The following is a 55,207-nucleotide window of genomic DNA, read 5'->3' as shown; positions in this document are numbered from 1 at the left end:
CGCGGGCGACGGTGGGCTCGGGCTGGTTGTCTGCGAAAAGTCCGGCCGCTGCTCGGGGTGTGGCTTCGGGGGCGCCGGATGGTGTGCGTGGCTCGACGTGCCCGCCCGTCGCCGTGCCGATCATGGAGTTGTGGTGGGCGTTATGTCGCCGAGCACTGGAACAGCTGACCCGACAGACTTTCCACCGCAAGGGGGATCGCTGGCCGGCACCCGAACCCGGGGTGCCGGCCAGCGGCGTCTGCGTCGGTGGGCCCCTGTCAGCAGGGAGTCGTGGAGTGGACCCGGACGACCACGGCGGTGGCGTTGTCGTCGCCGCCGGCCTCCAGGGTGCCGTCGAGCAGGTCCCGCACCGCCTCGTCCGGTCGCGGCGCCGCCAGGAGTTCCCGCATCAGGTGATAGTCGACCTGGTCGCTGACGCCGTCGGTGCAGAGCAGCCAGATGTCGCCGGGGCGCAGCGACACCGCGAGCAGGTCCGCCTCCGGCTCGTCGGGATGGCCGGCGTAGCGGGTGAGCTGGTAGCGGGCGCGATCGGCGGCGGGGGAGTCGACCGGGTACCAACCGTGCAGCACGCCCAGCCAGGCCGCCGTGTGGTCGACGGTGACGAGTTCCAGTAGGCCGTCGCGCAGCCGGTAGGCGCGGGAGTCGCCGAGCTGGACGAGCCAGCCCTGCCCGCCGTCGGGCTCCACGAGCAGGGCCGTCAGGGTGCAGCCGGTCAGCTCCGCCAGTTGGGCGCCGGCGGCGCGTACGGCTGACTGGACGTGGCCCACGGCGGCGCGCAACGTGCGCGCGTCGACCGCGGGCCAGGCGGCCCCGACCCGCGCGACCAGGGTGCCCATGGCCGTCGTGCCGGCGCGGCGGCTGCCCTCGCCGGCGCCCATGCCGTCGGCCACCGCGACGAACGGCAGTGCGGGGTCGACGTGCAGCACGTCGAAGTTGGCCGGGTAGCGGTTGCCGACCACGCTGCCGCCGGCGAACTCCAGCGTGACCTCGCCGAGCGGGAGACGGCGCACGTCATCGGGCACGGTGACCTCGGCGCGGCGGCCGGCGGAGGATGGGCACCGGCGGATCGTACTGTCGTACGCGTGCCGCGCCGAGCGCGACCAGCCGTGCGCATTCGGCCTCGAGCGCGGCCAGGCGCTCCTCGCCCACGAGCCCGGTGCCGGCCCGTACGTCGAGATGCAGTCGATTCCTGACGACCTTGTCTTCGGGTACGCGCTGGAAGAACAGTCGCGGGCCCGTTCGGCGATCTTCAGCCACAGGGTGTCAACATGGGTTGACATGGCGGTGCTGTCAACGTAAGTTGACGACATGAGTCAGGCAACGGAACTCGCGGCGGCAGCCGGCAGCACCGACCCCCGGGTCGGGCTGCGCGCCGTCCGCGCGCTGCGCCGGTTGCTCGAGCGGCTCGAGGTGGTCCAGGTGGACAACGCCCGTCGACAGGGCTGGTCCTGGCAGGAGATCGCCGACGAGCTCGAGGTCACCCGGCAGGCGGTCCACAAGAAGCACGCCGGTCGTCCGGCCGTCGGATCCTCCTGGGAGGCATGATGTTCGAACGGTTCACCGACCGGGCCCGCACGGTCGTGCGGCACGCCCGGGACGAGGCCCGGACCGAGGGCCGAGGGCCCGTCGGCACCGAGCACCTGCTGCTCGCCCTGCTCGCCGACGGCGACGGCCTCGCCGCCCGGGTGCTCGCCGAGGCCGGCCTGCTCGCCGACGACCTGCGGGCCCGCGTCCGCCGGCACACCGAGCGGGGAGCGACGGGCCTCGCCGACGCCGACGCCGTGGCCCTGCGCGAGATCGGCATCGACCTGGCGGCCGTCGTGGCCCGGATCGAGGAATCCTTCGGCCCGGACGCGCTGCGCGAGGCCGCGCCGGCGCCGCGCCGCCGCTGGGGCCGCCGACGGTACGCGGGCGGCCCCTTCTCCCCGCGCGCCAAGAAGGTGCTGGAGCTGGCGCTGCGGGAGGCGTTGCGACTGCGCCACCGGCACATCGGCACGGAGCACATCCTGCTCGGAGTGCTCCGCGAGGGGCAGGGCCCGGGCGCCCTGGTGCTCACCGAGGCCGGCGCCGACCTCGACGACCTGCGCCGCCGCGTGGAGACGGCCCTCCGCACCCCGGCCTGACCCACCCCCACCCCCACCCCCGTCCCCGCCCGTCGATCATGAGGTTGGGGGTGAAGTGGATCTCAGGGACCACGGTCAACCTCATGATCGACGGGCGTCGGGACGGCCCGTCCTCGCCCGGCGCAGCCGGGGGTGTCGGCGGGGCGGTGGGGGGTCGGGTGGGGGTCGGGTGGGGGTCGGGTGGGCGTCGGGTGGGCGGCGGAGCGGTGGGGCGTGCGGCAAACCCGTTCTCCCTGCGCCCAACGTCACCGCGCCGTCGGGTCGCTGCCGTGCCGGATCTGCTGCACACTGGCGCCGTGGATGCTCGACAGGACAAGGGACGCGCGGCGCACGACGGCGGTCTGCGCTCGGCCGTGGTGGTCAACCCGGTGAAGGTGGCCGACCTCGACGAGCTACGTCGTACGGTCCACGACGCCCTCGCCGCGGCCGGCTGGCCCGAGCCGCTGTGGTTCGAGACCACGGTCGAGGACCCGGGCCGGGGCCAGACCCAGGAGGCGGTCGAGGCCGGCGTGGACGTCGTCTTCGCCTGCGGCGGCGACGGCACCGTGATGGCCTGCGTCAGCGGCCTGGTCGGCACCGACGTGGCGCTCGCCGTGCTGCCCCAGGGCACCGGCAACCTCCTCGCGGCCAACCTCGGGCTCTCGGGCGACCTGGCCGCCGGGCTGGAGGTCGCCGTCGAGCGTGGCCGCCGACTGCTCGACGTCGGCGCGGTCGAGGACCACTACTTCACGGTCATGGCCGGCATGGGCTTCGACGCCCAGATGCTCGCCGACACCTCCGAGACCACCAAGAAGCGGATCGGCTGGCCGGCGTACGTGGTGGGGGCCGCCCGGCACCTGCGCGACCGGCCGATGAAGGTCTCCATCCGCATCGACGACCAGCAGCCGATCCGTCGCCGGGCCCGCTCCGTCCTCGTCGCCAACGTCGGCCGGCTGCAGGGCGGCGTGCGCCTGCTCACCGAGGCCGAACCGGACGACGGATACCTCGACGTCGCGGTGCTCACCCCGCGTACCCTGCGGCACTGGCTCGCGCTCGGCTGGGCGCTCGTCCGTCGGCAGGACAGCGTGCCCCGGATGGAGGTCTTCCGGGCCCGACGGGTGGAGATCACCAGCAACCGGGCCCAGCCCCGGGAGCTCGACGGCGATCTCATCGAGCCGGGCCGCACCCTCAAGGCCGAGATCCGGCGGCGGGCGCTGTGGCTCTGCGTTCCGCAGCCAGCGCAGGATCCCGACCTGGCCGAGGACGCGCAGGCGGCCGCCGAGCGTGGTGAGCGGCTCATCGAGGAAGCGCGCCGTGAGTAGCACCCGGATGGTGCCGGAGACCCGGCTCATGTCCGACGAGGAACTCAACGCCGACGACGCCTGGCACACACTGCGCCGGCAGGGCGGCTGGCACCTGCTGCGGGACGCGTTCATCCGGTTCCGCTACGGCGACGGGTTCAGCCACTCGCGCGCCTTCGCGCTGCAACTCTGCCTCGCCGTGGTGCCGTTCCTGATCGCGCTGACCGGCCTGATCAGCGAGCTCGGCGTGGAGGAGGGCGGCCGGGTGGTCGCCGACACGGTGCTGGCGCTGACCCCGGGGGCGAGCGAGCCCATGGTGGCCGAGCTGCTCGGCGAGGGGGACCGCACCGAACGGGCCGGGGAGCTGGCGCTCGGCCTCGGCCTGCTCACCGGCCTGGTGGCGCTGACCAGCACCATGGCCCAGATCGAGCGCGGCGCCAACCGGATCTACGGCGTGGAGCGGGACCGGCCCGCGCTGTGGAAGTACGTCCGCGCCACCGTCCTCGCCCTCATCGCTGGCGTACCGGCGCTCACCGGGTTCCTGATCCTCGTCGGCGGCGGTCCGATGGGCGACTCGGTGCAGCGGCACTACGCCTGGGGCGAGCTCGCCAACGCCGTCTGGGACGTGGTGCGCTGGCCGCTCAGTCTGGGCCTGACCGTCCTCGCCGTCGCGGTGATCTTCCGGCACGCCCCCCGCCGCAAGCAGCCCGGCCTGTCCTGGCTCTTCTTCGGCGCCGGCATCGCCACCGCGCTGTGGTGGGTGGCCAGCCTGCTGCTCGCCGCGTACGTGCGGTTCAGCGGCGGGTTCGGGCAGACGTACGGGGCGCTGACCGGGATGATGGCGCTGCTGCTCTGGGCCAACCTGACCGGCATGGCGCTCTTCGGTGGACTGTCCTTCGCCGCCCAGCTGGAGGCGCTGCGCATCGGCGTACGCGAGCCCGCCCAGCCCGACCTCTGGGAGCCCGAGGCCGGGCGCGGGGAGCTGCACGACACCGGCGAGATGAGCTCGCTGTAGCTCCGCTTCGGACACCCACCGGTGTACGCGGAGCGTCGATCGGGTAATGCGGCACGCCAGAAGCGAGAGGGAGGCTGCCGTGGGCGCGGTCACACAGGCGTTACGACGACCCTTGGGTCACTTCACCGAGCGGACCCTCGCCGGCCTGGCGATCGTGCTCGGTGCCGGGGTCGGTTTCGGGGTGCTCCTCGTGCTGGTGCGGACCCGGTGGTCCCCGCTCTACGACGTCGACCACGGCGTGGCCCAATGGCTCAACGACCTGGTCGCCCCGCACGGGCCGCTGGTGACCGTGCTCAACGCGCTCACCGACCTCGGCGGGCGGGCCGTCATCATCTGGCTGGTGTCGGTGGCCGTGGTCGGTCTGCTGATCCGCAAGCAGGGCCGGCTCGCGGTGTTCCTGATCGTCACCGGCGTCGGCGCCCTCGTCCTCGACCCGGCGCTCAAGACGCTGGTGGACCGGCTGCGTCCCGAGGTGGAGGTGCCCATCGGCACGTACGCCGGGGACAGCTTCCCCAGCGGGCACGCGCTCGGCTCGATGGTCGCCTACGGGGCGCTGCTGCTGGTCTTCCTGCCGGCCATGTCGCGCCGCTGGCGCAAGCCCGCGATCGCACTGGTCGCCCTCGTCGTGTTCCTCATCGGCCTGACCCGGATCGCGTTGGGCGTGCACTTCGTCTCGGACGTGCTCGGGGCCTGGCTGCTCGGCGCCGCCTGGCTCGGCGTCACCGCGTACGCCTTCCGGCTCTGGCGCATCGAGCGCGGCCGTCCGGTCCCGGCGTTGACCGACGGGCTGGAGCCGGAGGCCGCGCACGACGTGGCGCCCGCCCCGGACGAGGCGCACCTGCTGCCGCACCCCCGGGCCGCCGTGTTCGAGCTGATCGTCGGCTGGGTGCTGATCCTCGGTGCGCTCTACGGCTTCGGCATGTTCGTCAGCTACCACGCCGGCGGCACCTTCTTCGCCACCCTGGACACCGACGTGCCGAGGTGGTTCGCCGAGCACCGCACCCCCGGCCGGGACGACTTCAGCTACTGGTGGAGCAAGGTCGGCGACACCCACGCCATCCTGCTCATCTCGCTGGTCTTCTGCCCGCTCGTGCTCGCCGTGTGGCGGCGCTGGCGACCGGTGCTGTTCGTGGCGCTGACCATGTTCGGCGAGCTCACCCTCTTCCTCGCCTCCGCCGCCGCGGTCGACCGGCCGCGACCGCCGGTCGGCAACCTCGACGGGCCGATGCCGACCTCCTCGTTCCCGTCCGGCCACATCGCCGCCACGCTCTGCGTCTGGGTGGCGATCGCGGTGATCGTCTTCCCGCGTACCGACCGGTGGTGGCGATGGGTCTTCGTGGCGCTGGCGGTCGTGATGCCGGCCGGCGTGGCGATCAGCCGGATGTACCGGGGCATGCACCACCCCACCGACTTCATGGGCGCGATCATCCTCACCACCCTCTGGATCGGACTGCTCTACTGGGTGGTCCGCCCCAACGAGGACCTGCGCGAGGGCAACCGGCCGAGCATCGAGTCCGAGGACGTGGACACCCTCGACGACGAGCTGGCCAAGGCCGGCCGGGTGGACTGACGCCGCCGATGCTGCGGGCGATGACCTGGAACATCCGCACCGGCGGACGGGACTCCGGCGGCGTCGACCGGCGGGACCTGCTGGTGCGGGTTGTCGCCGCCGAGCGGCCGGACGTGCTGGCGTTGCAGGAGTTGCGGGGCTTCGACGACCGGCCGGCCGCTGCGCCTGCCCCCGTCGGTGGTCGCCGCGCAGGGGCGGGCGGCGTGCTCGCCGACTTCGCGGGCCGGGTGGGGATGCGTCCCCACCTGGCCCGTTCCTGCTTCGGCCAGCCGGTGGCGGTGCTGCTCCGTCCCCCGCTGCGGGTCCTGAACGCCACCCGGGTGCGTCGGCCGTTCCACCACGCGGCGCAGCGGGTCACCGTGTCGACCACCGCCGGCCCGCTGACGGTGCTGAGCGTGCACCTCGACCCGTACTCGGGGCTGCGGCGGCGCGTCGAGGCGGGCTGGGCCGCCGCCGCGCTGCACCGCGCGCCGGGGGAGCTGGGGCTGCTGGCCGGCGACCTCAACACCCTCGACCCGGTCGCCGAGCACACCGACCGCGTCGCCCGGCTCCCGGCCGCGTACCGCCGTCGTCACCTGCGCCGCGACGGGCGGACGGTGGAGACCCGGGCGGTGGCCCGGCTGCTCGCCGCCGGCCTGGTCGACCTGTACGCGGCGGGTGGCGGGCCGGCCGACGGCACGGCGGACGCCGGGCTGACCGCGCCCACCCGCCACGGCGGCGGCGCGGAGTTCTCGGGCATGCGGCTGGACTACCTGTTCGGCACCGCCGCGCTCGCCGGGCGGGTGCGGGACTGTCGGGTGCTCCGCGGTGGCGACACCGAGTACGCCTCCGACCACTACCCGGTCGTCGCGGACCTGGACCTCGACCCGACGTGACGACCGGCCGCCCGCGGCCTCGTTCCGCCCCCGGCCTCGTTCCGCCCGACGGGCCGCGACGCTGGGGGATTGCCGGTACGGATTACCGTGAGCCCGTGATCAACCCGCCGAGCCCGGAGCCGGGGCGCACCGGGTCGCCGCCCGATCCGTTGCTGGTCGCCGTCGCCCGGGGGATCGCGCTGGTCGTGGTGGTGCCCGTCCGGCTGCTCTGGGAGCTGGTCGCGACCGTCGGCCGTTGGCTGCACCGCTGGCTGCTCGCGCCGGTCGGCCGGTTCCTGGACCGCTGGCTGCTGCGTCCGCTGGGCTGGCTGCTGCGGATCCTGGTGTGGGTGCCGCTGGTGTGGCTCGGCCGCGGCCTGGGCTGGCTGTTGCGGACGCTGGTGTGGGTGCCGCTGGTGTGGTTGGGGCGCGGGCTGGCCTGGCTGGCCCGGACGCTGGTCTGGGTGCCGCTGGCCTGGCTGGCGTACCACCTGATCTGGCTTCCGGCGCGCTGGCTGGCCCGGCTCCTCGCGCCGCTCGGACGCCTGCTCCTGGCCGGGCTCGCGGCGGTCGGCCGGTGGCTGGTGGCGGCGGGCCGGGTGCTGCTGGACGCGCTGCGATGGGCGTGGTGGGCGGCCGGTCGGCTGCTCTGGTGGTGCTACGCGCTCACCCTGCGGCCGTTCGTGCTCGGGGCGGGCTGGCTCTGGCGGCACGCCGTCCGCCCGGTGGGCCGGGCGGTGGCCGCCGCGTGGCGGGCGACGGTGTCGCCGGCCGTCCGCTGGGTGCGTCGCGCCGTCGTGGACCCGGTGCGCCAGGCGACCCGTGAAGCGCTGACCGCCCTGGGCCTGCGCGGCTGACCCGGCCGCGGCCCCGATGAGCGGGCCGAGCGAGATCTTGGTACGGAACGGCCCCTCCAGGGGCCGCTTCCTACCAAGATCTCCAGCGCGGGGAGCCGGAGACAGCGCGGGGAGCCGGAGACAGCGCGGGGAGCCGGAGCCGCGGGGGCTACAGCAGCAGGTTGAGCAGGACGGTCAGGACGACCGACGCGACGATCGAGAAGAGGATCATCAGCAGGCAGCCGAGGCCGCCGCCGGCCGGGCGGATCTCCGTGTTGCCGATACGCATGGGATCACCTGTTCGTCAGCGAGGGGGCGAGGAGGGCTCGGATCGCGTCGGCGATCTGCGCCGGTGCGGTGGTGGCGACGTTGTGCGCGGCGCCCGGCACGGTGACCGTACGGGCGTGCGGCACCAGCCGGCCCACCTGCGTACGCCAGGACGGCGGCACGACCGGGTCCCGGGAGCCGGTGACCACCAGGGTGGGCGCGGCGATGCGCACCAGGTCCGCCTCGATCCCGTTGCGCACGGAGTGCGACAGCGTCGCGTGCACCCGCCAGGGGCGGGCGTCGAGGACGTCCCGGAGCAGGATCGGCGCCTGCAACGGCGCCTCACGCAGGGTGTCGACCAGCCAGCGCCCGAACTGTCCCCGGCGGGAGCGGGCGGCGGGATCGCTGGTCGGCCCGGCGAGCACCACGGCCCGGACCGCGTCGGGATGCCGGGCGGCGAGCGCCGCGACGACCTCCGCGCCGAACGAGTGCCCGAGCAGGCAGACGGGCGGCATCCGGTACGCGGCCAGCCAGGCGGCCAGGTGCCCGGCGTGCTCGCGCACGTCGTACGCCCGGCCGGGGCGCTCGGTCAGCCCGAAGCCGGGCAGGTCGGGCACGTACACCGGATGGGTGTCGGCCAGCGCCAGGGCGAGCGGGGTCAGGTAGCGGTGGGAGACCGCCAGCCCGTGCACCAGCACGACCGGGGTGGCGGCCGTGCCGGGGTCGCCCGCGCGGCGGGTGTGCGTACGCAGCCCGTCGACCAGCCGCCACTCGCTGGTCAGCCCGGCGGCCGGCTTCGGGGCGGCCAGTGCGACGCGCAGCTCCGCCGGACCGAACCGGCCCGGTGGGGTCGCCCGGGGCCGCCGGGCCGGTGTCGCCCTCACAGCTCGCGCAGCCTCGGCAGGAGCTGCTCCTGCGCCCAGTCCAGGAACATCGGCTGCGTCTCGCCGCCGACCTGCACGATCGCCACGTGCGTGAAGCCGGCGTCGACGAACTTGCGGAACGCCTCGACGTGCCCGTCCACGTCCGGCCCGCAGGAGATCCCCTCGGCCACGTCCTCCTCGCGGACGAACTGGGTGGCGGCCGCGAACGACTCCGGCCCCGGCAGGTCGGCGTTGACCTTCCAGCCCATCCCGAACCAGCGGAACTGGTCGTGCACGATCTTGCGGCACTCCGCCTCGTCCGGGCCGTAGCAGATGGCCACCTGCCCGTAGCGGGGCTGCCCGGCGCCGCCGGCCTCGTCGTACATCTCGATGATGTGCGGGTCCGGCTCGGTGGCGACGAGGCCGTTGCCGTACTCGGCGGCGAGGGTGACCGACTGGCGGCCCGAGGCGGCGACGGCCATCGGCACGGGCCGGGACGGCCGGTCCCAGACGTAGGCGTCGGGGACGTCGTAGTGGTTGCCCGAGAAGGTCAGCGTCTCCCCGTTGAGCAGGGGACGGATGATCTGGAGCGCCTCCTCGAACATCTCGTGGCGCTGCTGCACGTGTGGCCAGCCGCCGACCACGTGCTCGTTGAGGTTCTCGCCCGCGCCCAGGCCGAGGGTGAACCGGCCGTCCGAGAGCACCCCGATCGTGCTGGCCTTCTGCGCCACGACCGCCGGGTGGTAGCGGCGGATCGGGCAGGTGACGAAGGACATCAGCTCAGCCCGGCTGGTGGCGTGCGCGACCGCGCCGAGCACCGACCAGGCGTACGGGGAGTGGCCCTGCGAGTCCAGCCAGGGGTAGTAGTGGTCGGAGATGACGAGCTGGTCGAAGCCGGCCGCCTCCGCCCGTACCGCGTAGTCGACCAGTTGCTTGGGGCCGGCCTGCTCGCACATCAGGGTGTAGCCGACGTTGACCATGGGTGTCTCCTTCCGACCCGGGCGGATCATCCCCGGATACCCCGCGAAGCCCCGGCCAACCCCCGCGACCGACGCCGGTGGTCCTCTGCTTAACCGGTTCATTGCGTGACCGGCCGACGCGGCCTACGCTGATCCCTGCGCCGCCGGGAGCCGGGCGGCGGCTGTCGGGCTGCAGCCGCCATCCCCTGTGACGTCCCACCCCCATTCGGGCAGCGGGGGTCCTCCCTTGAGGAAGGCCATGAAGAAGAGACTCTCCGCCGCCGGCGCGGCCCTGCTCGCGTTGCTGGTCGCCGTGCTGGCGTTCGGCCAGCCCGCGCGGGCCGCGACCGGCTTCTCCGTCGCCGACGGCAAGCTCTACGACGCCAACGGCAGCGAGTTCGTGATGCGCGGCGTCAACCACGCGCACACCTGGTACCAGCAGCAGACCAGCTCCTTCGCCAACATCAAGGCGCTCGGGGCGAACACGGTGCGGGTGGTGCTGGCCAGCGGCCAGCGGTGGGCGAAGAACGACACCGCCGACGTCGCCAACGTCATCTCGCTGTGCAGGGCCAACCGGCTGATCTGTGTGCTGGAGGTCCACGACACCACCGGCTACGGCGAGCAGAGCGGGGCGGCCACCCTCGACCAGGCGGTCGACTACTGGCTCAGCGTCTCCGGCGCCCTCGCCGGCCAGGAGAAGTACGTCATCGTCAACATCGGCAACGAGCCGTACGGCAACCAGGGCTACGGCACCTGGGCGACCGACACCGCCGACGCGATCAAGCGGCTGCGGGCTGGCGGCCTGACGCACACCATCATGGTCGACGCCCCCAACTGGGGCCAGGACTGGTCGTTCACCATGCGCGACAACGCCGCGTCGGTCTTCGCGGCCGACCCGCAGCGGAACACCGTCTTCTCCATCCACATGTACGGCGTCTTCGACACCGCCGCCGAGGTCAGCGACTACCTCGGCCGGTTCCGCGCCGCCAAGCTGCCGATCGTGGTCGGCGAGTTCGGCTTCGACCACTCCGACGGCAACCCCGACGAGGACGCCATCCTCTCCTACAGCCAGGCCAACGGGATCGGCTACCTGGGCTGGTCCTGGAGCGGCAACGGTGGTGGCGTCGAGTACCTCGACATGGTCACCAGCTTCAACCCCGCCGCGCTGACCACGTGGGGGCAGCGCATCTTCAACGGCGCGAACGGGATCAAGGCCACCGCGAAGGAGGCGACGGTCTTCGGCAGCACCCCACCGCCGACGAGCCCGCCGCCGAGCACGCCTCCGCCCACGACCCCGCCCCCCACCACGCCCCCGCCCACGACCCCGCCGCCGAGCACGCCGCCGCCGGGCGGCTGCACCGCGACGTACACGGTGGTCAACCAGTGGCAGGGTGGCTTCCAGGGCGAGGTGAAGGTGACCGCCGGCTCGGCGGCGATCAACGGCTGGACGACGAGGTGGACGTTCGCCAACGGCCAGACCGTCAGCCAGTCCTGGAGCACCGTCCTGAGCAGCAGCGGGGCGACCGTCACGGCCCGCAACGCCGACTGGAACGGTCGGCTGGGTGCCGGGGCCAGCACCAGCTTCGGCTTCATCGCCAGCGGGAACGGCACCACCGCCGCGCCCGCGGTGACCTGCACCGCGAGCTGAGGTAGCCGCCCCCACCGGTGGCCGGGTCCGCACAGGCCCGGCCGCCGGTGGGACCTCGCGCTGCGCGAGGGTGAGCGCGCCGACCGCTGCCGAGCTGCGCCGTCCGTGGGACCGCCCGCGCGACCACGGACCGGCAGTCTCGTTCCCCGTCCATGCGGGCAGCTCGACAGCGACGACACGCTCTGTCCGCCCCCCGACGAGCGCGTGGTGACCCCGGCACCCGCCAGGCCCCCGGGGAGGGCCTACGCGGTGTGCGTCAGCGCCTCAGCCTCCGGTCCGGGCATTGGCCAGCCGGGCGGCGCGCATCGTCAGGTACCGCTGCTCGGGCAGGCTCGCGGTCAGTCCGGCGGCGACCCGGTACGCGGCCACCGCCCGCTCCCGGTCGCCGGCCATCTCGTGCAGGTGGGCCCGGGCGGCGGGCAGCCGGTGGTGTCCGGCGAGCCGGGGGTCGGCGTCCAGCGCGTCCAGCGCCGCCAGGCCGGCGGCCGGGCCGTGCACCATGGCGGTCGCCACCGCACGGTTTAGGGAGACGACGGGGTTGCCCGAGACGCGTTCCAGCACCTCGTAGAGGGCGAGGATCTGCGCCCAGTCGGTCTCCCCGGTGCTGGGCGCCTCGTCGTGCAACGCGGCGATGGCCGCCTGGAGCTGGTAGGGCCCGACCGGCCCGCGCGGCAGCGCCCAGGTCACCAGGGCGACCCCCTCGGCGATCGCCGCCGCGTCCCACCGGGAGCGGTCCTGGTCGGCCAGGGAGACCAGCTCGCCCGAGGGACCGGTGCGCGCGGCGGCGCGAGCGTCGGTGAGCAGCATCAACGCCAGCAGCCCGGCGACCTCGGCGTCGTCGGGCAGGAGCGCGCCCAGGGCACGGGTCAGCCGGAGGGCCTCCTCCGACAGGTCCACCCGGCGCAGGTGGGTGCCCAGGCTGGCGGTGTGCCCTTCCGTGAAGATCAGGTAGAGCACGTGCCGCACGGCGGCCAGCCGGGCCTCCCGGTCGGCGGGCTCGGGCATCCGGAACGGGACGCCCGAGGCGCGGATGCGCTGCTTGGCGCGGCTGATCCGCTGGGCCATGGTGGCCTCGGGCACGAGGAAGGCACGGGCGATCTCGGCCGTGGTCAGGCCGCCGACCGCCCGCAGGGTCAGCGCGATCGCCGACGCCGGCGTGAGGGCCGGATGGCAGCAGAGGAAGAGCAGCGTCAGGGTGTCGTCCCGATCCGCGGCCAGTTCCTCGTCCGGCGGTGGCGCGGCGCGCCGGTCGTCCGGCTCGCGGCGGGCGGCGAGGTCCTCGCGCCGCCGCCGCGCCGTCTCGCCGCGGACCAGTTCGACCATCCGCCGGTACGCGACCTGGATGAGCCAGCCGCGCGGGTTGTCGGGCGTCCCCTCCACCGGCCACTGGGTGGCCGCCGCCAGCAGCGCCTCCTGCACGGCGTCCTCGGCGGTGACGAAGTCACCGAAGCGGCGGGTGAGCACGCCGAGGACCTGCGGCGCCAGTTCGCGCAGCAGGTCCTCGACGCAGGAGGCGGCGTCCAGTCGTCACATCTCCTGCGGGGGCGCCGACATGACCGGGCGCACCTCGATCGGCATGTTCAGCGGTCGACCGCCCGGACCGGGCGCGGTGGAGATGTGCGCGGCGAGCTCGACGGCCCGCCCCGGGCTGTCGCAGTCGACGATCCAGAAGCCGGCGAGGAACTCCTTGGTCTCGGCGAACGGCCCCTCGGTGACCACGGGCGCGCCGCCAGCGCCCGCCCGGACGATCCTCGCCTGGGCGGGCCCGGCGAGTCCCTCACCACCGACCAGCTCACCCTCGGCGATCAGCTTCTCGTTGACCTCGCCCATGAAGGCGACGTGCGCCCGGATCTCCTCGGGCTTCCACGTCTCGATCGGGGGAAAGTCCGTGTCGGCGGCGCTGAACTGCATCAGCAGCATGTACTTCACGTCTGGCTCCTCACGGCTGCGCACCCATCATCGGTGCTCTCACCCGTCGGTAGAAGCCGGCACCCCGGTTCTCGACATCCTCGGCGGAGAATTCTCCGGAGAGTTCCCCGCCGGCTCAGTCGGCGGCGGTGACCTCCAGCAGCACGGTCTGCTCGGGGTGCAGCGCCGGCATCTGGAGCCCGACGGTCGCCAGCACCGCGCCGCCGAGCGTCACGCCGCCGCCGCCGGCCAGCCAGCCCGGCTCGGTGAGCTGGAGGGTCGCGGGCTCGGGCACTCCGGCGGCGGGCCGCACCGCGTACCGGCGGCGGGGGTCGAGGCCGGGGAGCCGGACCGGTCCGGGCGTCTGGGTCACCGAGGTGGCCAGCCGGGCCACGGCGTACACCGCGTGGGAACCGTCGTGGGCGATGACGCCGTGCGCCCAGACGGCCGGGTCGGGGTGGTCGACGCGGACCACCCGGCCGGCGTGCAGCAGCGGGCGGAGCCGCTTGTGCAGCGCGACCCAGGCGGCCAGCTCGCGGCGCTGGGCGACACCGATCGCGCCGATGTCCCACTCGATGCCGTGGTGGCCGAAGAGCGCGGTCGCCGCCCGGAACCCCAGGTCGTGCACGCGGTGGGTGGTGTGCGAGCGCTCCGGCCCGATGTGGCTGCCGACGAGTTCGGGCGGCAGCAGCAGCCCCGTCCAGCGCTGGACGGCCAGCCGCTCCAGGGCGTCGTTGCAGTCGCTGGCCCAGACCCGCTCGGTGCGCCGCAGGATCTCCAGGTCCACCCGGGCGCCGCCGGAGGCGCAGCTCTCGATCTCCACGCCCGGATGGCGGCGGCGCAGCTCGTCGAGGAGCCGGTAGACCGCGAGGGTCTGCCCGTGCACGCCGGGGCGGCCGTGGTGACCCGCCTCGGTCAGGTCCCGGTTGTGGTCCCACTTGAGGTAATCGATGCCGGGGGGCGCGGTGAGCAGGGCGTCGAGCCGCTGAAGCAGGTAGGCGTACGCGGGCGGGTGGGCGAGGTCGAGCACCTGCTGGTGCCGCCACGTCGGCGGTAGCCGGCCGGGCGCCGACAGCACCCACTCGGGGTGGGCGCGGAACAGCTCGGAGTCCTGGTTGACCATCTCCGGTTCGACCCAGAGGCCGAACCGCATCCCGCGCCCGCGCACGTGCTCGACGAGCGGGTGCAGGCCGTCGGGCCAGACGCTCTCGTCGACGTACCAGTCGCCGAGGCCGGCGCGGTCGTGGCGACGCCCCCGGAACCACCCGTCGTCGAGCACGAACCGTTCCACCCCCACCTCGGCGGCGTGGTCGGCCAGCGCCCGCAGCCGGTCCAGGTCGTGGTCGAAGTAGACGGCCTCCCAGACGTTGAGGGTGACCGGGCGGGGCGTGCTCGGATGCTGTGGGCGGGCGCGCAGGTGGGTGTGCAGGACGTCGCTGAGCCCGTCCAGCCCTGTGTCGGAGAAGACGGCGTACAGCAGGGGAGTGGCGTACTCCCCGCCCGGGTCGAGCACCACCTCGCCGGGGGCGAGGAGCTCGCCGCCGCCGAGGACCGACTCGCCAGTCGGCCGCCGCTCGGCGAAGGTGACGTGGTCGCCGCTCCACGCCGTGTGCACCGCCCACACCTCGCCGTGGCCGAAGCCGAAGCCCGCCGTGCCGGCGACAAGCAGCAGGGTCGCGTCGTGCCCGGTGCGGCCGTGCCGGCCCTCGCGTACCCAGGTGCCCATCGGCCACGGATGCCGCTGCGGGGACCGCTCCCGGCACCACCGACCGGTCAGGTCGAGCAGCTCGGTGGCGACCGCCGGCACCGGCAGGACCGGCGTCAGCTCACGCAGCTCGTACGGGCGGTCGCCGGTGTTGCGCAGCCGGTGGCGCAGCAGCACCAGCCCGGTCGCGTCGAGCGTCAGCTCGACGGTCAGCGACAGCCCGGCGGCGGCGTCGGCCGCCCGGACGGTGACCCGGGCGGGACCGCTGCCGTCGTCGGCCACGTCGACGCCGTCGGGCCGGAAGGCGGTGGACCAGTCCCGGCGCTCGCGGTGCCCGGCCAGCGCGGGCCGGCCGCCCCAGCCAGCGGAGGCCTCGGGCAGCAGGGACAGCACCGTCGGCGTGTCGAAGCTGCTCGGTACGGCCGGCGCGACGGTGGCGTCGACCAGCGCGGGCAGGTCGCCGGCCGGGACCGGGCCGAGGTCGGCGCCCCAGTGCGCGATTCGGGGCAGCCCCGGGCCGCGCGCGTCGAGCACCAGGCTGGTCCGTTCACGGCGCAGGTGGACGATCGTCATCCCTTCGACGCTCCCAGGGTCAGGCCCCGGACGAACTGCCTCTGCAGGAGGAAGAAGACGACCAGGGTGGGGACGGCCACCAGCACCGAGCCGGCCGAGACGAGGTTGTTGTCGGTGAAGAACTCGCCGCGCAGGTTGTTCAGCGAGCTGGTCACCGGGAACTTGTCGCCGGTACGCATGAGCACGGTGGCCCAGAAGAACTCGTTGTAGATCCAGGTCACCTCGAGGGTGGCCAGGGCGGCGAGGGCCGGCCGGCACAGCGGCATGGTGAGCTGCCAGTACTGGCGCCAGACGCTCGCCCCGTCGACCATCGCGGCCTCGTAGAGGTCACGCGGCAGGGCCTTCATGTAGTTGCTGAGCACGAAGACGCAGAAGCCGCACTGGAAGGCGACGTTGACCAGGATCAGCCCCCAGTAGCTGTCGTAGAGCACCTCCGAGTCGCTCATGAACGCCGGCAGCGGCACCTGCGTGAAGAGCCGGAACAGCGGGATGAGCAGGGCCTGCTGGGGCAGCAGGTTCGCGGCGGTGAACAGGCCGAGCAGGACGACGTTGGTCTTCCAGCCGAACCGGGCGATGACGAACGCCACGCACGAGGCGAGGAAGAGGGTCAGCAGCACCGCCGGCACGGTGATGTAGACGGAGTTGAGGAAGTGCTTGCCGAACTCCGCGGTCCGCCAGGCGGTGACGTAGTTGTCGAGGGTCCACCCGCCGAGCGACACGTATCCGTTGGCGGCCGTGTACTCGTAGGAGCGCAGCGAGGTCAGCACGGCCCAGAGAATCGGGAAGAGCCAGCCGACCGCCACCGCCGCCAGGAAGACGTGCAGCACCACCCGGGCCGGGCGCGGCGGCGGACGCCGCCGGGGTGCGGGGGCGGCCCGGGTCACGGTCGCGGTGTTCATCGGCGTCCCTCCCGCAGCACGGTCGCCAGGTAGACGGTGATGAAGAGCAGCGAGACGACCAGCATGATCGTCGCCAGCGCGGAGCCGAAGCCGATCCGGCTCGCCTCGCCCACCACGTTCTGGGTGACCAGGGCCGAGAGCAGTTCCAGGCCGTTGCGGCCCTTGTTGATGACCCAGACCAGGTCGAACGCGCGCAGCGACTCGATCACCGTCACCACCAGCACGATGATGTTGATGGGTCGCAGGACCGGGAAGACCACCTGGAAGAACGTCCGGCCCTCCGACGCGCCGTCCACGGCGGCGGCCTCCCGCAGCGACGGGTCGACGCCCTTCAGCCCGGCCAGGTAGAGCAGCATGATGTAGCCGACGTGCCGCCAGCCGGCGGCCACCAGCACGGCCCAGATGTTGACGTCCGGGTCGCCGTACCAGTCGACGTCGGTGCCGAGGACGGCGTTGAGCAGGCCCTGGTCGCGGGAGTAGAGCAGCTGCCAGACGAAGCCGATCAGCGCCAGGGAGAGCACCACCGGCAGGTAGAGCGCGGTCTGGTAGAACCGGCTGCCGCGCAGCTCCTTGTCGAGCAGGACGGCCAGGAACATGCCGAACGGGGTGGCCACGGCGAACAGCGCCGCCAGCCAGAGCAGGTTGTTCTGCACGGCCGGCACGAACGGCGGGTAGTTCCGCACCACGTCGGCGTAGTTGCGCCCGCCGACCCACTCGATCTCGGAGATCGGGCCGATGCCGTCCCAGTCGGTGCCGGAGAGCAGCACGGTGGCGCCCGCCGGGAGCCAGACCAGGCCGACGACGAGCAGCAGCGGTACGGCCACCATGAGCGCGACGACCACGCGGTCGGTGCGGGACAGCAGCCGTACGCGCCGGCGGCGACCACCCGTGGGGGTGGGGGCGGCCTGCGGCGGCGGTGCGGCGCGATCCGCTTGGATCAGGGGCAGGTCGGACACGGTGCCCTCACCCTCTCGCCGTCAGTCCGTGAAGATCGACTTTTTCTGGTTCTCGATGCTGGACGTCAGCGCGCCGATGTCCTTCGGGTCCTTGATGAACTGCTGGAGCGCCGGGATGATCACCGTCGAGGCGAAGTCGGGGCGGGTGTCGCGGTCCAGGAACTGGGCGATCTCGGTGGCCGAGCCGACCAGCTCGGCGGCCTTGCGCTGCAGCGCGCTGTAGCCGCTGGTGTCAGCCTCGCCGTTGGCGACCAGCGTGCTCGGGTCGTTCTTGACGGTGATGTCCGCGGCGGCCTTCGAGCCGACGTACTCCAGCAGCTTCCTGGCGTTGGCCTCCTGCCTGGGCTTGCGGGCCATCATGTAGCCGTCGATGGGCGCGTCGAGGGCCTTGGCCCCGATCGCCGGGTCGATCTCGGGGAAGGTGAAGAAGTCGAGGTCGGCCAGCTCGCTGTCGTCGAACTGCTGGCCGACGAAGAGGCCGAGCAGGTACATGCCGCTCTTCTTCTGCTGCAGCGACTGGGCGGCCTCCTGCCAGGTCCGGCCGAGACTGTCGGGCTGGTGCAGGGGCAGCAGGCCGCGCCAGGTGTCGAAGACCTTCTTCACCTTCTCCGAGGTCCAGGACTCCTTGCCGGCCATCAGGTCGATGTGGAACTGGTAGCCGTTGATCCGCAGGTTGAGGATGTCGAAGGTGCCCATCGCGGGCCAGCCGTCCTTGTCGGCGAAGGCGATCGGGGTGAGGCCGTCCTTCTTCATCTGCCCGGCGAGGGTCGTCAGGTCGTCGAGGGTCCTCGGCACCTGGTAGCCGTTCTGCTGCCAGACCGACCTGCGGTAGAAGACGGCCCACGGGTAGTACGACGACGGCACGAAGTACTGCTTGCCGTCGTCCCCGGTCGACGCCTTGCGGAACGCGTCGGAAAGCCCGGAGAGCCTGCCCCAGACGTCGCTGAGGTCACCGGCGAGGCCCCGGGCGGCGAAGAACCGCATCCGATAGCCGGCGAACCACATGAACACGTCGTCCGGCCTGCCCTGGAGATAGTTGTTGATGTTCTCCTGGAACGTGTTGTGGTCGACGGTGTTGACGGCGACCTGGAGGCCGGACGAGGTCTGGAACCCGTCCACGACCTTCGCGACCACCTCCTTGGGCTTCGGGTCGGACTGGTTGGAGCCCAGCGACACGGTCTTGGCGCCGGATCCGCCGGAGTCCGAGCCGCAGCCGGCGAGCAGGCCCGTGCCGAGCAGCGCGGTGGTGCCGGCGGCACCGGCCAGCAGCGAGCGACGGCCGAGGCCGGCCACGGAGGGGGGTACGAGCCGGGCGAGGTATTCGTCTCGGGTGCGGGGACGGGACATGGTGCCTCCTGCGGATGAAGAGGTGCCCGAGGGCCGGCGGCGGCGGTGTCGCCGGCAATCGTGAACACACACCCGGATCCATCGCGAATCCACATTGGCGAACACGAATTGCCAGTGGCGCCTCAAGCTACCCGTCCTCCCGGTGCTGTCAAGGGGATGGCAACGAATCGACAACCGGGTCATAACAAGGACATCGAGAAGTAAACATTGTAAAGGTTATCGATGTTGGAACGTGTTGACTTGGTCGGCTCCGCCGGGCACGCTCTGCGTTCATGCGGCAATGGCAGGGTGAGCGAATCTTCTTCGGCGCCGACTACAACCCCGAGCAGTGGCCGGAGTCGACGTGGGCCGAGGACGTCGCGCTGATGCGCCGGGCCGGGGTGAACCTGGTGTCGGTGGGGATCTTCTCCTGGGCGCTGCTGGAACCCGCCCCCGGCACGTACGAGTTCGGCTGGCTGGACCGGGTGCTCGACGTGCTGCACGGTGGCGGGATCTCAGTCGACCTGGCCACCGCCACCGCCAGCCCGCCCCCGTGGCTGGCCCACCGGCACCCGGAGACGCTGCCCCGCCGCGCCGACGGCGCGATCCTCTGGCCCGGCGGACGGCAGGCGTACTGCCCCAGCTCCCCGGTGTTCCGCGAGCGGTCGCTGGCCCTGGTCGAGGCCCTCGCCACCCGGTACGCCGCGCACCCCGCCGTGGTGATGTGGCACGTCTCCAACGAGCTGGGCTGCCACAACGTGCACTGCTACTGCGACGTCAGCGCCGAGGCGTTCCGCGGCTGGCTGCGCGAGCGCCACGGCGACCTGGACGGGCTCAACGACGCCTGGGGCACCGCCTTCTGGAGCCAGCGCTACGGCGACTGGGCCGAGATCAACCCGCCGCGCACGGCGCCGACCTTCGCCAACCCCACCCAGCAGCTGGACTTCCTGCGCTTCTCCTCCGACGAACAGCGCGCCCAGCTGCGCGCCGAGGCCGAGGTGCTGCGCCGGCTCGTGCGCCAGCCGGTCACCACGAACTTCATGATCAGCAACAAGTACCTCGACTACCACTCCTGGGCGTCCGACGTGGACCTGGTCGCCAACGACCACTACCTCACCGCCGCCGACCCGCGCGCCCACGTCGACCTCGCTCTCGCGGCCGACCACACCCGGGGCGTCGCCGGCGGCGCGCCGTGGCTGCTGATGGAGCACTCGACCAGCGCGGTGAACTGGCAGCCGCGCAACGTCGCCAAGGTCCCCGGGCAGCTGCGCCGCAACAGCCTGGCACACGTGGCGCGGGGCGCGGACGGGGTGCTCTTCTTCCAGTGGCGGGCCTCCCGGGCCGGGGCGGAGAAGTACCACTCGGCCCTGGTCCCGCACGCCGGCGTCGAGACCAAGGTGTTCCGCGAGGTGTGCCGCCTCGGCACCGACCTACGGGCCCTCGCGGAGGTGCGCGGCAGCCGGGTCGAGGCCGAGGTGGCGATCCTGTTCGACTACGAGGCGTGGTGGGGTGCCGAGCTGGACTCGCACCCGAGCGTCGACGTCGCGTACGCCGACCGCCTCGCCGCGCTGCACGACGCGCTGTGGCGGGCCGGGATCACCGCCGACGTCGTGCACCCGTCGACCGACCTGTCCCGCTACCGGCTGGTGCTGGTGCCGACCCTCTACCTGGTGCGCGACGCGCACGCCGCGGCGCTGCGCGCGTACGTCGAGGCTGGCGGCACCGCCCTGGTCACCTACTTCAGCGGCATCGTCGACGAGCACGACCACGTCCGCCTCGGCGGCTACCCCGGGGCGTTCCGGGAGCTGCTGGGCGTCCGCGTCGAGGAGTTCTTCCCGCTGCGGGCGGGCGAGCGGGTCACCCTCGACGACGGTGGCGTCGCCGACGTGTGGACGGAGTGGCTGCACCCCGAGGGCGCGCAGGTGCTCGCCGCGTACGCCGACGGGCCCCTGCCGGGCGTGCCGGCGCTGACCAGGCACCCGGTCGGCGCGGGCGCGGCCTGGTACGTCGGCACCCGGCTGGACGCGGCGGCGACGGACCGGCTGGTCGCCCGGCTGGTGGCCGAATCGGGCGTACGCCCGGCGGCCGGCGCCCCCGCCGAGGTGGAGGTGGTCCGGCGGCGCGCCGGCGACCGTAGCTGGCTCTTCGTCATCAACCACACCGACGCCGACGCCCGGCTCGACGTCACCGGCGTGGAACTGCTGACCGGCGCGCCCTGCGCCGGTGACCTGGTCGTGCCGGCCGGTGAGGTGGCCGTGGTCCGCGAGGGCCCGCCCCCCGACGCGGCCCCGACGCCCTGACGGTGCCGGCCCGAAGGGAGACGTCGCCGATGCTGGCGCCGCAGCGGCAGGCCGCGATCCTCGAACTGGTCCACGTGCACGGCGGCGTGCGGGTCAGCCGGCTGGCGAGCCGGTTCGGCGTCTGCTGGTCGAGCCCGGCATGGCCGTCGCGCTCTCCGCGACCCGGTGCGCCCGCCCAGACCCCACCGGCGGTGCCGGCGCGCCTTCACAGGCACTTCACAGCACCTCCGGTTAGGGTCCCGGGAAGTTCAACGACCCGCTCCATGGTGGAGCGCGGTGTCTCTGCGCGGGAGTTCCGATGGTCTTCAAGAAGATGTTGAGCGCGTTCGGCGTGGGCGGGCCGAGCGTCGACACCGTCCTGACCAACCCGAACACCCGGCCCGGCCTGACCCTCGAGGGCCAGGTGAACCTGCTCGGCGGCGACGCGCCGGCCAACATCGAGCAGGTCGTCGTCGGCCTGGTCACCCGGGTCGAGATCGAGGGCCACGACACCGAGTACGCCGGCGTCATGGAGTTCCACCGGCTGCCGGTCAGCGGCCCGCTCCAGCTCGCCGCGAAGCAGCAGCTCGCCATCCCGTTCCAGCTCCCGATGCCGTGGGAGACCCCGATCACCGACGTCTACGGCCAGCGGCTGCGCGGCATGACGATGGGGCTGCGCACCGAGCTGGCCATCGCCCGGGCCGTGGACAAGGGCGACCTGGACCAGGTCAACGTGCACCCGCTGCCGGTGCACGAGCGGATCCTGGAGGCGTTTCAGCGGCTCGGCTTCCGCTTCAAGCACGCCGACCTGGAGCGCGGCCACATCCGGGGCACGCAGCAGACGCTGCCGTTCTACCAGGAGATCGAGTTCTTCGCCTCGCCCCAGTACGCGGGCACCATCAACGAGGTGGAACTGACCTTCGTCACCAGCCCGCACGGGGTCGAGGTGATCCTGGAGTGCGACAAGCGCGGCGGGTTCCTCACCGCCGGGCACGACGTCTTCGGTCACTACCGCGTCTCGCACACCGACGCCGACGGGACGGACTGGGTCCAGGTGGTCGACGGCTGGCTGCGGGAGACGACGTCGCGCTACGGCAGCCTGCGCGGCGCGCACGGGTTCGGCGGCCACGGCCACGGCCACGGTCGGGGCGTCGGCATGGGCGGCGTCGTGGCCGGCGCCGCGATGGGAGCCGTCGGGGGCATGATCGTCGGTGACATGATCGGCGACGCCTTCGAGGGCGACGGCGAGGACTTCGGCGGCTTCGAGGAGTAGGACCACACGCGACGGTGGCCCCCGGGACTGAAGTCCCGGGGGCCACCGCGTGCCGTGGTGCGGTTGCGCGGTGCCCGTCAGTGCCGGGCCTTGCGCTCCTCACCGCTGCGCCAGTTGCTGCCGGCCTTGGCCAGACCACGGCTACCGAGGTATCCGATGGTCAGCAGCGTGATCATGAACCAGGCGTTGTCGGCCCGGAAGATGTCCACCCCGGCCGAGTTCCGCCCGACGAGCTGCGAGGCGGCCAGCACGCCGATCACGGCCGCGATGTAGACCCAGAACTCGGTCGTCCGCAGCGACGGCTTGGTCTCCGTCCCGGGCGCCTGCATGGCCTCCCGGTGCCCGTCGTGCATCATCGGCATGGGACGGGTGGGCGTCTCCTGCATCGCCCTGTCCTGCATCGCCCGGTTGGGCGCGTCCTGCGTCGGCCGGTTCATGGGCCTGGTGGAAGCAGCCTGCGTGCTCATCTTGTCCTCCTCAGGATGCGATGAGTCGTACCTGCGTTCCCTCGCCCCGCTACCGCGTGTCGGCCACGGCACGGTTCGCGTGCTTGGCGGGGGCACCCGCCGTCTACCCGACCCGCCGGGACCAGTAACCCCCACGGCTCCCCGGATAGTCCGCCCACCCCACCCTCACCCCTCCGCCCCACCCCCCAGCCCTCCCCGGCCCCGGTAGGCCGGCGTCGATCATGCAGTTGTGGTTGGGGGACAAAACGCCTGAACGGGTATCTGACCGGCACCACGACTGCATGATCGACGGCGGCGTGGGGCTTGGGGTGGCGCGTCGGGGCGGGTTTGCCGGGCCAGTCGTCGGGCACGCAATTCGTACCGACACTTCTGCGAGGTGATGGACGTGCGTGAGGACGACATGCGACAGGAAGCCGCCCGGCAGGCCGAGGACCGGATCGCCGGCGGCGTGTACGGCGAGGGCGCCCTCGACGAGGTGACCGTGCCCCGCACCGACGTGCAGCGGGTCATCCAGGACGAGGACCCGGACGACCCCGCCCACGTACCGATCGACCCCGAGGTGCTGCGCGACGGCGGACCGACTCGCGGGCAGGGGGCGGTCACCACGACCGGCGGCACCGCCGGTCCGGCCAGCGCGCGCCGGGTGGCGCGCCAGCCCGAGCAGCACCGGGGCAAGGTGGCCCCGACCACCACGGGCGACGCCACCACCGGCGGCATGAGCACCCCGGCGGGCGGCTCCACCAGCGACCAATCCGGCCCCGCCAGCCAGGTCGGCGACTTCACCCCGGACTGACCGCCCACCCGGCCACGCCCTACCCGGCCCACCCCGCCCCCTCCCACCCCGCTCCCTCCCGGCCCGACCCACCGGGTCGATCATGAGGTTGGCGGCGGTTGTAGAGATCAACACCGCCGTCAACCTCATGATCACCGGTGCCCAGTGCCCAGTGCCCAGTGCCCAGTGCCCAGTGCCCAGTGCCCAGTGCCCAGTGCCCGGTGCCCGGGGGCCGCGGGGGTCGGGGGGCGGGTGGGGAGGCGGGGGAAGGTGGGTGGGGTTGGTGGGTCAGGTGGGGCGGAGGATGCCGAGGCGCTGGGTGGCGCGGGTGAGGGCGACGTAGAGGTCGCTGCGCCCGCGGGGCGACTCCGCCACGATGCGGCCGGGGTCGACCAGGAGGACCGAGTCGAATTCGAGGCCCTTGGCCTGGCCGACGGTGAGCACCACCACGCGGCTCTCCAGCTCCGGGTCCTCGCCGACGGCCGCCTCGGGCAGGGCGGCGGTGAGCGCGGCGCCCAGCTCGTCGACCCGGCCGGTCGGCACGATCACGCCGAGTCGGCCGTCGTCCAGGTCGGTCGCCTCCCGCGCGGTGGCGGCCACCAGTTCCGCCGCCAGGCGCTCCGGCGGCACCGCGCGGTCCCACGGCGGCACCCCGCTGGAGCGTACGGAGCGGGGCGGGCGCAGTGCCGGATCGATCTCGGCGAGCACCTCGGCGGCGACCGCCATGACCTCCGCCGGGGTGCGGTAGCTGACGGTCAGCTCCTCCAGCCGCCAGCGCTGCGCCACGTACGGCTCCAGCGCGTCGGCCCAGGACGGGGTGCCGGCCAGCGCGCCGGTCTGCGCCACGTCGCCGACGATGGTCATCGATCGGCTCGGGCAGCGGCGCATCAGCAGTCGCCAGGCCATGGGCGAGAGCTCCTGCGCCTCGTCGACGATGACGTGCCCGAACGCCCAGCGCCGGTCGGCGGCGGCCCGCTGGGCGGTGGTCAGCCGGTCCGCCTCCTCCTGCCGTTCCAGCAGCCGGTCGGCGTCGAGCAGGTCGGTGACGCCGAGGATCTCACCGCCGTCGGCCTCGTCCTCCACGTCGATGGAGCGGGAGCCCCGGGCGATCTCCAGCACGCCCTCGGCGTACTCCCGTTGCAGGGCCCGGATCCGTTCCCGGCGGGCGGCGGCGGCCCGCTCGTCCTCGCCGAGCAGCTCGGCCGCCTCGTCGAGCAGCGGCACGTCGGCCGGCGTCCAGCCGCCCGGCTCGCGGTGCAGCACGGCCCGCTCGGCGTCGGTGAGCATCGACGCGGCGACCGCGATCCGTTCGGTGCTGGCGTACAGGTCGGCGAGCAGGCGCTGCGGGGTGAGCACCGGCCAGAACTCGTCCAGCACGGCCCGCACCTCGGGCTCCTCGCGCAGTTCGCGGCGGATCTCGGCCACGTCGGCCTCGTCGAGCAGGTTCTCCCCGCCCAGCGGGTCCGCGCCGATCCGCTCGGCGACCTGGGCCGCGAGGGCGTGGACGATCTCGACGTCGAAGAGGGCCCGCGCCAGGTTGTGCGGGCGCCCGGAGCGGCGGGCCCGGTCCCGGGCGGCCCGGACGGTCTCCGGGTCGAGCCGCAGCACCTCCTGCTGCGGCAGCTCGATCTCCAGCGGCTCGTCGGGCACCCACTGCCGGTCCCGCACGGCGGCGGCCAGCACCTCGACCATCACCGCCCGGCCCTTGAGCGCCGCGGTCGCGGGGGGTTCGGCGCGGCGGGCGCTGACGCCCGGGAAGAGGTCGCCCTGCGTGCGCAGCAGCACGCCCGTCTCGGCCAGCGCCGGCAGCACCTGGGAGATGTAGCGCAGGAACGTGGCGTTCGGGCCGACCATGAGCACGCCCCGGGTGGAGAGCTGCTCCCGGTGGGTGTAGAGCAGGTACGCGGCGCGGTGCAGCGCGACGGCGGTCTTGCCGGTGCCGGGGCCACCCTGCACCACCAGCACGCCCGGCAGGTCGGCGCGGATGATCCGGTCCTGTTCGGCCTGGATGGTCTCGACGATGTCGCGCATCCGGCCGGTGCGCCCGGCGTTGAGCGCCGCGAGCAGCGACGCCTCGCCGGTCAGTTCCTCGTGCGCGGTGGGGGAGGCGGTGGACAGGTCCAGCACCTCGTCGTTGAGCGCGACCACCTTGCGGTCCCGGGTGCGCAGGTGCCGGCGGCGGCGTACGCCCTGCGAGTTGGCCGCGGTGGCGAGGTAGAAGGCGCGCGCCGCCGGGGCACGCCAGTCCATCAGCAGCGGGTCGTAGTCGCCACGAGTGTCGAAGATCCCGATCCGGCCGATGTAGTGGGGGCCGCCGGTGTCGGTGTCGAGCCGGCCGAAGCAGAGGCCGCTCTCCACCGCGGAGAACTGTTCGACCTGGTCGGCGTACATCCGCACGGTGCTGTCGCGCTGGGAGCGGGCCTGCTGGGTGCCACCGGTCGCCCGCAGCTCGTCGGTCAGCCGGTCGGCGGCCTGCTCGCGCAGCTCGTCCAGCCGGCGATAGAGCATCGAGACGTATTCCTGTTCGCGGCCGATCTCGTCGTCGGACTGCGATTCGGTGGAATCGGCGGAATGCCTTGACAAGCCCTCTCCCATTGGGTTAGCATCTCTCTCGGAACGGCTTTCGAGAGCCGTTCTTTTTTGTTGCCTGAATTGAGAAAGATACCGTGCGCCGGGCTTCTCGACCAACCACATCGGGCAACGCCACGGGCGGCGCCGCGCAGACAGCGGGGGCCCGCCGTGTGGCGGGCCCCCGGACTGCCGGTCCTCAGCCCCGGGCGACCTCGTAGAGCCGCTCCGGCGTCACCGCACCGGCGATCAGCCGGCCGTCGTCGGTGAGCAGCACGCTGAACAGCTTCCCCGTCAGCAGCCGGCCGCTGCCCCAGTCGCCGCTGACCTTCGGCAGCGCGCCGAGCAGCGCCGCCGGGCCGTCGGTCGGTCCGTCGCCGGCCGACCCCGCGCCGGGCCGCCCGGGGGTGGCCGCGGCCTTGTCGGGCGCGCCGTCGAGCCGCGCGACCACCACCGTGGCCCAGCTCTCGCCGACGGTACGCACGTCCGGCCGCCCGCCGTCCGCGCGCCGCTTCCCGTGCTCGTCGGCGGGCTGCCTGCCGGCGGTCTCCTCGGTCACCTTCACCCCGGGCGGCGGGTTGAAGGTGAACTGGTCGGCGTCGGGCCGGGCGTACGACACCTGGGTGAAGGCCATCTCGAAGGCCGGCTTGTCGCTGCCGTCGGCGAAGACCTCGAAGCGCAGCGGCACGTGCTGCCGCGCGTCGATGGCGATGCGCACCTGGTGCACCAGCGAGGCGGCGTCGCGCGGGGCGAGCACCAGCTCGTACGCGTCACGGCCGGCGACCGTGGCGGACCGGCCGACGCTCACCTCGGTGCTGGGGCCGATCGCCGCCAGGGCCCGGTCGGCCGCCTCCCCGGGGGTGACCGGCAGCTGCGGGGTCTCGGCCCCGGCCGCGCCCTCGGGCAGCGTGCGGTGGGTGGCGGTGTTGGCGCGGCTGTTCCAGGCCCACACGTCCCGGCCGTTGCGGACGACGTCGTGCTCGCCGAGCGTGTCGACCAGCGCGACGCGCTGCCGGTCGGGGCCGGAGTGCCAGACCCGCAGCGTGTGCGTGCCGGTCAGCAGGCCGGTCAGGCCGTCGCCGCCCACCAGGCCGGCCAGCGGCGGCAGGCCCAGGTCGGCGCGTTGCACGACCGTGCCGGAGAGCCCCTCCAGCCGCGAGGTCTGCAGGTCGACCAGGAGTTGGGCGGCGGTACGTGGCGGCAGGCTGGGCTCGGCCTGGGCGGCGAACGTGCCGAGCGCGGCGCCGCCGCCGATGACGGTCGCGACGGCGGTCACCGGGACCAGCCAGCGCAGGACGGGACGGCTCTTCAAAACGGACATGGGACACCTCCTGCCGGACATCCTGCCTCCTGCACGCTGTGAGGGCGCTGAGGACGACCGTGGGACCCCGCGTCGGGGTGGCACCCTTGAGGCGTGCGGTTGCTGGTGGTGGAGGACGAGTCGCGGCTGGCGTCCGCCCTGCAACGGGGCCTGCAGGCCGAGGGATTCGCGGTGGACGTGGCGGCGACCGGCCCGAAGGGGCTCGACGCGGCCCGCCACGGCGGGTACGACGCGATGATCCTGGACGTGATGCTGCCCGGCCTCTCCGGCTACGAGCTGGTGCGCCGGCTGCGCGCCGAGGAGCACTGGCTGCCGGTGCTCATGCTCTCGGCCAAGGACGGCGAGTACGACCAGGCCGACGGGCTGGACTGCGGCGCCGACGACTACCTCACGAAGCCCTTCTCGTACGTCGTGCTGCTGGCCCGGCTGCGGGCCCTGTTGCGCCGGGGCGCCCCCGAACGCCCGACGGTGCTCGCGGTCGGCGACCTGCGGCTCGACCCGGCCCGGCGGCGGGTGACCCGGGCCGACGCCGAGGTCGCGCTGACCAGCCGCGAGTTCGCGCTGCTCGACTACCTGATGCGCCGCCCCGGCGAGGTGGTCTCCAAGATCGAGCTGCTGGACCACGTCTGGGACGCCGGCGTCGAGACGGCGCCCAACGCGGTCGAGGTCTACGTCGGGTACCTGCGGCGCAAGATCGGCCGGGAGCGGCTGGAGACGGTCCGGGGCGCCGGCTACCGGCTCGCCCCGTGACGCGGGGGGTGCGCGGGCGCCTGCGTGCCGCGCGCGGACTGCGCGGGCGGCTGATGGCCGTCGGGGTGCTCGGCGTGTCGGGGGGACTGGCCGTCGGCGGGCTCGTCCTGCTCGCCGTGCTGGGCTGGGCCCTGCAACGCGCCGTGGACACCGAGGCGTTCCGGACCGCCGACGCGGTCGCGCTGCTCGCCGCCGAGGAGGTCCTGCCCGACCCGCTGCCGGTGGCCGGGGGACAGGTCCGGGTGCAGGTGATCGACGCCGCCGGCCGGGTACGGGCCGCCTCGATCGACGCCGACCGGCTGGTGCCCATGGTGTCGCCGCGGGACCTCGACGCGGGCGCCCGGCAGCGGCTCACGGTGTCGGGGGAGCGGGTCGGCCTGGCCGGGCCGGTGCGCGTGGTGGCCGTGCCGGCGGGCACCGCCGCCGACCCCCGCACGGTGCTGGTGGCCCGGTCGCTGGCGGACGTGCGGCAGAGCGCGCGGGTGGTGCGGACCATCCTGCTGGTGAGCTTCCCGCTGCTGGTCGCGGTGCTCGCCGCCGTGGCCTGGCGGGTCGTCGGCGCGACGCTGCGCCCCGTCGAGGCGCTGCGCCGGGGAGCCGAGGAGATCACCGGGCGGGACGGGGGCGGGCGGCTGCCCGTACCGGCGTCGCAGGACGAGATCCACCGGCTGGCGGTCACCCTCAACGGGATGCTGGGCCGGCTCGAGTCGGCCCGCGACCGGCAACGGGCGTTCGTCGCCGACGCCGCGCACGAGCTGCGCAGCCCGCTGACGAACATCCGTACCGAGCTGGAGGTCGCCCGGCGGCTGGCCGAGCGGACGGACTGGGCGGCGGTGTCGGCGAACCTGCTCACCGACACCGAGCGGCTCGGTCGGCTCGTCGACGACCTGCTGCTGCTGGCCCGGCTGGACGAGCGGCCGGCGGCGCGGGCCACCGGGCCGGTCGAGCTGGGGGCCCTGCTGGCGGCGGTGGCCGCCCGGTACCCGTCGCCGCCGGTGCGCCTCGACGTGCCGGTGGCGCCGCTGTGGACCGAGGGGGACGCCGACGAGCTGCGGCGGATCCTGACCAACCTGGTCGACAACGCGGTCCGGCACGCCCACGGCGAGGTGGTGCTGGCCGCCGGTCCCCCCGTCGAGGGCGGCGACGCCAGCCTGGCAGCGGGAGGCGGCGGGCCGGGCCGGGGTACGGGGGACGGTGGGCCGGCCGGCCGGGGGGCGGGCGGTGACGGTGCCGTGGCGTACCACCTGGTGACGGTGACCGACGACGGGCCGGGGATTCCGGCCGCGGACCGGGAGCGGGTCTTCGGCCGGTTCACCCGGCTCGACGACGCCCGGGCGCGCGACGACGGCGGGGCCGGCCTCGGCCTGGCCATCGTGCGTGAGCTGGTCCGCCGGGCCGGCGGCGGAATCGACCTGACCGACGCCCACCCCGGCCGGGCCGCGGGCCCGGGCCTGCGGGTACGGCTGCTGCTGCCGGCCCTGCCCGGGTCGGAGCGACCCTGACGGACGGCGGCACCCCGGGAGCCAGGCCCGGCCCGGCGCCGGCGTGCTGCAGCCGGCGCCGGCCCGCGGCGTCCGGTTCTGCCCCGGCCGCCCGGCGCGCCCGCGATGCACGTCGCACCGGCGGGATCCGCCACGGGTTCGTCAGCTGCGGCGGGTGCAGACCTGCTGCGCGCGGGCGATCGTGTCGGTCGACCACACGACCGCGACCGTGAAGCAGTAGTCGGTGCTGCGGTTGAGGCCGTAGACGACGAAGGCGGTGGTGCCGGCGGGCAGGTTGGCGAAGGCCGTCTGCGTCTGGCCGACCCGGCCGCCCGAGATGACCACCGGCCCCTCCCCGCCGGCCGGGTACGTCCAGCGCAGCACCACGTTGTCGCGGTTGTCCCGCAGCGTCACCGAGCCCGGCGGGCTGCCGGGGGAGGCCGCGGCCCCGCTCGTCGGGCCGGTGGTGGGCGGGGCACCCGTGCCGGTCGACCCGCCGGCCGGCGTGGAGGCCGGCGCGCCGGTCGCGGCAGGGGGCGCCGGGTCGGGGGCACCGTCCATGCCGGCCACCCCGGTGATCACCGCGGCCGTGCCCAGCAGGACCACCGCGACGCCACCGACGGCGAGCGGCAGCAGCCGGTTGCCGCGCCGCGTCGGCGCGCGGTGCACCGGCACCGGCAGCAGCCGCGACGGTTGGTAGGGCTCCTCCGGCGCGTCGGGCTGCCGGAGCCGGCGGACCCCGTCGGCCTCCTCCGTGGCACCGGCCAGGGGCACGACGGCCGGCGGCACGGCGCTGTCCGCCGGCCCGCCCACGGCGTCGGCATCCGGGGGCCACCAGCCGGGCGGCGGGTCCTCCGTGGACTGCCGGGGCGTCGGCACCGGGTGCGCCGGCCCGGCGTACGGGTCGGGATCCGTCGGGCGGTAACCCGGCTGTGAGGGATGGTGAGCCGTCGAGGGTCCGTCGCCCGGCGGTGGCGTACGCGCGGACGGCACGACCGGTCCGTCCCGGCCGACGGGCGCGGTGTCGGCGCAGACGTGGTCCGGATCGGCAGCCGCCCGGGCCAGGGTCGCCACCTGCGCGGCCAGCGGATCGTCCGCCGGCAGGTGCTGTCGGCACAGCTCCCGGGCCAGCGCCAGGTTGTCGTGCGCCTCGGCGAACTGCCCGCAGTCGCGCTGCATCGCCCCGAGCCTCGCCAGCATCTTGATGCCGCTGGGGTGCCCGTCGCCGTAGACCTCGCGGTGCAGCTCCCAGGCGTCCTGCAACCGGTCGCGGGCCACCTGGCACTGGCCGCGCGCGTATTCCACCGTGGCCAGGTCGGCGTGGGCGGCGAGCACCCGCAGCGACTCCGGCCCGTCGAGCGCGGTCAGCTCGATGATCACTTCCTGGTAGAGCCGGGCGGCGCGCGACCAGCTGCCGACCCGGTGCAGCACCGCCGCGAGGGTGGCCGCGGTGGCCACGGTGCGCTGGTCGGAGCGCCCGTGCAACCGGGTCGAGGCCGCGTACGCGAACGCGGCCCAGCCCCGGGCCGAGTGTGGCTCGCCGAGGGCGACCAGCACGCGGGCCTGGAGGCTGGCGGCCTCGGCCAGCTCGGGCGTGGCGTTGGCCGGACGCGGGTCGGCGTCGGTCAGCGCGTCGGCGAGCAGCCGTTGGGCACCGGCGAGATCGCCGGCGGAGACCAGGTGGTGCGCCTGGTCAGTCAGATCACCGAAGCCGTAAGGCACGCCCCATCGTGCTCACCAGACGACGGTAAGTACAAGACCCGAGCGGGAGTGTGTTGGTCAAGAACCGGTCAAGTGGGCGGCGAGCGTCTCGCTGATCCGGCGCAACTGGTCCACCTGGGCCGGGCTCAGCGCGTCGAACAGGTGCCGGCGGACGCCCTCGACGTGGCCGGGTGCGGCGGCGGCGAGGGTGGCGAACCCCTCTTCGGTGAGGACGGCGATCTGCCCGCGCCGGTCGGTGGGGCACTCCTCGCGGCGGACCCAGCCGGCCGCCTCCAGCCGGGCCACCGCGTGCGAGAGCCGGCTGCGCGAGGAGCCGCTGGCCTCGGCCAGGTCGCTCATCCGCAGTCGCCGCCGGGGCGCCTCGGAGAGTCGGACCAGGATCTCGTAGTAGGCGTGCGGCATGCCGGCATCGCGTTGCAGCTCCCGGTCCAGTGCCTCCGTCAGCGCCCGGGAGGCGGTCAGGTACGCGCGCCAGGTGCGCTGCTCGTCGGGGTCCAGCCAGCGGGTCATGACGGTCATCATACGACATCTAGTTGAACGTTCAACAAAATCGCGCTACCGTCGGTGGCATGGGAATCCACCGCCTCAACCACGCCGTGCTCTACGTCAGCGACCTCGCCCGCAGCGTCGACTTCTACCGCGACGTGCTGGGCTTCCGGCCGATCCCGATGACCCCCGACGGCTTCCGGGGCGCCGCCTTCCTCCAGGCGCCCGGCTCCACGAACGACCACGACCTGGGCCTGTTCGAGGTCGCCGCCGCCGGCCGCTCCACCGCAGGCCGCGGCACCGTCGGCCTCTACCACCTGGCCTGGGAGGTCGACACCCTCGACGAGCTGGAGGCCACCGCGCAGCGGCTCGCCGCCGCCGGCGCCCTGGTCGGCACGTCCGACCACGGCACCACCAAGAGCCTCTACGGCCAGGACCCGGACGGGCTGGAGTTCGAGATCGTCTGGCTGGTGCCCGCCGACCGGCTCGACGACGCCACCCTGGCCGCCCGCAAGCGGATCGGCCGGCTCGACCTGGCCGCCGAACGGCGGCGCTACGGCGGTCAGACCCGTGGCGGCGTGGGCGTCTCCGTCCCGGCCTGACCCCCGCTGCGGGAGCCGACGAGGCCCCGCCCGCTGCCGACCGGGCGCCCCGACGCCGGGCCCGGTCGGGGGGAGCTGTGCCCGGCCGGGGGCGGGCGTGCGGTAGAACGACAGCATGCCGACCGACGCCGTCCTGCGCGAGCTGCTCGTCCGACACCTGGAGACCTGGCTGCCGGGAGCGCTGCACCGCGCCCGGCGGGCCACTCTCGCCCTGGCGTACGCCGGCGGCGACGGCGGCTGCGCGGAGGCGGCCCTGCGCGTGGTCGCCCGCCACGCCGACCGGCTGCGGGGTCGCCAACTCACCGTGCTGGTCCTCGCCGACGGCGGCGAGGAGCTGCCGGCCCGGCTCGGCGCCGTGGAGGCGGAACTGCCGGCGGGCGTCGCCGTGCACCTCGTGCCCGGTGGCCCGGCCCGGCTGCCGGTGGCCGTGAAGGCGGCCGGCGCGGCCGGCGCACCCCTGCTGTCCGTCGTGGACGACGACGCCGCCGGTGCCGCCGTGCTGACCGCCGCGGCGGCCGGTAAGCCGGCGGACGTGCTGCTCGCCACCGCCGCCGGCACCCCCGCGCGCGCCGCCCTCGCCGACGCCGGGTTCCCCCTGACGACCGAGGTCGAGCTGGCGCCCCTCGACGGGACCCCGACGCGGCTGCTCGCCTTCGCGACCGGGTCGGACAAGAGCCTGGAGGCGTTCAAGGAGGCGCTCTGGACGCTCGACGGTGTCGCCGGGATGCGCTACCGCGACCCGGTCGGCCGGTTGCTCGACGTCGTCCCGGCCCCGCAGACCGGCCCGCTGCGCGACGAGTTGCTGGCCGAGTTGACCCGCTCCGGCCCGCGTACGGTCACCGAGCTGCGCCGGCACGCCCTCACCGAGACCGCCTACCGGTCGTCCGACGCCGCCCGCGCGCTGGTCGAGCTGCTCGACGCGGGAGAGGCGGCCCGTGCGCCGGAGCACGGCCGGCTCGGCGGCGACGTGGTCATCTCCGCCCGCGACGCCGGACCGGTTCGCTGACCCGACGCCGAGCGGGGTGCCGGTGAACCACCGGCACCCCGCTCGACGTCGGACCTCACGCCCGGGACTTGTCCTGCTTCCAGGACAGCGGACCCGGCAGGTCGACCCGGTGCGCCTTGGCGCGGGAGTTCCAGGACCAGCGACCGATCTTGATGCTCCAGGAGGAGAAACCGTTCTCGGTGAAGTTCAGGATGATCGGGCCGTACTTCTTGCGCTTGCGGAACATCAGACCCATCGTCGTGCTCCCTTCCATTCCCTTCCCTGCCCTGTCGAACCCGAACATGCCCGGATCGCCGAATCGGGAAACCCCCGTCCCTCCGGCGTGGACGACGCGCGCCGACGGCGACGCCTGTCCGTCCGCCGTCCGCCGGGCGACTCGGCCCGCCAGCACAGGGGACGGTGCCGCCGGCGTCGTCCCGTGCCCGACAGGGGCATTGACCATCGGAGCGGCCGGCGGCAACATGGGGCGATGACGCAGCGGGACGATCTTCTCCACGCGGCTCGCCCGCCCGTCGACGCAGGGCTGCACACCGCCACCGGCGCCCGTCCGGCGCGGGTCCCGGCGTGACCACCGTGGAGTGGTCCCGACCGGAAGCCGCCGACCTGCTGCCGGTGGACCAGGACCTGTTCCGCGCGCTGCTGCGCCGGCAGGCCGCCACCGTCACCGTCGTCACGACCGTCGCCCCGGGCACCGGCGGGTCGGCCGGCCCGGACGGTTCCGGCGAACCGGTCCGGGCCGGCTTCACCGCCACCTCGTTCACGTCGGTGTCGCTGGACCCGCCGCTGGTCTCGTTCTGCCTCGGGACCGCCTCGTCGAGCTGGCCGGTGTTCGCCCGCGCCGAGCACGTCGCCGTGCACCTGCTCGGCGCCCACCAGCGGGAGACCGCCCGGGTCTTCGCCACCGGCGGTATCGACCGGTTCGCCGCCTGTCCGCAGTGGACGACGGGCCCGTTCGGCGTGCCGCTGCTGACCGGGGTGCTGGTCCGGATGCTCTGCCGGGTCGCGCACCGGGTGCCGGTCGGCGACCACACCCTCTTCGTGGCCGAGCCGCTCGCGCTCGGCGGCGGCGAGGACGGCGACCCGCTGGTCTACCACCGGGGCGGCTACACCACCGCGGGTACGCCGGCGCGGACCTGACCGGCCGCAGGGCGCGGTGCGACGGTGTCAGGCGGGCGCGCGGTCGACGACGAGCACCCGGGTCACGCCGCCGTCCTCCTCGGCGATGTCGCGCTCGTGGACGAAGCCGAGCTTGCCCAGCAGCGCCAGCGAGGCGTGGTTGGCCTCGTCGACGGTGGCGTACACGCGGGGCAGACCCAGGGTGTCGAAGCCGTGGCCGACCAGGGCGCGGGCCAGCTCGGTGCCGAGGCCGGCGCCCCAGACCGGCCTGGCCAGCGCGTAGATGATCTCGTGGCCGTCGACCTGCTCCGTACGCTTGATCTCGGCGTGCCCGACGTAGCGGCCGTCGCGGCGTACCGCCCAGACGTCGAAGAGGTCCTCGGCGTAGACCTTCGTGAACACGCGCCCGAAGAGGGCGCCGGCCTCCTCGGCGCTCAGCGGGCCGTCGCCCATGAACCGCCCCACCTCGGGGTCGGTGAGCAGGGCGACGGAGTCCTCGGCGTCGTCCGGCCGGTAGGGCTCCAGCAGCAGGCGGTCGGTGCGCAGGGTGGGGGTGGGCATCAGCGTGGCTCCCAGGCGTCCGGCAACGCCGTCAACCTACGGACGTGGGCCGGCAGCCGGCCACTGATTATCTCCGCGAGGCTGACCTCGTCGACGACCCGTCGCACGGCGGCCCGCACCGCGACCCAGAGCCCCGGCAGGTTCTCCGCCGCGCCCTCGTAGCTGGTCTCCTCCGGGCGTAGCCCGCGCACCCCGGCCAGCGGCCCTTCCACCGCGCGCAGCACCGCGCCGACGGTCACCTCGCGCGGGGGCCGCGCCAGCGTGTAGCCGCCCTCGGCGCCGCGTTGCGCCCGGACGATGCCGGCCCGCCGCAGGTCGGCCAGGACCGCCTCCAGGAACTTGCGCGGCATGTCCTGCTCCGCCGCGATGGCCTGGGTGGACAGCAGCCGGGGGTACGCGGTGGCGAGACTGAGGGCTGCCCGTACCGCGTAGTCGCCGCGCGCGGAGATCTGCACCCCGACATCATGCCCCGCAGGGCCGACGGGCCGCGTCGGCGGGCGGGCGGGGCCGAACGACCCGCCCCGGTACCGGCTGCTCACGGGCCGCGCGGAAGGCGCCCGGGCTCACCCCGACCTCGCGGGTGAAGAACCGGCCGAAGTTCGTCGGCTCGGAGAAGCCCAGCCGCCGGCCGATCCGGGCGATCGGCTCGTCGGTGGCCGCCAGCAGCCGGCTCGCCTGCAGGGCCACCCGCTCGTCGACCACCTGCTTGGCGCTGCGCCCGGTCGCCGCCAGGCAGGCCCGGGTGAGCGTACGCACCGAGCAGCCCAGCCGCGCGGCGTAGTCCTCGACGCGGCGGGTGTGCTGGTAGCCGCGCTCGACCTCGCGACAGAGCCGGTGGAAGGTGGCGGCCTCCGCCCGGGTCGCCCGGTGTGCGGGCTGGGGCAGCAGCGACAGCCGCAGCAGCAGCACGGCGAGCTGGTGGCGGAGCAGTCCACGCGCGGCGGCCACCCCCCGGTGCCGTTGGCAGTCCACCGCGAGCTGGCTCACCTCGTTGATCACCGCGTCCTCGTCCTCGCCGGCGAGCTGGAGCCAGGACCCGACGGCGTCCGGGTCGACGTCGAGCCCGCGCAGCGCCGACGGGTCCCAGCGCACCACGGTCGCGTCGAGCTGCGGACCGGCGCAGCGCAGCACCTGACCGGCGCGCACCCGCAGCAGCGTGCCGGGGCGGCAGGGCAGGGCACGGAAATCCAGCTCGGCGGTGCCGTGACCGCCCGTGGTCAGCACGAGCAGGTCCCTCTCCAGCAGCACCGGGCGCCGCCAGCGCGGCTCGGGGGCGAGGTCACCGAGGGCCACCGTGTCGATCTCGGCGGGGGCGGTCGCCGCGTTGCCGGGCGGAGCGGGGGAGAGCTGACCGGAAGAGACCATCGTCTGCGACGGTAGCCCGGGGCGACGACCGACGCATCCCGGGGACGCTCCCCAGCTCACGCGGGCGGCCGGTCGCACCGCGGCCGGCGGTCCGCCGGGGCGGTGGGGCGGCCGGCGCGCCGGACGGGCGGGTGCGCGGCGGGCGGTCCGACGGGGTTGTCGAGGTCGTCGGGAGCGGGCTACGTTACCGAGCGGTAGCGCCGTCCGGTCGAGGCACGGCCGGAGCCGGCCCGAGTCGGCCGGGCCGCCCCCGTCCCGGCGGCCCCGGCCGACTCGCGATGGGATGGGCATGACGGATCTGTTCTCGGTCGAAGGCAAGACGGTCCTGGTCACCGGCGGCTCGCGGGGGATCGGCCTGATGATCGCCCAGGGCTTCGTCCGGGCCGGCGCGCACGTGGTCGTCTCGTCCCGCAAGGCGGAGGTCTGCGAGGCCGTGGCGAAGGAACTCTCCGCCGAGGGACGCTGCGAGGCGATCCCCGCCGACCTCGGTCACGACGCCGGCGCCGAGGGCCTGGCCGCCGCCGTGCGGGAGCGGTTCGACCGGCTCGACGTCCTGGTCAACAACGCGGGCGCGACCTGGGGCGCGCCGCTGGAGTCGTACCCGGAGAGCGCGTTCGACAAGCTCTGGGCCGTCAACGTGAAGGCCGTCTTCCGGCTCACCACCGCGCTGCTGCCCGCGCTGCGCGCGTCGGCCAGCGCCGACGACCCGGCCCGCGTGATCAACATCGGCTCGATCGACGGCATTCGGGTGCCGATGATGGAGGTGTACGCGTACTCGGCGACCAAGGCCGCCGTGCACATGCTCACCCGCAGCCTGGCCCACCAGCTCGCCGGCGAGCAGATCACCGTCAACGCGATCGCACCGGGACCGTTCGAGAGCAAGATGATGGCGTTCGCACTGGACGACCCCGCGTCCCGGGCCGCCATCGAGGGGCAGGTGCCGCTGGGGCGCATCGGCCGGCCGGAGGACATGGCCGGCACGGCGATCTACCTGTCGTCGCGTGCGGGGGCGTACCTGACCGGCGCGGTGATCCCGGTCGACGGCGGCATCACCACCCACGGCTGAACCCGGCGAAGGGCGACAGAATGGTGCGCGTACCCCCTGGTGGGCCGGAGTGGCCGGTGGTTCAGCGACCGGCGAGCAGCCGGCTCACCGCGGTGTCGACGTCCAGGTGCTCGGCCTCGCGACCGCGCGGAACGACGACGTAGGTCCGGCGCAGGAAGCGCACCAGGACGCTGCGCGGCACCTCGAACAGGGCGTTGCCGTCGGGCGACGACAGCGCCAGCGCGACGAAGTCCCCGCGCGGGGTGGCCCAGGGCCAGACCCGCACGTCACCGATGCCGGCCGGCTCGTCGAGGCCGGTGACCAGCAGTTCCCGGGCGAACGACCAGCTGACCGCCTCGCCGCCGGCGGATTCGGCGTGGAACAGGACATGCACCGCATACGGATCAGCAGGGTCGTAACGCAGACTGGCACGCACCGGCAAGGCGGTGGCGTCAGGTGCGACGAGCCTTAGCGACGTCTCGACCTCTACGGTCGTCGGTCGGATGACACTCATGGACGATCTCCCCCCGGCACCGCTGCGGAACGCGCGTGTCCCGCTTTTCCCATACTCAGGTGCTACTCCTGGCTACGCTCCGCCATACGCTGACTTCACCCAGTGGTGGGAAGGGGGTCGGAAAGGCCGCGTGAATGTGAAGATTCATGTAGGATTTCCGGTTCTGCCCAGTGCGTGATCCCGCCCGGCATCGGGTGGTTCAGTCGTCGACTTACTCCGGTAACGTCCAGTCGGCCGTTGCAGTGACGGGCGCGAGCCACACTGGGGGTGGAAATGGTTACGAAACGATCCTCAGTGGATCCGATGGCAGCGCCGGGCCCGCCGAAAGTCGAGGCCCGGCCGGCCGAAAGGCGGGGGTACGGGGTGCCGATCGAGCAGCACGACCAGCCTGGCCGGTCGGCGTCCGACCACGGCGGCGCCGGCGGGACGGCGCTGGCCGAGCGGCGGCAGCGACCGCGCTGGCGGCAGCGGGTGAGCACCACCCTCGACCTGATCCGGGCCAACCCGACCGGGCGTGTCACCCTCAAGATCTTCATCGCCATCGCCGGCGCGCTGGTCGTCACCATCGGCATCGCCCTCATCCCGCTGCCCGGGCCGGGCTGGCTGCTGGTGATCGCCGGTCTCGGCGTCTGGGCCGTCGAGTTCCACTGGGCCCGCCGGCTGCTCGGCTTCACGCGCAGGCACGTGCACAACTGGACGCAGTGGGTGAAGGACCGCTCGCTGACCGTGCGGTTCCTGCTCGGCTCCGTGGGCCTGGTCTTCGTCGGATCGGTGGTCTGGCTGTCGCTGAAGTTCAGCTTCGGCATCGACGTGGTCGCCGAGGCGCTGCAGTACCTGGCGACGCACTGACCTGGTCGGCCCGGAGGTCCGCCGGGTCGGCCGACCGCCGCGCGGCGCGCGGGACCCCGGATTTCCGGTCCGGTCCCTCGATCAGGTAGAGTCATCGGCGCTGAGGGCGATTAGCTCAGCGGGAGAGCGCTTCGTTCACACCGAAGAGGTCACTGGTTCGATCCCAGTATCGCCCACGCAGGTCAAAGGCCACTTCCCGGCTTCGGGAGGTGGCCTTTTTGCTGCCGTACAGCAGTTCCGTCAGCGGCCGAGTGAGTCACTGAGGCGTTTGAGTGCGTCTCTGGTCGCCTTCGTCGATACCTGGGTGTAGATCTCCATCGTCACGGAGAAGCGGGCGTGCCTCAGCCCTGCATGGCGACTCTGGGGTGGACGTCGAGGTCGACGAGCAGCGTGGCGCAGGTGCGGCGGGCGTCGTGGACGCCGACGTCAACCCGCCGTGGACGTGGTGTGCGACTTGCCCGTGATGGGCGTGTTGCGTAGACGAGAGACGGCCAATCGCGTCGATCCGTCAGACGACCAAGCCACGACCCGCCGTATCGTCGACATGATCATCACCGGCATGGGCATCGCCCGCGCCGACCAACTCATCGCGTCCTGCCTGCCCGCGCGTGGTGCCGGCTGTCCGCCGGCACCGGCGCCGGGGCCCACGGCTCCGCGAGTACTGGTGGGCCAGGGTGCCGGTGCGCGTCGACTGGCAGCCCGGCCGTGGGCAGTGGCTGCTGGCCCGGCGCAGCATGGCCACCGGGGCGATCGCGTCGATCATCTCCAGGCGATCATCAAGAACCGACTCAAGCGCATTCAGTACCGACCTGCTCGACAAGCTTCCATGCCCACGCCGGCCTGACCCTCGAACCTAACTCAACCTAGCCTTTCAAGACCTGTATCAGCTGGAAGGTGGGCAACCGCTAGCGAAACCGCCTCCTCGGCCGTTGTGGCCCGGCCAATAACTGGTCCCTTCCATTTCGAGCGCAAGGTGAACCTCCCACCCCGCGATGCCTCCAAGCAGATCAGGTCATCGGGCCTCGACTTGGCGGGAGCTGCCGCGAGTCGCAAAGACCAGTGGCTGGTAAAGGCATACAACTGCCGCATCTCTCGGCGGGCATAGGCCGCTTCGATGAGGGCTCGGTGCTCCATCCAGTCGGACCGCTCAGCCTCCTTGCGGAGGTACGCCCACTCCGAGGCAATCGCGTGGACCGGGCTGTCGTCCGGTACCTCGATGTGGCCGGTGAGTTCAACGAAGGGAGTCAATCGTTCAATCTCAGCCAGCGGCAGACCGCTCTGCCATCCGTATGCCGCGACAGCGATCCAGCCCAAGTCCTGGGTTGCTCCCGAGATCAACCACCGCGATTCTGTGCCTCCGCCGCACCCAAACCCGCTTATCGACCAACATCGTTCTAGTCGCCAACCGTTGACGGCGAGCGGTTCCCGACCCGTCCTCGATGTCGGTACCGAGGCGGCCCGCAGTCGATCGTTCTCATTCTGGACCACATCGAGGGCGTATCCTCGCGCCTCGCCGACGGCGCACAGCGCGGTGGCCAGACTGCCTAGGGCGGCCACATCAGGGAATAGGTTCGCCGGATCTGGCTCGACTCGCATGACGAAACTATGCCTCACACCACAGGAACTCCGTCCTCGGGAAGACAAGCGCGACTACCGACCGGGCACGTACGGTCTTGGTGCACCGGTAACGCTGAGTAGACATCGAGGCGCCTTACGACGCCGCGGTCACTCACTGGCATCGGGGAACACGTCGGCGTAGGCGTCGATGGTGTCCGGGGTCAGTCGGGTCGAACAGTGGCCGGTGACCTCGCTCGACCCGGTGGCGTACTTGGCCAGGTACCCGGCCACCGACGAGCGGGTGACGTCGCCGTCCGTGGTGCCGACGCGGCGGATGTCGACCTGCTCGCCCCAGGCCACCACCAAGCCCTTCGGCCGGTCGGGGTGGGCGGGTGTGGTGACGGTGATCTGCCGGACGGCGGCGCGGATGACGGCGTCGAGATCGTCGACGGTGATGCAGGCCCGTGGCGGCACCAGGGCGTCACGGTCGTCCGGCGGCTGCCGCCCGTGTCCGGTCTCAACATCTCGGTTACAGATCGGTTTCAGGAAGTCCGTGACACCTTCGGCTAGACGATCATGTTCGTACCCGCTGCCGTTCCATCCCCTCGACTTGGGCGAGGAAGCGTTGCATGCGCTTTTCGGCTTCAACATCGAGGGACTTCGTTCTCCCGGCGACATCGACGCCGACGCTGTTCACCTGCACGGCTTTCGCGTGACCGACCCGTCCGGTGAGGAACAGCTCGCCCGTGAGGCCGCATACGCGGAGGCACTACGGAGCATGGGGCCGCCTCGGATGTACCGCATGGGACCGGACGGAACGATGCACGAGGTCGCCCCCGACAGCTACTGATCCGCCTACCCGCAGACCGGAAAGAGTGTCACGCGGGTCCCGATACCGATCTGTCACGCAAGTCCCGAGACACGGAAAGACGGCTGCCGGCCAGGCCGTTGACCGGTGGTGTGGTGGGCCGGCAGCCGGCCGGGCCGCGCGGCCACGAGCCCGCGCGGTGTAAGGGAGCGCACGCCGGCCGCGTCGGCGAGCTGGCGGCGGTGGCGGGGTTGCGGTTACTGCGCCTCCGGCGGGGGCGCTCCGGCTCCAGGATGGCCGAGGCTCCGCCGGCGGGTCACGGTCCGTGGGTGGTTGCGGTGGGAGCCATCCCGCCCGCCAGAACCGGGCAAGCCGGGCAGACCACCGCCCGACCCGCCAGCGTCCGTACGAGCCGTCAAGGCCGTCTTGACGTGGCGGCCCGATCCCCAGCAGGGCGGGTCGATGGCAGACGGGATGGCAAGCTGGTCGCTCCAGGATGGACAAGCGTGAGGTTCTGCTCTGAGTCAACGAGTTCATCGCCGTGTCGAAGGCCGCCGCCTGCGCCCCCTCTTGATCAGGGCACCGAACACGCCGGCGCACACAACCGAACAGACGCCCATGACTACCGCCGCGAACGGATCACTTTCCGGGCCTGACAAAAGGCTCACCGATGCAATTCCGAACACGATGGCAAGAATGGGCAATATCCCGCGAATCGCAGCGCGGTGATGACGCCGATTGTGAGCGGCATTAATCCGGCGTTGCTCGGCAGTGAGGTCCTTCTCCCACGGGGTGTTGAAGGGCCAGTTGGCAACCCAGATTATTGCAGCCAGGCCCACAATAACCATCAGCACTGTGACGATGGCTTTGAAGAGCATGCTCTACCTCCAGAAGCCGTCAGTCCATGACCGAACCGACGGCGTTGGTAGAGGGTCATGGTCGGCGAGGGCCCTGAGTCAGAAGGTGCGGGGTGATAGTGACTGGTAAGCCGATGGTTTGTAAAGCAAGGCCGTCGGCTGGTGCGGTCAGGGCTCGGTCAGGGCTGGTCCGAGGATCGCTGCGTCCACCCCACCGGGCGGGGCGGCTGTCGACAGCAACGGGCTCGGACGGAGACGACCGGGGCGCGCATGCCGTGGAAGATCAGCCGACGTCGACGACGTGAACGGACGCAGGCAGAAAACAGAGCCAGTATGCGGCGATTTAAGCCGAGTAAGCATCGCACCGGGCAAGGAGTCCCGCACCTACGACAGTTGAGCGCTGGAGCACCTCCGCTGCATGACACAGGTCACGAGGGCGAACGTGATCAAGAGTGCTACCGCAACGAGGATGACCAGCCACCAGCGCTCCGACCCGGGGCACGCAACATGCCCTTGTCACCGCGGGCCGCCCGCTTCAACGATCGATGGCGAACGGGATGGGCAGGAGGAGTTGCCTCTTGATGGTTCGGGGCTGTTGCTGTGTAATTGCATCGGCCTGCGGTCGACCGCAAATGTAAGGGTGCGAGTTGGTAATCCGTAAGACTTGGCGCAACCGTTACACGTTCTTCGCTGGATTCATCCCGTGGGTGATGTGCGGGTTCATGATGTTCATGTTCGGGACGAAGCCTTCGAACGGCCCCGCTGACCTTCTTCTTGTGGGGATTTTTCTGACGGGGCTCTGTTACTTCGTCTCGCTCGCGACCATGTTTTCGTGGGTTCGAATAACTCCAGGCCACCTGATCGTCCAGAATCCCGGGAAGCGATTCAAGATACCCTGGGCGCGGGTGCAGTCGTTGGACGCCGCGAGTGGCCTGAACGTCAAGGTCAGAGGGGTTCGCGAACCAGTGCCCAGTGTTGCCTATCAGGGCTCACTCATTGGCTCGATTGCGGGAAGTCCCAGTTCGCGCAAGGCCGCAGGCGCTATAGCGAGATTCGTTGATGAATCGGCCGATTCGCAGGCCGCCGGAGAGATCGAGCAGTCATTTCCATGGCGCTCGCACGTCGGGTGGGTTGCCATTGGCTGGACGACGCTCGGCGTCGTGCTGCCGACAGTGGGACGGCTGACAACGTAGATCGGCCCGCCTGCGCGTTGCGGCGGTGGGTGGTTGTGCAGGCCATCCCGCCAGCCGACGACCCGGCGAGCCGGGCAGACCACCGCCCGGCCCGCCAGCGTCCGTACGTGCGTCAAGGTCCGCTCGACGCGGCGGACCGGGCGCCGGCGGGCCCCCGGAGGGCGGGCCGGCGGCAAACGTGATGGCTGGCAGGCGAGAGACCAGTTGATGAAGATGTTCAGGTCAAGTCCTCGGGGGTCACCCTTCCCTTCCCGAGAAGATTCCTGGCCAGGAGCAGGCGGCCGAGGCTGATCGCGTAGACGTTGCTGGCCAACACCAGGAATGCCGCGCCGAACTCGCGTTGACCAGCCAAGATCAGTGCGGGAAGACCGGCGAACAGCAGCACGGGCAACACGAAGATCCATGGAGGGAACCGCAGATAGTAGAGCAGTGAGGGGATAGGGAGCCTAGGCACGCGGCCATTAGAACCCACACGGACCAGGACGCCGGAAACCCGCCCGTGGACTGGGTTACCAGCTGGGTGACGACCGAGGCGACTGACGCCCATGGCCGATGGCGGACTGTCTCAGCAGCTCAGCCCGGACACTCGTTGGTCGCGACGGCAGCGGCTACCGGCGACGTGCGGGCCAGGCAGCCCACGCCGCAGCGACAGCGCACAGCGTCAGAAAGGCGAACAGGCAGCTCAGCGCGCCGCAGAGCACCGCCCCGACTCCCTCCACGGGCATATCGTAGGACGCTGAGTCAGCGCGCCCGTCGCCCTGTTGCTGCCGACAGCGACGGTGACAGCGACAGGGCCCGACGGCCAGAGGCCACCAGCCGGTGTGTTCAGCGGGTCCGGTAGCGCGCGTAGATCAGCCCGCTGTCGAAGGCACGCTGCTCGACCAGGTCGAGATCGAGGCGTACGCCGTCGGGAAAGAACCGCTTGCCGCCGCCGACCACGCTCGTCGTGATGAACAGGTGGTACTCGTCCACCAGGCCGGCCGCGATCGCCTGGGCCGCGAGGTTCGGGCCGTCGACGGTGAGGTCGCGATCAGCCTCGGCCTTGAGCTTGCGCACCGCGGCGGGGTCGAAGGTCCGCTCGATCCTGGTCTTCGCGCTGGACACCGACTCCAGCGTCGTGGAGTACACGATCTTCTCCGCGGCCTGCCAGTCGCGGGCGTACTGCAGGATGTGCGGCGGCTGGTCGGGCTCGGTGTGTGCGGTCTCCCAGTAGACCATCGTCTCGTACATCCGCCGGCCGTAGAGGTACGTGCCGACGGAGCGGAAGAGGTCGTTGATGAAGGTGTGCACCTCCTGATCGTCGGCCCCGGTGCCGAGGCCGCCCTCCGTCGCCTCGGCGTAGCCGTCGAGCGAGGTGACCATCGAGTAGATCAGCTTTGCCATGCGTCTCCTTCAGGTACGCGCGCGTCAGTTCGCCAGGGTCCTGCGGATGGTGACCTCCGCACGAACCGAAACTCATCGAGCGGCCGGCCCGCCTCTTCCGCCGACCGTCAGATGCCGGACGAAGCGCGCTTCGGGCCGCCCGTCCAGCTCTGCCGACCCGACCAACGCGAAACCCGTGCGGGCTCGCACCCTGACGCCACGCGCCGGCGTTCGACCTCGGCTCCGGCTCGCTCTCCTGTGGAGACGATTCGGGCCGGCCGAAATCGTAGGACCACCTTATGGTGAGCATGCTTGCGCCGGTCCGCAGCCAGACCCCGGTGCAGCAGCAGGCCGACGCCCCGCCAGGAGGTGGAGCGTCCAGCCAACGAGAGCCGAGGATCTGCGGAGCCGGACACGGATGCTGTCCGCGCTGCGGGGGCAGCGAACGAACCGGCTGGACCACCCCTCGTCCTCCGCCCCGTCGAAGGCCAACAGCTCGAACCCGGGCACAGGGTGCAGGCGTGGGTGAGGGTTGTGTGTGCCTGGTCCACTGGTGGCATGCCCGCCCGTTTCCGCTGTCTCGTCGTGCTGGCTGCGGGCGTGCTCGCGGCCGGGACGGGGCTCATGGTCGCCCTGGGGCACATCGAGCAGCCCGGCCCCCTCAACGAGGCGATACTGGGTGCGGCGGGCGGCGGGCTGACCGGAGCCGGGTTCCGCGGTTGGAGGAAACACCACACGTCGACCTCGCGGCACGAAGCAGCGTGAGACGTCGGCGGCAACAGCCAGTCGACCGTCCAGGGATGTGCCACCACGGGATGATCCAGGTCGAGATCGACGCCGACCTCGCCGCCCGGCCGAGCGCCGTCGTGAGGTTGTCGCCGCCGTACGCGCTGGCCTAACGTGCCGCCATGGTGCTCGCACTCCGGCCGCTCGCGCTCGACGACACCCCTGCCGTCCACGGCTGGGCCCGCCTGCCGGAGTCGTGCCGCTATCAGGCGTGGGGGCCCAACACCTACGAGCAGACGCAGGCGTACGTGCGGGAAGCGGTGGCGGCGTCCCCGGACCGGCTGGTGTTCGGAGTGCTCGTCGACGGCGAAGTGGTGGGCTGCGCCGAACTGACGTTGCACGGGCCGAGCACCGGCGAGATCGCCTACGTGGTGCATCCACGCGTCTGGGGGCAGGGCGTCGCGACGGCTGCGGCGCGGGAACTGTTGCGTGTCGGCTTCGGCGAGCACGGGCGTCACCGCATCTTCGGCACGTGCGACCCGCGCAACCTCGCCTCGGCCGCGGTGCTCCGGAAGATCGGCATGCGGTACGAGGGGCGGATGCGGGGCACCGCGTACATCCGCGACGGCTGGCGGGACTCGGACCTGTACGCGATCCTCGTCGACGACTCGACCCCGACCCGACGGTGACCCGCGCGGCGGGCGCCTCGGTGCCCGTGCCCAGGGCTGTCGCCAACCGGCGGAGGCCGGGAACTCAACCGAGGCGGGCCAGCGTGGTTCCGTGCTCCGGGCAGGTCCAGACTGCCGCGCCGGAGACGAGCCGTGCCGACGGCGGGTGGCGGTGGCCCGGCAGACACCCGGGCCACGCCGTGTCTCCGGCTTCGAGCACCTTCTCCTGGAGGAGGTCGGTCAGTTCGACGATCGCCTCCTCGACCGACGCCACAGCGGGCAGACCGCCCAGGCTGTAGGTGCGGCACTGACCGGCCGTGCCGTAGTCGACGACGATCGAGTCCAGGTCGTCCAGCCGTACGTGTCGCGGCTCGACCGGCGCGTCGTGCGCCCTGAACTCGCCGGCGACACGGATGACGGCGTGCTCGTAGTGGTCGAGGGAGGTGAGCACATCCTCCTCGGTCGTCATCGATGCACCGCCTCAGCTGGCCCCGGTCCCGCTGGAGCCCGGCTCAGTCGCGTCGACGAGGGGACCCTCGTCGCGGGACAGCCGGATGAGCAGCTCACGCAGGCGCCTCGTCTCGTCCGGGTCCGTACCGCCTCCGTAGAGGCTGGCCACGGCGGCTCCGTCCGCGGCCAGGGTGATCAGTCGCACGCGGTCGGGGTCCAGGCCGTCGGCGTCCAGGGCCTCGTTCCAGGTCCGGTTGTCCTCCTCGAGCAGTTCGGCCACGCCCGGTACGCCGGCCAGTGAGGCGGCCAGGATGACGTGCTCCGACGCGGTCGACCCGTCGCCCGACCCGTCGAGGGCCGCCCTGACGTAACCGCGTACCAGCCGGCCCCGCGCGTGGTCGCGCGGATCGACGGCGGCGTGCACGGCGGCGGTGAACTGCTCCGCCAGGTCGCGGGCCAGCTCCAGCAGGAGCTGTTCCCGGTTGCGGAAGTGGTGCAGCAGCCCGCCCTTGGAGACCCCGGCGGTGCGGGCGATGAGGTCCAGGCTGACGCCGGCACCGTGTGCCACCACGGCGCGGGCGGCGGCATCCAGCACGACCCGGCGGGTCCTGGCGGTGTCACGCTCGCGAGCCGGCATGCCCGGGTCCTTTCGTTTCTCAGCAGTCCGACGCGCCGGCGGGTGTCGGGCGCATCACCACCTTAGCCGACCAATCGGCTTGCACAGCCGACCATTTGGTCCGTAGCGTGACGGCATGAGCGACCCGCACCTGGCCTCCGACCTCGCCGGCGCCACCGCCGACGTCGGACGCGCCGGGTTCCGGCAGTGGGCGGCCCTGGCCGCGTTGACCCTGGCCGTCACGCTGCTGGCCGTCGACGGCACCGTGCTGGCGCTGGCCGTGCCCGCGCTGGTCGCGGAGTTGCAGCCCACCGCCACGCAGCTGCTGTGGATCGGCGACGCCTACTCCTTCGCCCTGGCCGGCCTGCTGATCAGCATGGGCACCCTGGCCGACCGCATCGGGCGCAGGCGGCTGCTGCTGATCGGCGTCACCGGCTTCGGCGCCGCCTCGCTGTTGGCGGCCTTCGCTCCCAGCGCCGGCTGGCTGATCGCCGCCCGGGTCCTGCTCGGCGTGGCGGGCGCGACGCTCATGCCCTCGACGCTGTCGATCGTCCGCAACATCTTCACGGAGGCCCGTCAGCGCACCCGTGCCATCGCGGTCTGGGCGGCCGGCGCCTCCGGGGGCGCGGCACTCGGCCCTCTGGTCGGCGGGGTGTTGCTGGAGCACTACTGGTGGGGCTCCGTCTTCGTGATCAACGTCCCGATCATGCTGCTCGTGCTGGTCGGCGTCGCCGCCCTGGTGCCCGAGTCGCGCGATCCGTGCCCCGGACGCTTCGACATGGTCAGTGCCCTGCTGTCGGTGGCGGCGATCGTCGCCGTGGTCTGGGCGGTCAAGCACACCGCCACGGCCGGCGTCGACCTGGCCGGTGCCGGCGCGGCCGCGGCCGGTGTCGTCGGCGGGGTGCTGTTCGTGCGCCGCCAGCGCCGCCTGCCCGCCCCGCTCGTGGACATCACGCTGTTCGCCCGTCCGGTCTTCACCGGCACCGTCCTCGCGAGCCTGATCGCCATCTTCGCCTTCAGCGGCCTGCTGTTCTTCTTCTCCCAGTACCTGCAACTCGTCCGTGGCTACTCGCCGCTGCAGGCGGGCCTCCGGGAGTTGCCGCTCACCCTGGCGTCCATCGCGGTCGTCGCCATCGCCGCCGCCGTGCTCGTCCGCCTCGGCGTCGGACGCGCCCTCAGCGTCTCGCTGCTGACGGCCGGCGCCGGCATGGTCGTCCTGACGATCGGCGAGGGCCACGCCGGCTACGCGCCGCTGGCGCTGGGGCTGGTCGTCATCGGCCTGGGCGTCGGCCTCGCCTTCACCGCCGCCACCGACGCGGTGCTCGGCGCGGTGCCGAAGGACCGGGCCGGCTCCGCCTCCGCCATCTCGGAGATGGCGTACGAACTCGGCGTCGCCCTGGGCATCGCGCTGCTCGGCACCCTGCACACCGTCCTCTACCGGGCGGCCCTGCCCGACCTGTCGAGCCTGCCCGGCCCGACCGGCGACGCGGTGCACGAGTCACTGGCCACCGCCGGTCACGCCCTGGCCGGCGGCGGGCAGCAGGGGACCGCGGTCCTGGCCGCCGCCCGGGACGCCTTCGTCCACGCCATGCAGGCGACCTCGCTCATCGCCGCGGTCCTGCTGGTCGCCGCCGGCGTGATCGCCTGGAAGCTCGTACCGTCAGCCCGCGACTCGTAGCGCGGCGCCGGGGCCGGCGGCGTCACATCCCTGGTGCCCGGGCAGCGGATCGGCGGCGTCGGCCTGGTCGACGCCGACGGGCAGGACACGGCCGTGCGGCCCCGCCTCGACCCGGGGAGCTAGCCTCACGGTCGACGGACGGCGCCCTGGACTGGGGCTGGACGTGACCAGCACGGGCCTGGCCGGCCGACGCGGGCCCGGTCCACTTCCGAGGAGACGACCCTGAGCAGAGACGCCGCGCGGTGGCCGATGTCGGTCATCTCCCTCGTACTGGGTCTGGCCGTGTTGACCGGCTGCGCCCTCAACAAGGGCACCGCCCTCGCCGCGGACTTCGCGAACGACTGGGCCGGTACGCCGGACGTCGTGGACATCCGCACCAACGCGGAGAACACGCTGCCCTTCCTCGGTCAGGCGACCGGCGTGCTGGTCCTCGCCGACGGCACCCCGGCCGACCGCGTCACCGGGTTGGCGGGCGAGCTGAGGGAGTACGTCGTCCGCCACGACGAGATCACCGGCCGGATCGCGGCGGACGGCGTCACCTTCACCGTCGTCGGGAACGAGAGCCGCACCGGCGAGGCGCTGGGGCTGTGGCGGTCGCTGGCGGCCGACGAGCGGGTGGCGGACGGCGACATCAGGGCCGCGGTCAGGAAGGAGACCGATCGCTGGTGGGTCGGGATCACCGCCGTCGACGCCGCCGGCGCGTTGGCGCTGTTCAGGGACATGGTCGCGGACGGCGGCCGGCACCGGCCACCGGCGGGCGGGACGTCGCTGCAGGTGAACACCGAGCGTGGCGCGCGCACCGGGCTCATGGTGGGGACGGGCTCCGACGGCGGCGCCCCCACCGGCGCCATCGCCGCGTACGAGGCCGTGGCCGCGCGGTACCAGGTCGTCCACGCCTCCCTGAAACCCGACCGGGCGAGCATCGTCGTCGCGCAGAGCGCGGACCGGGACCACGCCGAGGAACTCGCCAGACGGGCGGCGCCCACCCTCGGCGCCGTGGAGGTCACCCGGCGCGTGCGGTGACCGACCTCCGGCCGCCCGCGCCTCGGCCCATTCCCGGGGGCGGTCGGCTCGCGCAGGCGCGGCCGTGCCCGCACGGCCGCACACCGCGGCGGCCGACGACAAACCCGGTCGCCACCGGGCGTCGGGGCCGACAGACTGTGCCGATGAGCGACGTACGGGTCCTGCCGACGATCCATGAGAGGCACATCGACGAGGCCGCCACGATCTGGGCCGCGGCGACCGCGGCCCGCGACGGCGGGACCGAGATCGCCCCGCTACGCCTCGCCCGACCCCTGATCCAGGCGGTGCTCGACAGCGCACCCCGGTCGCTCCTGCTCGTGGCACTCGACGCCGCTCGGGTGGTCGGCTTCGCGGCGGTCGGGCCCGCGCCGGCGGACGCGTCGACCGCCGAGATCCGCTACCTGGGCGTCGCGCCCGACGGCTGGGGCAGGGGAGTCGGCCGGCAACTGCTGCGGGCCGCCCCCGCGCACCTGGCGGCCGCGGGTTTCGTCCGGGCCGAACTGGACGTCTACGTGGACAATCCGCGAGCGGTGAGACTGTACGAGAGCGCCGGCTGGCTGCCCCACGGCGGGCCCACCCCGCACCCGCGCAACGGTCGCCTCGAACAGCGTTACCGACTCGACTGGTGAGGGCCGCCGGCCTGCCCGGTGGGACCCGACCGGCCCGCCGGCCGGGCGCGTTCACCAGGGGCAGACCACGGCTTCCGTACGGGATAGGGTTCGCGACGTGCCCTCACGAACGGACGTCGGGACGCATCGCGCCAGGACGTCGGCTGTGCCGCCCCGCGACCGCCGATGAGCGACCGGCGGCACGGCCGCGACGTCGCCCACGCGATCGCCTCGGCGGCCCTGGGTCGCGATTGCGGCCCTCTGACAGCCGTCGACAGCCTCTCGCACCACGTCTTCGTCGGGGCGGACGTCGTCGTGAAGATCATCGACGCCGCCCGCCACTCGCGACTGCACCGGGAGATCGCCCTCGCGCCTGACCTGCCCGCCGGCATCACGGCGCCGCTGCTCGACAGCGGGCGTCACGAGCGGGGGATCCGCGCGGTGCGGTACGCCTGCTACGCCCGCGTCCCGGGGGAGGCTCCCGACATGGGCATGCCCGGGGTGGACGAGGCGGCCGCGCGCCGGCTGGCGGAACAGGCCGTCGAGCGGCTGTGTCGACTGCACGACTGGACGCCCGCGGCGCACGCCCGAACGACGCTCGGGGAGACGCTCGACCACGGCGGGTTCGTCAGTCGGGCCGCGCTCCACGCCGAGGTGGAGGAGCTCGCCGCCCTGGACCGGGACGCAGCCGTCCCTCGCCGGGTGCTCGACGGGCTGACGGCGATGGCGGAGCGTGCGCCGTCGCAGGCGCGCGCGGACGTACCGGTCCACGCGGACTGTCACTGGGGCAACTGGCTCGCCCGCGACCGACGGGTGACGGCGCTGCTGGACTTCGAATGGGCGCGCTTCGGTGAGCCGACGGACGACTGGTTCTTCCTGATCCGGTTCAGCGGTCCGCACAGGGAAGCCGTCCTCGATGTCGTCGCCGCCGCGACGGCGACGCCGCCGGCGATCCTGCGACGGGAGTGCGAGGTGCGCGAGGCGAGCTACCTCGCCGCCGACCTCCGCGCCGCGCTCCAGCGCCCGGACACCCCCGCGCGGACGGTTGCCGAGAACGTCCGTGACCTCGAGGAACTCGTCGTCGAACGCCCCTGGTGGCGCCACGCCCCGTGATGCTGGCCGCGGCAGGCGGCGAGTGCCCGCCGGGGCACGCGGACCGGCCGGACGCGCCCCGGGAGGGGCTGGCCGCTCCCGTGATCCGGCGGACCTGGGTGAAGAGACCCGGGGAAGCTGCTGTAATCGGGTGGAAGCGACGCGAGGTCCCGCGCCGGCGGCCTGGCGACGCGATCGGGGAACGCGACGCCCGGGAGAGGACGAGCCGTCATGGCGAGGTGGAGACGCCCGGAAGGCGCACGGCGGCCCGGCAGGTGGCCGCTGCTCATGGTGGCCCTGGCGGTCGTCGCCGTCTCGGCACTGCGGCGACGGCCTTCCGACGCCGACGCCGCCTGGCCGGACGTGATCCTGAGGTCGCCACCGGACGTGACCGGCCGAAATCCGCAGGCGGGCGTCGGGGGTGTCGTGCGATCGTGATCCGCGGCAGGCGACAGTCGACTGTGGATTGGATCTGGTGATCATGAAGAGAGTGTTCTCGACCCTGATGGCGCTGGTGGCCGTCGCGTCGGTCATGGTGCTCGGTGCGCCCGCCGCCCAGGCGGCCGGCTCGTGCTCGGGCACGATCATCTACAGCCAGGTGCAGTCCTCGGGCCTCGGCGAGCTGGTCATCTACTACAACAGCAGCAACGGGGGCACCAACAGCGCGTGCTTCTACCACCGCGGCGCGGCCTACGGGAAGTCGGCGCCCACCTTCGTGCAGATCTACCGCTGCGCCGAGCGGTCGGGCGAGGGCGCGCACTGCACCCGCTCGGGCAGCGCGGACACCGACTCGGGCGACTTCAGCTACCACGCCGGTCCGGTCGGCGTCACCGGCACGGCGTCCTACTGCGTCGAGGCGGTCGGCTACATCGGGTGGGCGGGCCAGCGCCACCAGATCTACAGCCGACGGCAGGGCTGCTGACCGCCCCGTACCGGGGCCACGGACTGAAGTGCGGGGGCCACCATCCCGAGACGGGAGGTGGCCCCCGCGCTGTCTCCGGCAGCCGCATTCCCGGCCGCGCCCGTCGCGGGGGCCGTACGTCCGGCGGGGCGGCGATGCTCCCCCGGCCGAGCACCGGGTCGGCGCCCTTGCCGTCAAAGATTGAACGGTGGTTCAATCCTTGACGTGGTCTACCGGAGCACCGAGCGCGTGCAGGCTCGGCTGAGCGCGTCGCGGGAGCGGATCGTCGCCGCCGCGCTGGAGATCACGGCCGAGCACGGGTACGCCGGCTGCTCGATCGCCGCCGTCGCCGAGCGGGCCGCGATGGCGACCGGCAGCGTCTACCGGCACTTCCCGACGAAGGCCGACCTGGTGGCCGAGGTGTTCCGCACGGCCTCGCAGCGCGAGGTCGAGGCGGTGGCGCGCGCGGCGGAGCGGGAAGGCACCGTCGCCGAGCGGGTCACGGCCGTCATCGAGACCTTCTCCGGCCGGGCGCTGCGCTCCCCACGACTGGCGTACGCCCTGCTCGCCGAGCCGGCCGACCCAGCGGTCGACGCCGAGCGGCTCATCTTCCGCCGCGCCTACGCCGAGCTGATCGCCGGCTACGTCGCCGAGGGGGTGGCGAACGGCGAACTGCCCCCGCAGGATCCCGGGCTGACCGCCACCGCGCTGGTCGGCGCCCTGGCCGAGGCGATGGTCGGCCCCCTGGCCGCCGGGGTCGCCGGGCCGCGCACCATCGAGCACCTGACCACCTTCCTCCACCGCGCGCTGGGAGTCTCGCCGTGACGACGCACGAGGTCTTCAACCAGGTTCCCCCGCTGGTCGACCACGACACGGCCGACGACCCGGCACTGCTCGACGGGCTCGACCGCGAGGGCGCCGGCTGGGCCGCCGCCGAGCTGCACGAGCTGGGCCGGCTGGGCGGCGGCGAGGAGGCGATCGAGCAGGGCCGGTTGGCCAACGAGCACCCGCCCGTCCTGCGCACCCACGACCGGCACGGCAACCGCGTCGACGAGGTGGAGTTCCACCCGGCCTGGCACGAGCTGATGCGTACCGCGGTCACGCACGGCCTGCACGCCGCGCCTTGGGCGGACGACCGGCCGGGCGCGCACGTGGCGCGGGCGGCGAAGTTCTACACCTGGCGTCCCGACGCCGGGCACGGCTGCCCGATTTCGATGACCTACGCCGCGGTGCCGGCGCTGCGGCACGCCCCGGAGCTGGCCGCGCGCTACGAGCCGCTGCTCACCGCCACGTCGTACGACTTCGGGCTGCGCCCGCCGTTGGCCAAGCGGGGACTGCTGGCCGGCATGTCGATGACGGAGAAGCAGGGCGGCTCGGACGTGCGCGCCAACACCACCACGGCCCGCCCCGAGCCGGACGGCACCTACCGCCTGCTCGGGCACAAGTGGTTCACGTCGGCGCCGATGTGCGACGTCTTCCTCACCCTCGCGCAGGCACCGGGCGGGCTCACCTGCTTCCTCGTGCCGCGCGTCCTGCCGGACGGCACGCGCAACCCGATGCGGCTGATGCGCCTCAAGGACAAGCTCGGCAACCGCTCCAACGCCTCGGCCGAGGTCGAGTACGAGCACGCGGTCGCCTGGCGGGTCGGCGACGAGGGCCGCGGCGTGCGCACCATCATCGACATGGTCAACCTCACCCGCCTCGACTGCGTGATCGGCGCGGCGGCCGGGATGCGCCAGGGCGTGACCACCGCCGCCCACCACGCCACCCACCGGCGGGCGTTCGGCCGGTACCTCGTCGAGGCGCCCCTGATGCGCAACGTGCTCGCCGACCTCGCGGTCGAGAGCGAGGCGGCCACCGTGCTGATGATGCGGCTCGCCGGGGCCACCGACCGCTCCGCGCGCGGCGACGCCGGCGAGACGGCGTTCAAGCGGCTCGCCCTCGCCGTCGGCAAGTACTGGGTCTGCAAGCGCTGGCCGGCGCACGCCGCCGAGGCCCTCGAGTGCCTGGGCGGCAACGGCTACGTCGAGGAGTCGGGCATGCCGAGGCTGTTCCGCGAATCCCCGCTGAACTCGATCTGGGAGGGCTCCGGCAACGTCGCCGCCCTGGACGTGTTGCGCGCCCTCACCAGGGAACCAGAGGTCATGGAGGCGTTCCGGGCCGAGGTCGACGCCGCCGCCGGCGCCGACGCCCGGCTCGACGCCGCCGTACACCGGGTGCGGGCGGACCTGTCCGACCCCGGGGACGTCGAACTGCGGGCCCGTCGCGTCGTCGAACGGCTCGCGCTGGTCCTGCAGGGCTCGCTGCTGGTGCGGCACGGCCACCCCGCCGTCGCCGACGCGTTCTGCGCCTCGCGGCTCGACGGCGACCACGGACAGGCGTACGGCACGCTGCCCCGCGGCGTCGACTTCGCGGCGATCATCTCCCGCGCCGTGCCCAAGGTGGGCTGACCGGCGGTGGCGCGGCCGCCCTCCGCTCCTGTCGTGCCGGTCGGAAATCCGGCGTCGTTCGTCGGTGCGGGTCGTTAGTCTGCCTGCGGACCTGCTCGGTACGCGACAGGTCGAGGCCCGCTCCGGCGCCGGCCACAACGGGGACTTCAGGAGAATTCGTGACACAGCGAGCCATTTTCATCGTGGGTAGCGGGCGTCCTCGGCGGCTTGGAGGGCGAGGATGGCCTGCACGATCGGGGTGGCTCGGCGGGGGCAGCAG

General features: G+C 73.1%; 54 protein-coding genes, 1 tRNA gene and 4 pseudogenes. 31 read left to right on the top strand and 28 right to left on the bottom strand.

All coding sequences use genetic code 11. The features are described from left to right. Positions 1-257 precede the first annotated feature (257 nt). Positions 258-1,010, bottom strand: coding sequence for a PP2C family protein-serine/threonine phosphatase (locus V6U77_RS08450; RefSeq protein WP_334605672.1), 753 nt, complete (start codon positions 1,008-1,010; stop codon positions 258-260). Position 1,011: 1 nt separating this feature from the next. Next, positions 1,012-1,236, bottom strand: a pseudogene (locus tag V6U77_RS08445) (VOC family protein); the annotation flags it as partial. 72 nt (positions 1,237-1,308) lie between these two features. Here V6U77_RS08445 and V6U77_RS08440 point away from each other — a divergent pair. The 7 genes from V6U77_RS08440 (at position 1,309) to V6U77_RS08405 (ending at position 7,699) form a co-directional block, all read left to right on the top strand. Further along, positions 1,309-1,545 carry an HTH domain-containing protein gene (locus V6U77_RS08440; protein WP_334605671.1) on the top strand — a complete coding sequence of 79 codons (237 nt, stop codon included), beginning with the start codon at positions 1,309-1,311 and terminating at the stop codon, positions 1,543-1,545. Further along, positions 1,545-2,123 (top strand): Clp protease N-terminal domain-containing protein, encoded by a 579-nt coding sequence (locus V6U77_RS30030; protein ID WP_442934400.1) that lies wholly within the window; start codon positions 1,545-1,547, stop codon positions 2,121-2,123. Before V6U77_RS08440 ends, V6U77_RS30030 begins: the two co-directional genes overlap by 1 nt. A gap of 296 nt (positions 2,124-2,419) precedes the next feature. Next, positions 2,420-3,424 carry a diacylglycerol/lipid kinase family protein gene (locus V6U77_RS08425; RefSeq protein WP_334605670.1) on the top strand — a complete coding sequence of 335 codons (1,005 nt, stop codon included), beginning with the start codon at positions 2,420-2,422 and terminating at the stop codon, positions 3,422-3,424. Then, entirely contained in the window at positions 3,417-4,418 is a 1,002-nt protein-coding gene (locus V6U77_RS08420; protein WP_334605669.1) for a YihY/virulence factor BrkB family protein, read from the top strand. The genes V6U77_RS08425 and V6U77_RS08420 overlap by 8 nt, the downstream gene beginning before the upstream one ends. Positions 4,419-4,497: 79 nt before the next feature. Continuing rightward, positions 4,498-5,988, top strand: coding sequence for a phosphatase PAP2 family protein (locus V6U77_RS08415; RefSeq protein ID WP_442934399.1), 1,491 nt, complete (start codon positions 4,498-4,500; stop codon positions 5,986-5,988). Positions 5,989-5,996: 8 nt separating this feature from the next. Next, positions 5,997-6,863, top strand: a complete 867-nt coding sequence (locus V6U77_RS08410) for an endonuclease/exonuclease/phosphatase family protein (RefSeq protein WP_334605667.1) — start codon at positions 5,997-5,999, stop codon at positions 6,861-6,863. A 95-nt stretch (positions 6,864-6,958) separates the two neighbouring features. Then, complete coding sequence (locus V6U77_RS08405) at positions 6,959-7,699, top strand: hypothetical protein (RefSeq protein WP_334605666.1); 741 nt, start codon at positions 6,959-6,961, stop codon at positions 7,697-7,699. A 272-nt stretch (positions 7,700-7,971) separates the two neighbouring features. Here V6U77_RS08405 and V6U77_RS08400 read toward each other — a convergent pair whose 3' ends face one another. Continuing rightward, on the bottom strand, positions 7,972-8,829 hold the full coding sequence (locus V6U77_RS08400) for an alpha/beta fold hydrolase (protein WP_334605665.1): 858 nt from the start codon (positions 8,827-8,829) through the stop codon (positions 7,972-7,974). Next, positions 8,826-9,788: a TIGR03557 family F420-dependent LLM class oxidoreductase gene (locus tag V6U77_RS08395; protein WP_334605664.1), complete on the bottom strand. Its 963-nt coding sequence runs from the start codon at positions 9,786-9,788 to the stop codon at positions 8,826-8,828. Before V6U77_RS08395 ends, V6U77_RS08400 begins: the two co-directional genes overlap by 4 nt. Before the next feature lie 238 nt (positions 9,789-10,026). Here V6U77_RS08395 and V6U77_RS08390 point away from each other — a divergent pair, with 238 nt between their 5' ends. Then, positions 10,027-11,415 carry a cellulase family glycosylhydrolase gene (locus V6U77_RS08390; RefSeq protein ID WP_334605663.1) on the top strand — a complete coding sequence of 463 codons (1,389 nt, stop codon included), beginning with the start codon at positions 10,027-10,029 and terminating at the stop codon, positions 11,413-11,415. Between the two features lie 264 nt (positions 11,416-11,679). On the opposite strand, the gene V6U77_RS08385 is transcribed toward V6U77_RS08390, so the two are convergent. The 6 genes from V6U77_RS08385 to V6U77_RS08360 all read right to left on the bottom strand — a co-directional run bounded on the left by V6U77_RS08385 (position 11,680) and on the right by V6U77_RS08360 (position 18,803). Continuing rightward, positions 11,680-12,939, bottom strand: a complete 1,260-nt coding sequence (locus V6U77_RS08385) for an RNA polymerase sigma factor (protein ID WP_334605758.1) — start codon at positions 12,937-12,939, stop codon at positions 11,680-11,682. Between the two features lie 3 nt (positions 12,940-12,942). Then, entirely contained in the window at positions 12,943-13,335 is a 393-nt protein-coding gene (locus V6U77_RS08380; RefSeq protein ID WP_334605757.1) for a YciI family protein, read from the bottom strand. A gap of 124 nt (positions 13,336-13,459) precedes the next feature. Beyond that, positions 13,460-15,601 (bottom strand): alpha-galactosidase, encoded by a 2,142-nt coding sequence (locus tag V6U77_RS08375; protein WP_334605662.1) that lies wholly within the window; start codon positions 15,599-15,601, stop codon positions 13,460-13,462. Continuing rightward, positions 15,598-16,500: a carbohydrate ABC transporter permease gene (locus V6U77_RS08370; RefSeq protein WP_334605661.1), complete on the bottom strand. Its 903-nt coding sequence runs from the start codon at positions 16,498-16,500 to the stop codon at positions 15,598-15,600. Before V6U77_RS08370 ends, V6U77_RS08375 begins: the two co-directional genes overlap by 4 nt. Further along, positions 16,497-17,456, bottom strand: coding sequence for a carbohydrate ABC transporter permease (locus V6U77_RS08365; RefSeq protein WP_334605660.1), 960 nt, complete (start codon positions 17,454-17,456; stop codon positions 16,497-16,499). The genes V6U77_RS08370 and V6U77_RS08365 overlap by 4 nt, the downstream gene beginning before the upstream one ends. Before the next feature lie 21 nt (positions 17,457-17,477). After that, the gene (locus V6U77_RS08360) at positions 17,478-18,803 is read right to left on the bottom strand and encodes an ABC transporter substrate-binding protein (RefSeq protein ID WP_334605659.1); all 1,326 of its coding nucleotides are present in this window, start codon (positions 18,801-18,803) and stop codon (positions 17,478-17,480) included. 272 nt (positions 18,804-19,075) lie between these two features. Between V6U77_RS08360 and V6U77_RS08355 the strand changes: the two genes are divergently transcribed. Together V6U77_RS08355 and V6U77_RS08345 are read left to right on the top strand one after the other, a co-directional pair. Continuing rightward, positions 19,076-21,082, top strand: coding sequence for a beta-galactosidase (locus V6U77_RS08355; protein WP_334605658.1), 2,007 nt, complete (start codon positions 19,076-19,078; stop codon positions 21,080-21,082). Positions 21,083-21,380: 298 nt separating this feature from the next. Next, complete coding sequence (locus V6U77_RS08345; protein ID WP_334605657.1) at positions 21,381-22,334, top strand: sporulation protein; 954 nt, start codon at positions 21,381-21,383, stop codon at positions 22,332-22,334. Between the two features lie 77 nt (positions 22,335-22,411). On the opposite strand, the gene V6U77_RS08340 is transcribed toward V6U77_RS08345, so the two are convergent. Then, complete coding sequence (locus V6U77_RS08340; RefSeq protein ID WP_334605656.1) at positions 22,412-22,801, bottom strand: hypothetical protein; 390 nt, start codon at positions 22,799-22,801, stop codon at positions 22,412-22,414. Positions 22,802-23,186: 385 nt separating this feature from the next. Between V6U77_RS08340 and V6U77_RS08335 the strand changes: the two genes are divergently transcribed. Continuing rightward, on the top strand, positions 23,187-23,594 hold the full coding sequence (locus V6U77_RS08335; protein WP_334605654.1) for a hypothetical protein: 408 nt from the start codon (positions 23,187-23,189) through the stop codon (positions 23,592-23,594). A 267-nt stretch (positions 23,595-23,861) separates the two neighbouring features. Here the strand turns inward: V6U77_RS08335 and V6U77_RS08330 are convergent, their stop codons facing one another. Both V6U77_RS08330 and V6U77_RS08325 read right to left on the bottom strand, forming a co-directional pair. After that, on the bottom strand, positions 23,862-26,081 hold the full coding sequence (locus V6U77_RS08330; RefSeq protein WP_442934403.1) for a HelD family protein: 2,220 nt from the start codon (positions 26,079-26,081) through the stop codon (positions 23,862-23,864). Between the two features lie 259 nt (positions 26,082-26,340). Beyond that, on the bottom strand, positions 26,341-27,462 hold the full coding sequence (locus tag V6U77_RS08325; RefSeq protein ID WP_334605651.1) for a LolA family protein: 1,122 nt from the start codon (positions 27,460-27,462) through the stop codon (positions 26,341-26,343). Between the two features lie 93 nt (positions 27,463-27,555). Here V6U77_RS08325 and V6U77_RS08320 point away from each other — a divergent pair, with 93 nt between their 5' ends. Both V6U77_RS08320 and V6U77_RS08315 read left to right on the top strand, forming a co-directional pair. Then, positions 27,556-28,212: a response regulator transcription factor gene (locus V6U77_RS08320; RefSeq protein ID WP_334605649.1), complete on the top strand. Its 657-nt coding sequence runs from the start codon at positions 27,556-27,558 to the stop codon at positions 28,210-28,212. 53 nt (positions 28,213-28,265) lie between these two features. After that, positions 28,266-29,714, top strand: a complete 1,449-nt coding sequence (locus V6U77_RS08315) for a sensor histidine kinase (protein ID WP_334605756.1) — start codon at positions 28,266-28,268, stop codon at positions 29,712-29,714. Positions 29,715-29,855: 141 nt separating this feature from the next. Here the strand turns inward: V6U77_RS08315 and V6U77_RS08310 are convergent, their stop codons facing one another. Both V6U77_RS08310 and V6U77_RS08305 read right to left on the bottom strand, forming a co-directional pair. Beyond that, the gene (locus V6U77_RS08310; RefSeq protein WP_334605648.1) at positions 29,856-31,415 is read right to left on the bottom strand and encodes a tetratricopeptide repeat protein; all 1,560 of its coding nucleotides are present in this window, start codon (positions 31,413-31,415) and stop codon (positions 29,856-29,858) included. A gap of 57 nt (positions 31,416-31,472) precedes the next feature. Next, entirely contained in the window at positions 31,473-31,934 is a 462-nt protein-coding gene (locus V6U77_RS08305) for a MarR family winged helix-turn-helix transcriptional regulator (protein WP_334605647.1), read from the bottom strand. A 50-nt stretch (positions 31,935-31,984) separates the two neighbouring features. Between V6U77_RS08305 and V6U77_RS08300 the strand changes: the two genes are divergently transcribed. Together V6U77_RS08300 and V6U77_RS08295 are read left to right on the top strand one after the other, a co-directional pair. Next, positions 31,985-32,503, top strand: a complete 519-nt coding sequence (locus V6U77_RS08300) for a VOC family protein (protein ID WP_334605646.1) — start codon at positions 31,985-31,987, stop codon at positions 32,501-32,503. Positions 32,504-32,618: 115 nt separating this feature from the next. Further along, on the top strand, positions 32,619-33,509 hold the full coding sequence (locus V6U77_RS08295; protein WP_334605645.1) for a hypothetical protein: 891 nt from the start codon (positions 32,619-32,621) through the stop codon (positions 33,507-33,509). Positions 33,510-33,564: 55 nt separating this feature from the next. Here the strand turns inward: V6U77_RS08295 and V6U77_RS08290 are convergent, their stop codons facing one another. Next, positions 33,565-33,744, bottom strand: coding sequence for a DUF4236 domain-containing protein (locus tag V6U77_RS08290; protein ID WP_007075522.1), 180 nt, complete (start codon positions 33,742-33,744; stop codon positions 33,565-33,567). Between the two features lie 329 nt (positions 33,745-34,073). On the opposite strand from V6U77_RS08290, the gene V6U77_RS08285 reads away from it, so the two are divergent. Continuing rightward, the gene (locus tag V6U77_RS08285; RefSeq protein WP_334605644.1) at positions 34,074-34,646 is read left to right on the top strand and encodes a flavin reductase family protein; all 573 of its coding nucleotides are present in this window, start codon (positions 34,074-34,076) and stop codon (positions 34,644-34,646) included. Positions 34,647-34,673: 27 nt separating this feature from the next. On the opposite strand, the gene V6U77_RS08280 is transcribed toward V6U77_RS08285, so the two are convergent. The 3 genes from V6U77_RS08280 to V6U77_RS08270 are packed head-to-tail and all read right to left on the bottom strand — an operon-like array spanning position 34,674 to position 36,551. Next, entirely contained in the window at positions 34,674-35,186 is a 513-nt protein-coding gene (locus tag V6U77_RS08280) for a GNAT family N-acetyltransferase (RefSeq protein ID WP_334605643.1), read from the bottom strand. After that, positions 35,186-35,641, bottom strand: a complete 456-nt coding sequence (locus V6U77_RS08275) for an RrF2 family transcriptional regulator (RefSeq protein ID WP_334605641.1) — start codon at positions 35,639-35,641, stop codon at positions 35,186-35,188. The genes V6U77_RS08280 and V6U77_RS08275 overlap by 1 nt, the downstream gene beginning before the upstream one ends. 7 nt (positions 35,642-35,648) lie before the next feature. Next, positions 35,649-36,551: a helix-turn-helix transcriptional regulator gene (locus tag V6U77_RS08270; RefSeq protein ID WP_334605639.1), complete on the bottom strand. Its 903-nt coding sequence runs from the start codon at positions 36,549-36,551 to the stop codon at positions 35,649-35,651. A gap of 289 nt (positions 36,552-36,840) precedes the next feature. On the opposite strand from V6U77_RS08270, the gene V6U77_RS08265 reads away from it, so the two are divergent. Beyond that, positions 36,841-37,617, top strand: coding sequence for a glucose 1-dehydrogenase (locus tag V6U77_RS08265; RefSeq protein WP_334605638.1), 777 nt, complete (start codon positions 36,841-36,843; stop codon positions 37,615-37,617). Between the two features lie 61 nt (positions 37,618-37,678). On the opposite strand, the gene V6U77_RS08260 is transcribed toward V6U77_RS08265, so the two are convergent. After that, a complete protein-coding gene (locus tag V6U77_RS08260) occupies positions 37,679-38,110 on the bottom strand; it encodes an SsgA family sporulation/cell division regulator (protein WP_067311359.1) in 432 nt (143 codons plus the stop codon). 303 nt (positions 38,111-38,413) lie between these two features. On the opposite strand from V6U77_RS08260, the gene V6U77_RS08255 reads away from it, so the two are divergent. After that, positions 38,414-38,959 (top strand): TIGR02611 family protein, encoded by a 546-nt coding sequence (locus V6U77_RS08255; RefSeq protein ID WP_334605636.1) that lies wholly within the window; start codon positions 38,414-38,416, stop codon positions 38,957-38,959. Positions 38,960-39,063: 104 nt separating this feature from the next. Continuing rightward, positions 39,064-39,135: transfer RNA gene (locus V6U77_RS08250), tRNA-Val, on the top strand. A gap of 64 nt (positions 39,136-39,199) precedes the next feature. On the opposite strand, the pseudogene V6U77_RS08245 reads toward V6U77_RS08250, so the two are convergent. Next, positions 39,200-39,438, bottom strand: a pseudogene (locus V6U77_RS08245) (site-specific integrase); the annotation flags it as partial. Positions 39,439-39,485: 47 nt separating this feature from the next. On the opposite strand from V6U77_RS08245, the pseudogene V6U77_RS30025 reads away from it, so the two are divergent. Further along, a pseudogene (locus tag V6U77_RS30025) lies at positions 39,486-39,744 on the top strand (IS701 family transposase); the annotation flags it as partial. 73 nt (positions 39,745-39,817) lie between these two features. Here the strand turns inward: V6U77_RS30025 and V6U77_RS30020 are convergent. Continuing rightward, positions 39,818-40,555: a DUF6193 family natural product biosynthesis protein gene (locus V6U77_RS30020; RefSeq protein WP_442934398.1), complete on the bottom strand. Its 738-nt coding sequence runs from the start codon at positions 40,553-40,555 to the stop codon at positions 39,818-39,820. Between the two features lie 153 nt (positions 40,556-40,708). Next, a pseudogene (locus V6U77_RS08235) lies at positions 40,709-41,011 on the bottom strand (replication initiator); the annotation flags it as partial. Between V6U77_RS08235 and V6U77_RS30015 the strand changes: the two are divergent. Next, complete coding sequence (locus V6U77_RS30015; protein ID WP_442934402.1) at positions 40,944-41,366, top strand: DUF6928 family protein; 423 nt, start codon at positions 40,944-40,946, stop codon at positions 41,364-41,366. The pseudogene V6U77_RS08235 and the gene V6U77_RS30015 sit on opposite strands and share 68 nt — an antisense overlap. Before the next feature lie 491 nt (positions 41,367-41,857). Here the strand turns inward: V6U77_RS30015 and V6U77_RS08225 are convergent, their stop codons facing one another. Continuing rightward, positions 41,858-42,202, bottom strand: a complete 345-nt coding sequence (locus tag V6U77_RS08225; protein WP_334605635.1) for a hypothetical protein — start codon at positions 42,200-42,202, stop codon at positions 41,858-41,860. A 626-nt stretch (positions 42,203-42,828) separates the two neighbouring features. On the opposite strand from V6U77_RS08225, the gene V6U77_RS08220 reads away from it, so the two are divergent. Next, positions 42,829-43,374, top strand: a complete 546-nt coding sequence (locus V6U77_RS08220; protein ID WP_334605634.1) for a hypothetical protein — start codon at positions 42,829-42,831, stop codon at positions 43,372-43,374. 217 nt (positions 43,375-43,591) lie between these two features. Here V6U77_RS08220 and V6U77_RS08215 read toward each other — a convergent pair whose 3' ends face one another. Further along, entirely contained in the window at positions 43,592-43,759 is a 168-nt protein-coding gene (locus V6U77_RS08215; protein WP_334605633.1) for a hypothetical protein, read from the bottom strand. A 440-nt stretch (positions 43,760-44,199) separates the two neighbouring features. Continuing rightward, positions 44,200-44,757 carry a dihydrofolate reductase family protein gene (locus V6U77_RS08210; protein WP_334605632.1) on the bottom strand — a complete coding sequence of 186 codons (558 nt, stop codon included), beginning with the start codon at positions 44,755-44,757 and terminating at the stop codon, positions 44,200-44,202. A gap of 537 nt (positions 44,758-45,294) precedes the next feature. On the opposite strand from V6U77_RS08210, the gene V6U77_RS08205 reads away from it, so the two are divergent. Together V6U77_RS08205 and V6U77_RS08200 are read left to right on the top strand one after the other, a co-directional pair. Next, positions 45,295-45,501, top strand: coding sequence for a hypothetical protein (locus V6U77_RS08205; RefSeq protein ID WP_334605631.1), 207 nt, complete (start codon positions 45,295-45,297; stop codon positions 45,499-45,501). A 143-nt stretch (positions 45,502-45,644) separates the two neighbouring features. Further along, a complete protein-coding gene (locus V6U77_RS08200; RefSeq protein WP_334605630.1) occupies positions 45,645-46,151 on the top strand; it encodes a GNAT family N-acetyltransferase in 507 nt (168 codons plus the stop codon). Positions 46,152-46,215: 64 nt separating this feature from the next. On the opposite strand, the gene V6U77_RS08195 is transcribed toward V6U77_RS08200, so the two are convergent. After that, on the bottom strand, positions 46,216-46,599 hold the full coding sequence (locus tag V6U77_RS08195) for a hypothetical protein (protein ID WP_334605629.1): 384 nt from the start codon (positions 46,597-46,599) through the stop codon (positions 46,216-46,218). A 12-nt stretch (positions 46,600-46,611) separates the two neighbouring features. Continuing rightward, positions 46,612-47,217, bottom strand: coding sequence for a TetR/AcrR family transcriptional regulator (locus V6U77_RS08190; protein ID WP_334605628.1), 606 nt, complete (start codon positions 47,215-47,217; stop codon positions 46,612-46,614). A gap of 115 nt (positions 47,218-47,332) precedes the next feature. Here V6U77_RS08190 and V6U77_RS08185 point away from each other — a divergent pair, with 115 nt between their 5' ends. The 7 genes from V6U77_RS08185 (at position 47,333) to V6U77_RS08155 (ending at position 54,948) form a co-directional block, all read left to right on the top strand. Then, a complete protein-coding gene (locus V6U77_RS08185; protein WP_334605627.1) occupies positions 47,333-48,874 on the top strand; it encodes an MFS transporter in 1,542 nt (513 codons plus the stop codon). Between the two features lie 249 nt (positions 48,875-49,123). Continuing rightward, positions 49,124-49,897: a hypothetical protein gene (locus V6U77_RS08180; protein ID WP_334605626.1), complete on the top strand. Its 774-nt coding sequence runs from the start codon at positions 49,124-49,126 to the stop codon at positions 49,895-49,897. Between the two features lie 143 nt (positions 49,898-50,040). Beyond that, positions 50,041-50,526, top strand: a complete 486-nt coding sequence (locus V6U77_RS08175) for a GNAT family N-acetyltransferase (protein ID WP_334605625.1) — start codon at positions 50,041-50,043, stop codon at positions 50,524-50,526. Positions 50,527-50,691: 165 nt separating this feature from the next. After that, entirely contained in the window at positions 50,692-51,618 is a 927-nt protein-coding gene (locus tag V6U77_RS08170; protein ID WP_334605624.1) for a phosphotransferase family protein, read from the top strand. 460 nt (positions 51,619-52,078) lie between these two features. Then, positions 52,079-52,519 (top strand): hypothetical protein, encoded by a 441-nt coding sequence (locus V6U77_RS08165; RefSeq protein ID WP_334605623.1) that lies wholly within the window; start codon positions 52,079-52,081, stop codon positions 52,517-52,519. A 204-nt stretch (positions 52,520-52,723) separates the two neighbouring features. Continuing rightward, positions 52,724-53,323 carry a TetR/AcrR family transcriptional regulator gene (locus V6U77_RS08160; protein WP_334605622.1) on the top strand — a complete coding sequence of 200 codons (600 nt, stop codon included), beginning with the start codon at positions 52,724-52,726 and terminating at the stop codon, positions 53,321-53,323. Beyond that, entirely contained in the window at positions 53,320-54,948 is a 1,629-nt protein-coding gene (locus V6U77_RS08155) for an isovaleryl-CoA dehydrogenase (protein WP_334605621.1), read from the top strand. Before V6U77_RS08160 ends, V6U77_RS08155 begins: the two co-directional genes overlap by 4 nt. Positions 54,949-55,207: the final 259 nt, after the last annotated feature.

Origin of the sequence: Micromonospora sp. CPCC 205546 (assembly GCF_036902715.1) — a bacterium.
GTDB lineage: Bacteria > Actinomycetota > Actinomycetes > Mycobacteriales > Micromonosporaceae > Micromonospora.
This window is presented reverse-complemented; position numbering and strand designations above follow the sequence as displayed.

Excerpts from the sequence above, each read along its gene's own strand:
- V6U77_RS08440 (WP_334605671.1), top strand. The coding sequence starts at position 1,309 with ATGAGTCAGGCAACGGAACTCGCGGCGGCAGCCGGCAGCACCGACCCC.
- V6U77_RS30030 (WP_442934400.1), top strand. The coding sequence starts at position 1,545 with ATGTTCGAACGGTTCACCGACCGGGCCCGCACGGTCGTGCGGCACGCC.
- V6U77_RS08410 (WP_334605667.1), top strand. The coding sequence starts at position 5,997 with ATGCTGCGGGCGATGACCTGGAACATCCGCACCGGCGGACGGGACTCC.
- V6U77_RS08395 (WP_334605664.1), bottom strand. The coding sequence starts at position 9,788 with ATGGTCAACGTCGGCTACACCCTGATGTGCGAGCAGGCCGGCCCCAAG.
- V6U77_RS08390 (WP_334605663.1), top strand. The coding sequence starts at position 10,027 with ATGAAGAAGAGACTCTCCGCCGCCGGCGCGGCCCTGCTCGCGTTGCTG.
- V6U77_RS08380 (WP_334605757.1), bottom strand. The coding sequence starts at position 13,335 with ATGCTGCTGATGCAGTTCAGCGCCGCCGACACGGACTTTCCCCCGATC.
- V6U77_RS08375 (WP_334605662.1), bottom strand. The coding sequence starts at position 15,601 with ATGACGATCGTCCACCTGCGCCGTGAACGGACCAGCCTGGTGCTCGAC.
- V6U77_RS08370 (WP_334605661.1), bottom strand. The coding sequence starts at position 16,500 with ATGAACACCGCGACCGTGACCCGGGCCGCCCCCGCACCCCGGCGGCGT.
- V6U77_RS08360 (WP_334605659.1), bottom strand. The coding sequence starts at position 18,803 with ATGTCCCGTCCCCGCACCCGAGACGAATACCTCGCCCGGCTCGTACCC.
- V6U77_RS08355 (WP_334605658.1), top strand. The coding sequence starts at position 19,076 with ATGCGGCAATGGCAGGGTGAGCGAATCTTCTTCGGCGCCGACTACAAC.
- V6U77_RS08345 (WP_334605657.1), top strand. The coding sequence starts at position 21,381 with ATGGTCTTCAAGAAGATGTTGAGCGCGTTCGGCGTGGGCGGGCCGAGC.
- V6U77_RS08340 (WP_334605656.1), bottom strand. The coding sequence starts at position 22,801 with ATGAGCACGCAGGCTGCTTCCACCAGGCCCATGAACCGGCCGACGCAG.
- V6U77_RS08330 (WP_442934403.1), bottom strand. The coding sequence starts at position 26,081 with ATGCTCTATCGCCGGCTGGACGAGCTGCGCGAGCAGGCCGCCGACCGG.
- V6U77_RS08325 (WP_334605651.1), bottom strand. The coding sequence starts at position 27,462 with ATGTCCGTTTTGAAGAGCCGTCCCGTCCTGCGCTGGCTGGTCCCGGTG.
- V6U77_RS08315 (WP_334605756.1), top strand. The coding sequence starts at position 28,266 with ATGGCCGTCGGGGTGCTCGGCGTGTCGGGGGGACTGGCCGTCGGCGGG.
- V6U77_RS08305 (WP_334605647.1), bottom strand. The coding sequence starts at position 31,934 with ATGACCGTCATGACCCGCTGGCTGGACCCCGACGAGCAGCGCACCTGG.
- V6U77_RS08300 (WP_334605646.1), top strand. The coding sequence starts at position 31,985 with ATGGGAATCCACCGCCTCAACCACGCCGTGCTCTACGTCAGCGACCTC.
- V6U77_RS08295 (WP_334605645.1), top strand. The coding sequence starts at position 32,619 with ATGCCGACCGACGCCGTCCTGCGCGAGCTGCTCGTCCGACACCTGGAG.
- V6U77_RS08290 (WP_007075522.1), bottom strand. The coding sequence starts at position 33,744 with ATGGGTCTGATGTTCCGCAAGCGCAAGAAGTACGGCCCGATCATCCTG.
- V6U77_RS08280 (WP_334605643.1), bottom strand. The coding sequence starts at position 35,186 with ATGCCCACCCCCACCCTGCGCACCGACCGCCTGCTGCTGGAGCCCTAC.
- V6U77_RS08270 (WP_334605639.1), bottom strand. The coding sequence starts at position 36,551 with ATGGTCTCTTCCGGTCAGCTCTCCCCCGCTCCGCCCGGCAACGCGGCG.
- V6U77_RS08265 (WP_334605638.1), top strand. The coding sequence starts at position 36,841 with ATGACGGATCTGTTCTCGGTCGAAGGCAAGACGGTCCTGGTCACCGGC.
- V6U77_RS08260 (WP_067311359.1), bottom strand. The coding sequence starts at position 38,110 with ATGAGTGTCATCCGACCGACGACCGTAGAGGTCGAGACGTCGCTAAGG.
- V6U77_RS08255 (WP_334605636.1), top strand. The coding sequence starts at position 38,414 with ATGGCAGCGCCGGGCCCGCCGAAAGTCGAGGCCCGGCCGGCCGAAAGG.
- V6U77_RS30020 (WP_442934398.1), bottom strand. The coding sequence starts at position 40,555 with ATGCGAGTCGAGCCAGATCCGGCGAACCTATTCCCTGATGTGGCCGCC.
- V6U77_RS30015 (WP_442934402.1), top strand. The coding sequence starts at position 40,944 with ATGACGGCGTCGAGATCGTCGACGGTGATGCAGGCCCGTGGCGGCACC.
- V6U77_RS08225 (WP_334605635.1), bottom strand. The coding sequence starts at position 42,202 with ATGCTCTTCAAAGCCATCGTCACAGTGCTGATGGTTATTGTGGGCCTG.
- V6U77_RS08210 (WP_334605632.1), bottom strand. The coding sequence starts at position 44,757 with ATGGCAAAGCTGATCTACTCGATGGTCACCTCGCTCGACGGCTACGCC.
- V6U77_RS08205 (WP_334605631.1), top strand. The coding sequence starts at position 45,295 with ATGCCCGCCCGTTTCCGCTGTCTCGTCGTGCTGGCTGCGGGCGTGCTC.
- V6U77_RS08200 (WP_334605630.1), top strand. The coding sequence starts at position 45,645 with ATGGTGCTCGCACTCCGGCCGCTCGCGCTCGACGACACCCCTGCCGTC.
- V6U77_RS08195 (WP_334605629.1), bottom strand. The coding sequence starts at position 46,599 with ATGACGACCGAGGAGGATGTGCTCACCTCCCTCGACCACTACGAGCAC.
- V6U77_RS08190 (WP_334605628.1), bottom strand. The coding sequence starts at position 47,217 with ATGCCGGCTCGCGAGCGTGACACCGCCAGGACCCGCCGGGTCGTGCTG.
- V6U77_RS08185 (WP_334605627.1), top strand. The coding sequence starts at position 47,333 with ATGAGCGACCCGCACCTGGCCTCCGACCTCGCCGGCGCCACCGCCGAC.
- V6U77_RS08180 (WP_334605626.1), top strand. The coding sequence starts at position 49,124 with ATGTCGGTCATCTCCCTCGTACTGGGTCTGGCCGTGTTGACCGGCTGC.
- V6U77_RS08175 (WP_334605625.1), top strand. The coding sequence starts at position 50,041 with ATGAGCGACGTACGGGTCCTGCCGACGATCCATGAGAGGCACATCGAC.
- V6U77_RS08170 (WP_334605624.1), top strand. The coding sequence starts at position 50,692 with ATGAGCGACCGGCGGCACGGCCGCGACGTCGCCCACGCGATCGCCTCG.
- V6U77_RS08165 (WP_334605623.1), top strand. The coding sequence starts at position 52,079 with ATGAAGAGAGTGTTCTCGACCCTGATGGCGCTGGTGGCCGTCGCGTCG.